This is a genomic window from Micromonospora sp. NBRC 101691, assembly GCF_030269285.1.
Taxonomy (GTDB): Bacteria; Actinomycetota; Actinomycetes; order Mycobacteriales; family Micromonosporaceae; genus Micromonospora; species Micromonospora echinospora.
Window position 1 is genome coordinate 57,672 of sequence record NZ_BSTB01000027.1, and the last position, 41,047, is coordinate 98,718.

Sequence of the window (41,047 nt, forward strand, 5' to 3'; positions counted from 1 at the left end):
AAGCGGAGCGTGTCCAGCGTGACCAGCAGCAGGTCGTGGGAACCGATCAGGTCGCGCACGCCGCCTCCCGCCCCGCCCGGCCGTGCGGGACGCCCACCGGCCCGCCGGCCGTCCCGGACGCGGACCGGTCCCCGGCGGACGCGGGCCGCCCACCGGCCGGACGCCAGCCGCCGAGCAGCGTCTGCACCTGGGTGGCGTAGGTGTCCCGGCCGTCGGCCAGCACCCCGGGCAGCAGGTCGCCGAACGCGTTCACCTCGGCGACGGCGTGCCGGTCCCAGCCGACGGTGAACATCAGGTCGACGCCGACGTGCAGGGTGTCCGGGAAGCAGGCGGCGGCCCGTGCGCAGGTCGCCATCGCCGCCGCCCAGTTGGCCGGTCCGGCCGCCGCCCGTACCGCCGCCAGGTCGCCCCGGGCGTTGCCCAGGTGCAGGTTGGTGATCGGGCCCCGCCCGGCCCGGACCACGGCGTGGGTGGGGCGACCGGCCACCACCACGACCCGCAGGTCCACCACCCGGTCGGCCAGCCCCGCCTTGGGCAGCCACCGTTCGACGTGCAGCCCGTCCGGGGCGAGCCGGTCGACGATCTCCGCCACCTCGGCCTCGTCGGTGTACCGGCGGACCCGCAGCGAGTTGAACAGCCGCCCGTCGTCCCGCTCGACCGGGGTGGTGGCGAGCACCCGGGACCCGTCGGCCGCGAGGGCGAGCACCCCGGACGCCGACGAGCCGTGCGCCGGCTTGACGAACACCCGCGTCCAGCCGGCCCGGCGCATCGCCGCCCGCAGCCCGGCGTAGCCGGTGACCTCGCCCAGCGCCGCCGGCACCGGCACCCCGGCGGCGTCGAGCGTCGCGTGGCAGCGCCGCTTGTCGCACATCGCGAGAATGTCGGCGGGCTGGTTGAGCAGGGTCGCCCCACCGGAGGCGAGCCGGTCCAGCGCCCGGCGCAGTCCGGCGTGCGCGGCGGCCAGGCCGACGATCTCGCCGTGCCGGGCCGGCTCGGTGGCCCCCCGCAGCAGCCGGTCGACCTCGGCGTCCTCGCCGGGGGAGTCGACCCGCACCAGCGTGCCCGCCGGCGGCGGGGCGGCACCGGTGAGCAGGTCACGCCAGGGCAGCACGGTCGGCCGGGGCAGGCCCGCCCCGACCGCCGCCTCGGCGAAGAGCCGGACCCGACGGTTGTCGGGGTTGCCGACCACCGTCAACGACAGACTCCCGTCCCGGCCCTCGGCCCGGGAGGTGTCGGACACGGGCTACTCCCCGACGGCGGTGTAGCGGTACACCTCGTCGTCGTCCTCGTCGGGCTCCTGCCGGTCGGAGACGTCGACCTCCACCCCGGGCAGCCGGGTGACGAGCCGCTGGGCGGCCTCGTCGGAGAGGTAGTGGTGGTGGAGGTCGAGCCGGCGCAGGTGGGTCAGCGGCTGACCGGCGAGCAGCGCGTCCACCCCGGCGTCGGTCATGGTGCCACGGGACAGGTCGAGCACCTCCAGCCGGGCCACGACCGGCGCGGCGGCCACGGCGGCGGCGACCTCGTCGGCGATCTCGGCGTTGCAGAGCGCCAGGTGCCGCAGGACGGGCAGGCGCTCGCCGGCGAGCACCGGGGCGAGATCGGCCACGGTCGCGTCGCCTCCGTAGTCGTCCACACCCAGCCACAGCTCCAGGTGGGTCAGGGCGGGCAGATCGCAGTCACCGACCGCCCGGACCAGCGTGGCCGGCAGGCCGCCGGACTCGAACGCCAGCTCGCGCAGGGCCTCGTGCCGCACCGGCTGCAACGTCAGCCCGTCCGCGCCGCGCACCCGCAGCACCTCCAGCGCCGGGTACGCCTCCAGCAGCCCGGTGATCTCCCGGTGCCGGATCCAGGAGATCTCGCACTCCTCGAAGGTCATCTCGCCGAGGAAGAGCGCCCGCAGCCCGGTCAGCCGGGGGGCGAGGGAGACCAGCAGCTCGACCGGGGCCGTCGTCTCGTAGGCATTGCCCCACCGCCCGACGACCAGCGCGCGGACCGCGTCCGCCGGCACCCGCGACAGCAGCGCGTCCAGTTCCGCCGCCAGCTCCTCCGGCGAGGAGTCGTAGTCGGGGGCCTCCACCCGCCAGGCCACCGCCGACGGGTCGGCCGGCAGCTCCCCCTCGCGGCTGAACCGGACGATCGGCAGACCGTCGAACGTCGTCACATGGGTACTGATGGTCACGCCAACCTCCGGCTCGCACATCCACGGCGACGGCACCGTAACAGTCGCCGCCGACAGCCGGCCGGGGTCGGTCCGCCGCCCCACCTGCTGAGCCGCGTGTCAGGGTCGCCCCTGCCGGAGGGCCGGGCCGCCGGCTCGTATCCTGTCCGGCGACACCACCTGTAACGGAAAGGAGTCGCCCGTGAGCAACGGGGTCGAGACGCGCGAGTTCCAGGCCGAGGCACGCCAGCTGCTCCAGCTGATGGTCCACTCGATCTACTCGAACAAGGACGTCTTCCTGCGGGAGCTCGTCTCGAACGCGTCCGACGCGCTGGACAAGCTGCGGTTGGAGTCGATGGTCGACAAGGAGCTCGACGTCGACACGTCCGACCTGCACATCGCCATCGACGTCGACCGGGAGAAGCGGACCCTGACCGTCCGGGACAACGGCATCGGCATGTCCCGCGACGACGTGGTCACGCTGATCGGCACGATCGCCAAGTCCGGCACGGCCGAACTGCTGCGGAAGCTGCGGGAGTCCAAGGACACCTCCGCCTCGCAGGACCTCATCGGCCAGTTCGGGGTGGGTTTCTACGCCACGTTCATGGTCGCCGACCGGGTGGAGCTGGTCACCCGTCGGGCCGGGGAGACCGAGGGCACCCGGTGGGAGTCCACCGGCGAGGGCACCTACACCATCGAGTCGGTCGACGACGCGCCGCAGGGCACCTCGGTCACCGTGCACCTCAAGCCGGAGGACAGCGAGGACAACCTCTTCGACTACACCGCCGACTGGAAGATCCGCGAGATCGTCAAGCGGTACTCCGACTTCATCGCCTGGCCGATCCGGATGACGGTGGAGCGCACCGACGCCGAGGGGAAGACGACCACCGACGTGGCGACCCTCAACTCGATGAAGGCGCTCTGGGCCCGACCCCGCAGCGAGGTCGACGAGGCCGAGTACAAGGAGTTCTACAAGCACCTCAGCCACGACTGGGTCGACCCGCTGGAGACCATCCACATGCGGGGCGAGGGCACCTTCGAGTACGAGGCGCTGCTGTTCCTGCCCTCCCACGCGCCGTTCGACCTGTTCGCCCGGGAGGGGCGGCGCGGCGTCCAGCTCTACGTCAAGCGCGTCTTCATCATGGACGACTGCGAGGCGCTGATGCCGGACTACCTGCGCTTCGTCAAGGGCGTGGTGGACGCGCACGACCTGTCACTGAACATCTCCCGGGAGATCCTCCAGCAGGACCGGCAGATCCGGGTGGTCCGCCGCCGTCTGGTCAAGAAGGTGCTCGCCACGGTCCGCACCATGATGACCGAGCACCCCGACCGGTACCGCACCTTCTGGACCGAGTTCGGTCGCGCGGTCAAGGAGGGGCTGATCGACGACACCGAGAACCGGGACACCCTGCTGGAGATCACCTCGCTCGCCTCGACCCGGGACGAGACCGAGCTGACCACCCTCGCCCAGTACGTCGAGCGGATGAAGGACGGTCAGAGCGACATCTACTACATGACCGGCGAGTCCCGGTCGATGATCGAGAACTCGCCGCACATGGAGGCGTTCCGCGCCCGGGGCTACGAGGTGCTGGTCCTCACCGACCCGGTGGACGAGGTCTGGGTCGAGCGGGTCGGCGAGTTCGACGGCCGGCCGCTGCGGTCGATCGCCAAGGGCCAGGTCGACCTGGACACCGAGGAGGAGAAGAAGGACGCCGAACCGGAGCGGGAGCAGCAGCGCAAGGACTTCGAGGCGCTGCTGACCTGGATGGGCGAGCAGCTCTCCGAGCAGGTGAAGGAGGTCCGCCTCTCGTCCCGGCTGACCACCTCCCCGGCGTGCATCGTCGGCGACGCGCACGACATGACCCCGACGCTGGAGAAGATGTACCGGGCGATGGGGCAGGACGTCCCGTCGGTCAAGCGGATCCTCGAACTGAACCCGACCCACCCGCTCGTCACCGGGCTGCGCGCGGCGCACGAGCAGGACGGCGACAAGGAGGTGCTGACCGAGACGGCCGAGCTGCTGCACGGGATGGCACTGCTCGCCGAGGGCGGGGAGCTGGCCGACCCGTCCCGGTTCACCCGCATCCTCGCCGACCGGCTGGCCCGGACGCTGTAGCGACCGTACGGGCGGGGTGGTCCCCACCCCGCCCCCGGTCAGCGTGGGGAGACCATGGCCGCGTAGTCGGCGGCGGTGAGCGGAGCCGTGGAGAGCGAACCGTCGGCCCGGGGCACCCCGAGCCGCTGGCCGCCCTGCACGAAGGTGACCCGGTCCACGTCGGCTCGGCTGGTCAGGGTGCAGACGATCTGGCCGAACGCGAGCACCTCGTCGTTGCGTCCGGTGCCGGCCAGCCGCTCACCGACGGCCACCGTCGCCCCGCCGTCGGCCACCCGCACGTCGGTGACCACGTTGACCCCGGTCAGGGCGCTGGTCAGCCGGTCGTCCTGCTCGCCGGCGACCGGCCCGTCCAGCAGTAACTCGATCTGCTCCCGGGCGGTCGGCAGGGCCCGGACGCGGCGGTTGACCATCACCAGCCGGTCGTCCCGGACGTAGCAGAGCCGCTGGACCACGGTGCCGCTCTCGGTGGCCGCCGGGGCCGGGGACCCGACCGCCGGGAACGGCCCCTGCGGCGGGGTCACCTCCCGGGGCACCTGCTCGGCGGATACCCCGCAGCCGGCCAGGGCGAGCACTCCGGCCGCCGCGACCAGGGCCGCCCGCCGGAGGCTCGGCCGTCGTGGCCCGCCGGGCCGGCCCGGGGCGGGGTGCCGTCGCGCGTCGCTGCTCAGCACCGGGGCTCCCGCAGGTCGACCCGGAAACGCGCGCCGCCGCCGGGCCGGTCCACCACGTACGCCCGTCCGCCGTGTGCGGCGGCGTGCTGCGCCACCAGCGCCAACCCCAGGCCGGTGCCGTCGCCGCCGCCCCGGGCGTGGGCCCCACGCCCGCGTACGAAGCGGTCGAAGACCACCGTCCGGTCCTGCGGGTCGACGCCCGGTCCCTCGTCGTCGACCTCCACCCGGTACGTCCCGTCCTGCGCGGTGAGTCGGACGGCACAGGGGCCGCCGCCGTGGCGTACCGCGTTGTCCAGCAGGTTGCCCAGCAACTGCTCGACCCGTCGCCGGTCGACCAGCCAGGTGCCCGGCCCGGTGACGCGCACCAGCGTCTCGGGCAGCCCCCGTCCCCGGCACACCTGCCGGGCGAGATCACCCACCGCGACCGGGGTCCGCTCCGCCGGCTGGTCGCTGCGGGCGAGTTCGATCAGGTCGTTCACGAGCGTCTGGAACCGGGCGATCTCGTCGGTGACCAGGTCCGTCGCGGTCCGCGTCCGGTCGTCGAGGTGGTCCCGCCGCCGGTGCAGGACGCTCGCGGCGGCGGCGAGCGTCTGCAACGGCGACCGGAGTTCGTGGCTGACGTCGGCGGCGAACCGGCGATCCCGCTCCAGCCGCCGGGACAACTGGTCGACCATGTGGTTGAAGGACGTGGTGAGCCGGGCCAGGTCCGGCTCGGTCGCCGGATCCAGCCGGGCGCTGAGGTCCCCGGCGGTGATCTCCTCGGCCGCGTCGCCGACCCGGCGCAGCGGGCGCAGCACGTACCGGGTCATGTGCCAGCCGATCCCCGCGCCGGCCACGGCCGTGGTGACCGCGACCGCGGTCAGCACCAGGGCCACCGTGCGCAGCGTCTCCTCCAGCTCCTGCAACGAGTCGACCTCGTAGTAGGCGGTGGTGGGGGAGAGCGGCACGCCGACCACCACGGCCGGCTGCCCGTCGGCGCGGATCCGCTGCACCGCCGGGGTGCCGTCGGCGACCAGCCGCTGCATCCGCTCCGGGATGCCGGTGGTGACCCCGGCGTCGACGTTGCGGGCGTACCAGATCCCGTCGCGGCGCAGCACGGCCCGCCGGTCGCCACCGGTGTCCAGCGACCGCAGGACCTCGATGATGTCCGGCCGTTCGCCGGTCAGCCCGGCCTGCACGATCGTGGCGTCGAAGTACGCGGCCCGCACCGCCGTGCGTTCCCGCTCGGCCAGCAGCGAACTTCGGGTGAACTGGTACGACGCCAGCGCGATCGAGGTGGACAGGGCCAGTGCGCCGGCGGCGAAACCGGCGGCCACCCGAGTGCGTAGCCCGGCCCGTCTCATCGCTGCAACTTGTAGCCGAGCCCCCGGACGGTGACCAGGTGGCGGGGCGCGGCGGTGTCCCGTTCGATCTTCTGCCGGAGCCGGCCCACGTGCACGTCGACCAGACGTTCGTCGCCGACCGTGTAGCCCCACACCCGTTCGAGCAACTGCTGCCGGGACAGCACCCGACCGGGGTGCTGGGCCAGCTCGCAGAGCAGCCGGAACTCGGTGCGGGTGACCGCCACCGGCGCGCCGCCGAGCCGGACCTCACCACCGTCGGGCCGGATCTCCAGGTCCCCGAAGACGAGCGTCGGGACGGTCGTGGTCACCCCGGCGGCGGCCCGCGCGCGTCGGCGCAGCGCCCGGAGCCGGGCGGTCAGCTCCTTGACGGCGACCGGTTTGACCAGGTAGTCGTCGGCTCCGGCCTCCAGCGCGGCGACGATGTCGTGGGTGTCGTCCCGGGCGCTGACCACGACGATGGGCACGTCGTCGGAGCGGCGGATCTCCCGGATGCACTCGAAGCCGTCCACGCCGGGCAGCATCAGGTCCACCAGGACCGTGTCGGCGGGCTCGGCGCGCTGCGTGCGCAGCCCCTCCTCGGCGGTGGCGGCTCCGCGTGCGGCGTAGCCCTCGTCCTCCAGCGCCAGCACCAGGGACAGCCGGATCCGGTCGTCGTCCTCGATCACCAGCACTCCCGTCATGCCGGCCATCATGACCCGCCCGACCGGGTCGACCGCAAACCGGGCGGGGGCAGGGGATGTTTGTCATCGATCCGTCACATGTTCGGGAGACGACCGCCACACCTCCCCGGGAGGCTGGGCCGTGGCTGACCCGCGACGGGCACTCGGGAGGTGCGATGAACGGGAACGGGCCGGGCGTGGGGGACAACCACGGCACGGATCACATGGAAATCACCGTCACCGAGCCGCTCGATCTGACCGGGGTGCGGAAGCTGGGCCCGGTGGTCGACGCCGTCGTCGCCCGGCGGCCGACCCGACTGGTGATCGACATGTCGGCGTGCGCGCACGTCGACGCGGCCGGCATCGGCCTGCTGCTCGACACGCACCGGCGGATGTGGCGACTCGGCGGAGCGCTCACCCTGCGCTCCCCGTCGCCCCGGATCCGGAGGTTGCTCCAGGTCGCCCGGGTCGACCAGGTCTTCCACGTCGTCGCCGAGTCGGATCCGGTCGACACTTCCGGTTCCGAAACCGGCTCCGGCAGCCCGCGCGTCGCCGGTGCCGCCCCCGTCGGTGCCCCGTCGTCCGCCACGGCCGTCCCGGTCTCGCCGGTCCGGGCCCGGGCCACCGTCCCCGTCCGCGCGCGGTGAGGGCCGTCACGACGTCCGGCCGCCGGCACCGTGGCCGGACCCTCCACCCCGAGGGGCGGGCATGACCGTCGTACCCGGACTGCGCTCCGGCACCGTCAACCTGATCTGCGACCGGTGCGGCAACTCCGTCGAGGCGGTGCCCGCCGTCCTCCCGGAGCCCGAGGTCGTCTGGACCGTGCTCAACGACCACGGCTGGGAGGGTTCGCCCTTCGCGGTCGGGCCGCACCGCTGCGCCGGCTGTACCGTCGCGTCCCTGGTCGCGCCACCGCCGGACGCCGACGGACCGGCGGACCCGACGGACGGGCCGCGAGCCTGGCGGGTGGACGTCGAGGAGTTGCCCGAAGCGGTCGTGCTCACCCCCAGCGGCGACATCGAGGTGCTGGTGGCGGACGTCCTGCGGGAGGCGCTCGTCGCCGCGCTCTCCGGGGACCGGGACGTCGTGCTCGACCTGTGCCGGGTCGGGATGCTCGACTCCACCGGCCTCGGCCTGCTGGTCCGGGCCCATCGGGAGGCCCGGCAGCAGGGCCGGTCGTTCTGCCTGGTGGCACCCTCCCGGTTCGTCCTCACCGTGCTGCACACGATGCGGCTGGAGTCGGTCTTCCTCGTCTTCGACCACCGGTCACAGGCGCTGGCCTGCCTGGCCGCCGACCGTCCGGACCTGTCCACGTCAGGCCGGTAGGCTCCGCCCGGACACCGCACGCCGGGGTTCCGGGCGGTCGCGCCGCCGTCGGCCGCCACTGGCGTCGGGGTGCGGGTCGGACCGCTGGCGTCGGGTGCGTGTCGGACCCCTGCGCTAGACATGTACCGGCGGGGCGACGGACCCGGGCGGGGGAGACACGACGGTGGAGTTCAGCACACGCGACGCGCTCGGCTGGCGGATGGCCAGCCTGTTGCTCCGGCCCGGACACGTGCCCCCGCCGCAGGACGTCGCCGGAGTCGTCGAGTGGTTCGGCGCGATGCAGGCACAGGACGTGGCCAGCGGCCTCTGGTCCCTCGGCGTACGGTTGCCCGGCTCGACCGTCGCCGACGTGCAGGAGGCGCTGGAGCGGCGGGAGGCGCTCCGCACCTGGCCGATGCGGGGGACGGTGCACCTGGTGCCGCCCCGGGACGCGCACTGGATGCTCGCGGTGCTGGGCGAACGGGCTCTGGCCGGCGCGGCGCGTCGCCGGGAGGTCCTCGGGCTGAGCGAGCAGACCGCCGACCGGGCCGTGGAGGTGCTCGGCGCGGCGCTGGCCGGTGGCGGCCGGCTCACCCGGGAGGAGTGTCGGCACGTGCTCACCGAAGCCGGCGTCGACGCTGCCGGGCAGCTTCTCTACCATCTCCTCTGGTACGCCAGCCAGCGCGGCGTGCTCTGCATCGCCCCGCACGTCGGCAACGAGCAGACCTTCGTGCTGCTCGACGAGTGGGTGCCCGACCCGCACCGCCCGGAGCGCGACGAGGCGCTGGCCACCATCGCCCTGCGCTACTTCCGCAGCCACGGCCCCACCACCCGGCAGGACTTCGCCGGCTGGACCGGGCTGACCGCCGCCGACGCCCGACGGGGCATCGCGGCGGCCGGCGACGCCCTGACCACCGTCCGGGTCGAGGGCGTCGAGATGGTCATGACGCCCGAGCTGCGCGACGCCGGCCCTCCGTCACCCGTCGACGACCTGTGGACCCTGCCCGGCTTCGACGAGTACCTGCTCGGCTTCAAGGACCGGTCGTTGATGGTCGACCGGGAGCACCTGTCGGCGATCATCCCCGGCGGCAACGGCGTGTTCCAGTCGACGGTGGTCCGCGCCGGCCGCGTGGTGGCCACCTGGAAGCGTACGACCGGGCGCAGACAGACGGTGGTGCGGATGACCCCGCTGGTCACCTTCGACGCGGCGGAGCGGGGCCGGGTCGAGGAGGCGTTCGGGCCGTACGGGCACTTCGTCGGGCAGCCGCTGCGGATCGACTGGCCTTGAGATCGCCGGGGCCCGAGGGCCGTGTGTCGGCGAAGCGGAGCGGCCGGGAGGGCCTGTCAGACCTCCGGAACCGGTCACCTTCGCCGAGGACCGTCCGGATCTGGTCGGCGCGTCAGGTAACGACACCGGCACCGCTGCTCGGGGAGGTGCAGGCTGCCGCCGCTCGCTGTTCCAACTCCACCCGTATGTCGTCGGCGACGTAGCGCTTCGGTGACGTTGGCGGAGACCTGGCGGGCCGGGATCTCGTCGAGCTGCTCGGCCACGTCGTTCGGTACCGAGATGGTGAATCGCCGACTCACACACGGGAGTGGACCCGAGGATGAATCGGCAGGTGGAGTCGACACCCCAGCGAATGTCGAGCCGACCCACCGGCCGCAACCCCTTCACCGAGCGCGATGGACCGCGCCTTGCATGATGAAACGGACGATCCGGCCCGCTCGGCCTGGTCGAGACGTAGTTTGTGGCAGCTCAGATGTACGACACGCCGAGCGAATGACACCTCAGGTAGCCACGAAGCCTCGGGTACCCGTATCGGGGCGGGCGCAAGCGCCGCAGGCACCCGGTCGGCGACCGGGGTGGCATCAGCCGTGCCGGACATGGCGTGATCGGCGCTGCCTGCCGGCTTCAGGCCAGCCAATGTGCCTCTTCGCGGTGCTGTCATGGCTCCGGTCACAGCGGGGACAAGCGTCCTTGACACGATCGGGGGTGTCAAGCATCCTTGTCGTGACAAGGTCACTTGACACCCAGGGGTGTTCATGAAGAACGACCTCCGTGAGCTACGGCTCGCCGCCGGGCTGTCCCAGCGTGAGTTGGCCCAGGCGCTGGGCGTCTCCCGGCAGACGATCAACTCCATCGAGACCGCCCGCTACGACCCCTCCCTGCCGTTGGCCATCGCCATCGCCCGTCACTTCCACCGCACCGTAGAGGAGATCTTCCATGTCGACTGAGGGACCCACGCCGATGCGGAAGGCGGTCGTCGTCGGCGTCTTCCTGGCGATTCTGGCGCTGCTGGTCGCCGTGGGCCTGCTGCTGCGGGAACACGCCCCCGGCAACATGGGGGTGGGCTTTCTCCAGGGGGCGGCGGTCGGGCTGCTCGCCGTCCTGGTGATGGCATGGCGGCTGAGCAGGCGTCCGGAACGCGCGACGGTGTTCGAGCGGGCATGGTCGCAGACCGGCGACGAACGGGACGACGCCATCCTCACCCGGGCCCTGGCCGTGCTGGGCCTGGCCGCGTTCCCGCTGACCGGGGCGGCGGCTGTCGCCATCGGGCTCGGTGCCGCAGCGCAGATGGCGATCGGATTGCTGCTCCTGGCCGAGATCCTCGTGGGGGCGACCGCCTTCGCGGTCATCAACCGCCGGAGCTGAGCGGCGTGGTCGGAGCCGTCAGTCGCACTCGTCCGGCCTGGGGGGTTGGATCCCGTCGGGCAGGCTGGTCCTGTTGTCCATGGAGACACACGTCAGGTCCGCCTCCCGGAGGTCCGCGTCCAGCAGCTCAGCGGCGCGCGGACAGACACCGAGCTGACACAGGCCGGTCTGATCGGCCCTGGTCGGTGCCCGACCGCGTAGGTGGGCACCACGTAGGTCCGCCCCGCGCAGAAGACTGCCCCGCAGGTCGGCACCGCGCAGGTCCGCGCCGGTGAGCGTTGTCGGGGAGAAGGCGTAGGCATCGACCGTGCCCCGACGGAGGCCGACCAGTAACCGGGCCGTGCGGAGGTCTGCCCCGCTCAGGTCCGCGAGCGACAGGTCCGCGCCGCTGAGTACCGCCGCGATGAGGACCGCATCGGTCAGGTGAGCCCTCCTCAACTCTGCGCCGCTCAGGTCCGTTCCGGTCAGGAAGGCTCCGCTCAGGTCCGCGCCGCCGAGCCGGGCACCGCGTAGATCCGCGCCTCGCAGGTCCGCGCCGTGCAGATCGACTTGCTGGCCCGACCGGTCCTGGACGGGGTCGCGCTGGCCGAGCACGTTCAGGGCGGCCTGGATGTCCACCGGTGGCACCCGTTTCGGGTCGAACGTGTCCCGGCCGGTCGTCGGCGTGGGGGCGTGCACGCGGACGAAGGCGCTGAGCACGTCGACGATCGTCGGCTGGTCGACTGTCGAGTCCCGCATGATCCGTTCCAGCGAGTAGATCCCGCCCAGCCGTACGTCGATCTTGTCCTTGCCCGGCTCGCCGAGCTGCTCGATCGCCGTGGCGAACCGCTCGGTGATCTGTCCCTCGGCGGTCAGCCGGTGCTGCTCGCGGTTGGCGGAACTGGTCTCCTGGTTGGCCCGGTACGTGAGGTAGAGGCCCACCGCGAGGACGAGCACCGACACGACCTGGCCGACGGCGATCCACCGCTGCCACGGGTCGGGCTTCACCTCCACCGCGCCGAGATCCAGCCGTACGGGTGCCCCGTCGGTGCGCGGTCGAGGTCGGGCGACCCGGTCACGGAAGCGGGAGGCGGGCTGCGTGGAACCTCGGGTTCTCACCGGCATGCTCTCCATTAGACACACCTCGTGCACCGCCCGTCGGCGCGATCATGCTGCCGGGGCACGTCCTCGCGGGTCCGGTGATTTGCCTGACCTGGGTCAGATAATCTCGGCGGGTGGAGACTGACCTGATCGAGCGGGTACGCGACTTCAACCGCTTCTACACCGAGCGTCTGGGCCTGCTGACCGATCACTACCTCGGTCTCGACCGCCCTCTCGGGCCGTCCCGGTTGCTCTGGGAGATCGGTGACCGCAGCGCCGTCCGTGAGTTGCGCGACCGCCTCGGTCTGGACTCCGGGTATCTGAGCAGGCTGCTGCGGACCCTCGAAGAGCAGGGCCTGGTCCGCGTCGTTCCGCACCCCTCCGACGGTCGTGCCCGGGTCGCCGAGCTCACCGACGCCGGCCGACGGGAACGCGGGATCCTCGACGACCGGTCCCGGGCCGGCGTCGTCGCCCTGCTCGGCGGGCTCAGCCCACGCCAGCAGGAGGAACTGGTGGCCGCCCAGCACCAGGTCCGGCGGCTGCTGCGGCTGGCGGCGGTCACGGTCACCCCGGTCGTGGCGGACGACCCACAGGCCCGGTGGTGCCTGCGCCGGTACGCCGCCGAGCTGGCCGCACGGTTCCCGGAGGGCTACGACGAGGCGACGTTGACCCCGCCCGAGGACCTGGACGGGACTCTCCTGCTCGCCCGCGAGCACGGCAGAGCCGTCGGGTGTGGCGCGTGGATCCGGCTGGCTCCCGGCGTGGCGGAGATCCGTCACCTGTGGACCGACACCACGAGCCGGGGCCTCGGCCTGGGCCGACGTCTCCTGGCACACCTGGAAGCCGACGCCGCCGCGCACGGCGTGGGCATCGTCCGGCTGGGCACCCACCGCTCACTCGGCGAGGCGACTGCTCTGTACCGCAGCAGCGGATACCGGGAGATCGCCTCCTACAGCCCCTCGCCGTACAACCAGCTCTGCTTCGAGAAGCGCCTCTAGTCGCCCAGGAAAAGGGGGTGCCCGGCCCGGGTGGGCGGCGTGCCGGGCACCGGCATGACGATCGTCGCCCTGCGCCGCGTGGCGTACCCAGCCCGGCAGTTGCCACCCGGCGCGAACCGGCCGCCTCCTACGGCTGCCGGCTCGGTGACAGCCTCGGTGACCGACGCGGCGTCGCGGTGAGAATGTTGCCGGCACGGCTGACTCGGCGGGAGGGCGAGCCTGGCGGCGGAACTGTGGTCGCGGCGGGCTTTCAGCGCAGGACGGAGGGGCAATCGAACCAGATGTCCCCGCTGGCGGTCTCCGTTCCACTGGTCACCGTCACGCGCGCCACGTGGGTGCGGTCCGCCGTGCAGTATCCGTTGACCAGTGGGCCCTCGTAGACGTCGAACTCGACGATCGGCGTCAGGCCCTGCCACGAGTAGTGGTAGTCGCCGGTGCCACCGGAGGCCCATGCGGAACACGTGAACTCCCGCCAGTTCCCGAAGCCGAACGGGCTGTCGCAGTGGCCGCCAACGCGCAGCGAGGACGCGGTGGCCGGAACGGTGCCCAGCGTGGCACCGAGCACGGTTGCGACCGCGCCGACGGCAACCTTCGTGAACTGACCCATGCTCACTCCTTTCGGCAGCGCCGAGCTGGTCGGCGTGGTGGGTGGTGCCGGCCGTCGCCCTGCACCGCCGCGGACGTACCGAGTGCTCTCCCGTGCCCGGTGTTCCGCCCGCGCGGCAGGGACCCGGGAAGCCGGCCGGCGACGGCGGCCGAGGTGCACGAGCTGCTGTTCACGGCGGCGCTCAGTCGTGCCGCAACTCTCCGATGATCTTCTTCACCAGGTCGACGGACTCGCCCTCGTTCAACGCTAGGCGGTCGATGCCCTGCCAGGTCTGCTCGTAGGCCGCCAGGTCGTCGGGCTTGTCGAGGTAGAACGCGCCGGTGAGCGACTCGCTGTAGACCACCGAGGGTTCGGCAGCCGTCCGACCGCCCGGGGTCGCCGGGAAGTCCAGGATCACGAAGGAGCCCGCTGCCGCGCCCGGTGGCGGCCCGGCGGCCAGCGGAAGGACGCGGATCGTCACGTTGGGCAGGGCGCTGACGTCGATGAGCCGCTGGAGCTGTGCCGTCATCGGCGCCGCCCCACCGACGACGCGCCGGAGCGCCGCCTCGGAGAGGATCTGACACACCCGGGGCGCGGCGGGGGCGCGACGGTCCACCAGCGACTGCCGGTGCAGGCGGAACTCGACCGCGCGTGCCCGTTGCTCCTCGCTCGCCTGTGGCCGGTCGAGCCGCTGGACCTCCTGCGCGTACTGGCGGGTCTGGAACAGGTCGGGAATCAGCGACTCCTCGTGGCAGCGCAGGTGGGCGGCGGCGGACTCCAGGCCGACGTACAGCTCGAACCAGCTCGGCACCACGTCGCCGTACGCGTGCCACCAACCCTTGGACCGGGTCTCGACGGCGAGTTCGCGCATCGTCTCGGTCATCTCCGGCGACACTCCGTACAGTTCGCACATCGCCCTGACGTCGAGAACCCGGACCGATCCCATGCCGGACTCGATACGCCAGATCTTCTGCCGGCTGTATTCCAGTGCCTCGGCGGCGGCGTCGAGTGTCACGCCTGCCTCGGTACGGAACTGGCGCAGCAGTCGACCGAGCTGTCGACGCGGCACGGTCGACCCGATGTCTTCCGGCATCCGGATACTCCTTGATTCTGTCTGGCGACACTGCGTGACGTTGCCCTGCAACGTGTATAGGCTCGGGAAAGGTAAGTCAAGACGCGCTGCCACGACGCAGCGACGGAGTGTCGTGCTGCTGCGCCGAGCTGTCATCGCGCGCGGGCGACCACCTCCTCCGGTGTGAGTGGAGCGGGCGGATGGTGGGTCAGGCACATCGGCGTCCGCACCTTCACGAACGAGAAGCCCTCCCCGGCGGCGTAGAACTCCCCGCTGCCCAGCAGCCCGATGTCCGGTAACCGTCCGCCCTTGGCCTGGGCGAGTCCCCGGGCCGCCTCGATCTGCGCGGGGGAGTTCAGGAGCCCGAAGAACTGGGTGGTCGCGTTGCCGGAGATCTGGTTGTGCAGCCCCTTCGGGGCCTGGGTGGCGAAGACCAGCCCCAGCCCGTACTTCCGGGCCTGCGAGGCGAGCGCGATCGAGCTGGCCGTGCACGGTGTGTGCCCGGTCGACGGGGCGAGGGTCTGCGCCTCGTCCATGACGAACAACCCACCCAGCGGCCGGTCCCCGGCCGGGTGACGGCGGATCCACGCGAACAGCGCCATCTGGAGCTGGTTGACGAAGCTCTGCCGCTGCGCGTCCGAGACGAGCCCGACAAAACTGATCACCGACACCCGGGCCCGCCGCCCCGCCGACGGCGTGAGCAGCGTGCCCGGATCGGCCGGGGTGCCGGCGCCTCCGAACAGCGGGTCGGTCACCATGGCCGCCTTCAGGGTCTCGGCCACCTCGTGGGCCAGCTTGTCGGCGCGGGCCATCCGGCTCACCCCGTCGGGCAGGGCGGCGAGGAACTCGGTGAAGCCGGGCAACCCCACCAGACCGCTGCGCGCGTAGGCCTGCAACGCCTCGGTCAGCACCGCCCGGCCCTGCTGGGCGAGCTTCGTCGTGCCGGCCACCCCGGCCCGGGGCGCCAGCGCCTCGACCGTCGAGCGGATCGCCTGGTCGAACTCGTCGGGGGAGTCCCGCAGCGGGGCGAAGTCGGGCAGCGGCTGGAAGCTCAACGGTCGCCCGGCGGTGACCCGCGGCGTCCAGACGACCACCTCGGTGTGCTCCAGGTAGTCCCGGGCCCGTTCCCGGTCACCGGGGAGCCAGCCGGCCGGCGGGTGCGGCCAGGGGTCACCCAGCCGGGCCAGGTCGTTGTTCGGGTCCAGCACGATCGCCGAGACCCCCTGCCGGGCACACTCCTCGACCAGGCGGCGGATCAGCACCGTCTTGCCGGACCCGGAGCCGGCGAAGACCACGCTGTGCCGTCGCAGTGAGGCGAGATCCACCTCGAACGGACGCGCGCCGTCCGTCGTGTGTCCGAGCCGGACCGCGCGGGCGGCCCGGACGTCGGCGTCCGTCCGGCCGCCGCCGGCCGGCGCCGGTCCGGCCCCACCGGTGACCGGCCCGCCGGGGTCCGCCGTCTGCCCGCTGTCCGTGGGCCCGGTGCGGTCCGGCACCGTGCGGTCCACCGGCCTGCCGTGGTTCACCGGCCCTGCGCTGCCCACCGGTCCGCCGCGGTCCGCCGGTACTGCGGTGTCCGTCGGCCCGTCGGGGTCGACCGGCCCGGCGGCGTCCGAGGTCGCCCCGGCCGTCTCCGGCGATCCGGCGACCTCCGGCGGCCCTGTGGTGTCCGTCGGTCCGACGCCGTCCACCGGCCGCTCGGAAACGGGCGGTCCGTCCGGGTGGTCCGGTCGGCCAGCGCCCGGGTCGCCCAGCACCGCGCCGAACAGCGCCGTGCCGCTGACCGGTCGCCGGGCGAGCAGCCAGTCCGGGTACGCCGGGTCACCCTCGGCGGCCAGGGTCCGCAGCGCGGCCAGAACCCGCAGGTCGGCCTCGCCGACCGGGAGCGTGACGCCACCGGCGGCGTGGAACGCGTCGAGCACCTCGCCGGTGCGCCGGCCGCTCGGCCACGGACCGTTGCGCAGCAGCACCAGCCGCCGCTGCGGCACCGCCCGGTCCAGCCCCGCCAGGGTGCAGGCGGCCCGGATCCGGCTGAGCACGGCGATCGCGTTGCCGCTGCCGATCGCCCGGAAACACCAGTGCGCCTCGTTCTCGGTGGCCTCGTCGAGCACCTCGACCAGCCGGCCGTGCAACGCCGGTCTCCGTCCCGGCGGCGGGTCGTGCCGGTACGTCGCGCCGGTCGTCGCCTGCTCGCCGATCCAGGCGGCGAGTCCGGCGCCCAGCAGCTCCGGCATCCGGACGTCCTCGGTGGCCGGGTCCAGCGCGCCGTCGACGCCGACCGTCCGCACCAGCTCGGCGAAGCGTTCGTCGAGCCGGTGCAGCCCGACGCGGGCGACCCGCGTAGGGGCCGGTTGCGGCGTGGGCCCGGCTGCCGGCACGTCGATCAGCCGGGTCAGCTCGGTGACCTCGTCGCGGTCCCGGCAGGCGGTGACGTGCCGGTCCACCCGGCGCAGCAGAGCCCGGGGGGTGAGGTTCGGCGCGTCCGCGAACGCCTCCGGCGCGATCGGCCAGGTCGGGTGGGGCGGGGTGAAGCGCACGTCCCGGTACGCGGCGGTGAACCGCTTCTCGACCAGCGCCCGCCCGATCTCCGGGCTGGGAATGCGGTCGGGCAGGACGGCGATGCGGAACCGGTCGGCGACCGGGGTCGGCGCGCTGCGGGTCAGCAGTTCCCACGTGTCGGGCAGGCAGGAGAGCACGGTCAGGGTGCGGCGGGTGACGTCGCGCAGGGTCAGCAGCCCGTCGGCGACCGGCCCGACCGTCCGGGCGTGCGCGTCCTCCAACCCCTCGTGCCGGGCGAACAGCGAGGTGCTGGTCTGCGCGAAGAGCGTGTCGAGCTGGTCGACGGCGATGACCGTCGGCTCCAGGGTCAGGGCGGTCAGCCGGGAGATGTCCTGCACGATCTGCTGGGGCGAGCGGACCGCCGGGCCGAGCCCCCAGAACGCCCGCGCCGCCGGGTCCCCGGGCTCGGAGATGAGGTGGGCGTACCCGACGTCCTGGGCCTCGAAGTCGAGGGAGCCGTGCAGCACCAGCGCCCGGGCGGTGTCCTGCGTGTCCCGGCCCACCTCCCGGTCGTAGTTCCGCAGGGCCCGGACGAACGTGTCCAGGTCGGCGCGGGTGACCGGCCGCCGCCCGGCGACCGCGTCCCGTACCTCGGCGGGGATGCCGAACTGGGCGGTGAGCCGGCGCAGAAGGGTGGTGAGCTGGGTTCCCCAGCCGAAGGCGTCGCGGCCCATCCCCTCCACCAGGGCGAGCGCGACGCTCTCCCAGAACGTCCTTCCGTTGATCATGCTGACCAGGAAGAAGTAGCCGCCCCGGCGCTGGATCTGGTCGCGTACCGCACCGAGCAGGTGGGTCTTGCCCGAGCCGGCGCGTCCCTGCATCGCCACGCCGAGGGGCTGGCCGACGTCGGCGGTGCGCGCCCGCCCCACTCCGTGCAGGATTTCCCGGACCACCCGCTCGTGCAGTTCCGGCACGTCGTAGGGGGAGGGTCGCCAGACGTCGTCGGGGGTGGCCGCCGGATTGAAGCTCAGGGCCTCCAGGGCGGCCTGTTCCGCCGCGCCGATCATGCCGGCCCGATCGACAGCGCGTGGTTCGCCTCGTTCCCGATGAGCACGGCCGCCGCCCGGTCCCGGGCGGTCAGCGACTTGGAGTTGGCCACCGGGATGATCCGGACGTCGTCCTGGCGCGCCAGGGCGCGCAGCGCGGCGTCCACCGTCTCCCGGTCGTACTCGTCGAGCAGTTCGCGCAGGTCGGCCAAGCCGACCCAGGCCCCCGGGGTGACCGCCAGCTCCCGGTAGGCCGCCCGGACCAGGGCCTGCGCGTCGTTGGCCGGTCCGGGCGCGGCCGGGTCGGCGGCGTGCGGGGCCGGCACGGCACCGGTCGACGTGGTGGTGCCGGCCGGCGGCGTCGTGGTGGCGTCGTCGCCCCGCTCCGGGGTGTCGGCGCCCATGCCCGGGGCGTCCTGGCGGAAGAAGTCGGCCTGGCTGGTCCGCAACCGGCCCAGCCCCCGGTCGACGTTGGCCAGGACGGTGAGCAGCGACCGGGTGGCCGACCCGCTCTGCCGGGGTGGACGTGCGGTGTGCAGCCGTCGGGCGACGTGCCAGCCGTGCTCGGTCAGCTCGTGGGAGAAGGGCCGCTGCGACCGGTCGGTGCTGACCAGGCCGAGCTTCACCAGTTTGGTGTTGTCCGCGCCGGTGAGCGTGAAGCCGGCCAGCTCCCGCAGCTCGGTGTTGGTCAGCTCGCGCGCCTCGACCATGAGCACGACCAGGGCGTTGATCTGGTTCGGCGTCAGGTTGGGCAGGGCGTCAGCGGTGGACATGGTGCCTCGTCTCCTCGTTTCGCACTCCGGCCGGGCGTCGTCCGGCCAGCAGGTCGCGGATGGTGCCCACGACGGCGTCCACGTCGGAGAGCACCTGGTCGTTGGTGAACCGGAGCACGTCGTGCCCGAGCAGTTGCAGCTGGGCGTCCCGGTGGCGGTCGTCGGCGTAGCGCAGCCGCTCCCGGTGCTCCGGGCCGTCCACCTCCACCACCAGGCCCTCCACCGGCCAGAACAGGTCGAGCCGGTACGGCCGGGCCAGGGTGTGCCAGGTCAGGGTGTGGTTCCAGCGGCGTCCACCCGCCCAGCGGTGCCGGGCCAGGGCACGCTCCAGCGCCTGTTCGGCGGCGCTGTCGGCGCGGGGCAGGCCGGAGGTCGGCGGCACCCGCAGCGTGGGCGTCGACGGTGGGACGGCCGGGCCCGGCGTGTTCGACCACCCGCCGGTGGGGTCGGTCGGCGGCTCGACGGGCGCGGCGGCGAGCCGGGTCAGCACGTCGGGCAGGGTGATCCGCACCGTGCGGACCCGGTCCACCGTCCGCAGCGGCGGCCCGGTCAGCCAGACCGCGCACCGGCCGTGCTGCGTGAACCACTCGGCGGCGGCGATGACGGCCCGCTCGTCGGCGGGGGTGAGTCCGTCGGGCATCCGGGCCAGCAGGACGACCGACCGGCGGTGGTAGGCGTCGGCGAGAACCCGCACGAGCCCGGCGGCTCGCACCTCCGCCGGGAAGCGGGTGCCGGCGTCGGATCGCCGGTCGGTCGTCGCGCCGTCCAGGGCGCGCTCGGCCAGTTCGGTCAGGAACGGACCGAATCCGCGGGAGCGGGCGGCCACCCGGGCCGTCAGGGCCCGGACCGCCCCGGCGCCGAGCGCGCCGGGACCGTCGAGCCGGTCGGCTCCGGGCAGCCAACGGGGGAACAGCGCGACGGCGGCCCGGTCGGCCGCGTCGAGCAGCGTCGCCACCTGCGTGGCGGCGGACACCCCGGTCACCGGACGGAACCGCAGGACCGCCGGGGCGTCGGCGGGCAGCGGGTCCAGGGCGAGGTCGACCAGTTGCGGGTCCGCCCCGGCCAACTGGCTGACCCGGTACGCCGGCAGGGGGGTCCACCATGGACCGTCCACCGTGTACGTCATGTCGTGACGATACGTCCGCGTCCGGATGCGTGCGGTGGCACCCCGGTCGTTGCGGCGTGCCCGGCGGTGGACGTCTGTGTCCCGTCCACCGCCGGGCGTTCCCCCACCGCCGGACGGGCGCTCCAGGCCCGCCCGGCAGGACCGGGCCCGCCCCGGACCGGTCGTGCCGGTCCGGAACGGGTCGGCCGGTCAGCCCTGCCGGAAGGACTGGCGGACGACGCCGCCGACCACCGCGCACCAGGTGCTGGTGTCGACCTTGCCGTGGCTGGGCAGGCCGTGCAGCCGCTGGAGGTCCTGGAGCGCCTTCTTGGTCACCCAGTCGTACTCGCCGGTGACGGTGACGTCGGCGTACCCCTTGACGTTGAGGATGTACTGCACCGCGCTGATCGGCAGGCCGGTGGCGTCCCGGCCCAGTTCGGGGGCGAGGGTCTCCCAGGTCGGGCCGGTCAGGGTGGCGTCGACGTCGACCGGGATGCCGTTGCGGGCCTGCCAGTCCTGCACGGCGGCCACGGTGGCGGCGTCGAAGGTGCCGGTGACGGCGACCGGGTAGCCCCGGTGACCGAGCAGGTACTGCGCGACCCGGACCACCGGCCCGCCGACGAACCGCCAGATGTCCGGCCAACGGCGGGCCGGCACGTCGGCCAGGTCGGTGCCGAGCGCGGTGAAGACCCGCCGCCGCAGGGTGGGGAACTCGCGGTAGAACATCGCCCCGGGGCAGAGGGTGGCGCGGAAGTCCCAGTGGCCGAAGATGTCGTGGGCGTGCAGCCCGTACCGCTGGCAGATCGCGGTGCAGAGCCGGACGAGGGAGTCGAGTAGCTCCTGCGGGGGCTTCTCGGTGACGTAGGTGCCCTCGTTCTCGATGCCGATGGACCGGCCGTTCTCGCCCGGGCAGTGGGCGGAGACCATCTGTCGCTCGCCGGCCCGCAGGGTGTCCAGGCTGCCGCGCCGTCCCTCCAGGACGTACCCGCCCCGGCTGACGGTGAAGTGCTGTCCGGTGTCGGACCAGCCGTTACCGTCCATGTGCAGGTCCTGGCAGCTCTTGGCCAGCCGGACGGCCTGCTCCTGGGAGAAGTCCGGGGTGTTCGGGTAGGCCATGTGGTGGACCATGATCTTGTTGGTGGGGATGGCGCTGACCGCCAGCGGGTCCTTGGGCGGCCGGGCACCCCACTCGTCGCAGCCGAGGATCCAGTCCAGGTCGTCGCCGGGAGCGGCCTGCGCGGCGGCCGGCAGCGCGAGTTCGCTCCCGACCACGGCGACCGCTGCCGCGCCGAGGCCGGCCCGGAACAGTGTCCGGCGGTCCAGTTCGGGGTGGTCGAAGAACATGGGCATCTCCCTCGCAGCCGGTGACGGCACGAGGCATGTAAAGGAACTCCACAACCCTCGCGCGAGATGGAGAATATTGCCGACCCGTCGACAGCGCTAGTACCTGTTGCGAAGTGGAGATCGCCTGGTCCGGCGTCGGCGACGAGACCGGCGATCACGCTCTGGGGTCCTGGACCACCACATCTGCGGACGAGGCGGTCACGGAAGCCGCGTGGCGCTCGTCCGCGTCGACCGGCAGTGTGGCGACGGCATTCGGCGCGGCGGCACCGAGGCGTACGGTGCGTTCGGCGAGCGCGGCCTCGGCGGGGTCGTGGCTGGCGATGACCACCGCCGCGCCGGCGAGGACGCGTTCGGCGAGCAGTTCGTGGACGCGCTGCCGGTTGCGGGTGTCGAGGGCGGCTGTCGGCTCGTCCAGGACGTAGATGTCGGCCTCCTGGACGAGGGCCTGGGCGACGAGGGCGCGCTGGCGCTGGCCGCCGGAGAGCTCGCGGAGCCGCCGACGGGCCAGGTGGGTGATGTCCAGCCGTTGCATGATCTCCGCCACGGAGGCGCGGTCGTCGCGGCTGAGGCGGCGGCGCAGCGTGAACCGTCCGATCTGCACGCATTCGGTGACGGTCAGCGGAAGGGCGTCGATGTCGCTGGTGCGCTGGGGCAGCAGGGCGAGGCGGGCCCCCGGCCGGCGGCGGACCCTGCCTTCGGTCGGTTCCTCGACGCCGGCCAGCAGGTGCAGCAGTGTGCTCTTGCCGGAGCCGTTCGCGCCGGTCAGAGCCAGCATGGACCCGGACTCGACGCGCAGGTTCACGTCGCGCAGTACGGGGATGCCGGCGTATCGGAAGCCGACATGCTCGGCGGTCAGGACGTCGAGGCTCAACCCGCCCCCTTAATGGTAGTAGTTTTCAATGTCAGTATAGTCGGCCGGGTGATGTCGTCCCTGGTCGAACCGTTCACCGTGTCCTTCGTCGTCCGCGCGCTCGTCGGCGGCGTGCTGTTGGCCGCGGTGTGCGCGCTGGTCGGCGTGTGGGTGATCGCCCGCGGAATGACCTTCCTCGGGGAGGCGATGAGCCACGGCATGCTCCCGGGAGTCGCGATCGCGTCGATCCTCGGCGGCCACCTCGTCGTCGGGGCCGCCGCCAGTGCCTTCGCCATGGCGGTCGGTGTCAACGTCCTGCGGCACAGCCGCGAGTTCGGGCGGGACACCAGCATCGGGCTGCTGTTCGTCGGGATGCTGTCGGTCGGGGTCATCGTCGTGTCGCACTCGCGGTCGTTCGCGACCGACCTGACGGCCTTCCTGTTCGGCGACGTGCTGGCGATCCGCTGGCCCGACCTGCTGATGCTGGGCGTCGCCGTCGCGGTGGTCGCGGCGGTCTCCGCCGTGTGCTACCGGCCGTTCCTCGCCCTGACCTTCGACGCACGCAAGGCGCGGACGCTCGGCCTGCGGCCGGGTCTCGCCAACGCGGTGATGCTGGCGCTGCTCACCATCACGATGGCGGTCGCCTTCAGCGTCGTCGGCACCCTGCTCGCCTTCGGCATGCTGATCGCGCCGTCGGCAGCGGCCATGCTCGTGGCGCGACGGCTGCCCGCCCTGATGCTGACCAGCTTCGTGATCGGCTCGGCCGCCACCGTGATCGGCCTCTGGATCTCCTGGTACGCCGCGACCGCCGCCGGTGCCACGATCGCCGCTGTCGCCGTGCTGATCTTCTTCGCGATCCTCGGGACACGCCGGGTCACGACCGCGGTGCTGCGTCGCCGGTCGGCGAGTCCCTCGCCCACCGCTGTCCCCTCGCTGGAAGGAAGTTCGTGATCATCACCAGCGCCAGGCGCCTCGCCTGCGCCACCGCCCTGAGCGTCACGCTCGCGATGTCCGCGTGCGGCTCGACGAACGAACAACAGGCCGTCGACGAGAAACCACACGGCTACGTCGCCGGCGCCGAGGAGTTGTCCGAACCACAGTCGGCCGTCGCCTACGCGACCCGCGGTGCCCGACGGCTGTACCTGCTCGACCTGGCCACCGCGTCGGAAAAGGAGATCAGCCTGTCGCACGGCGCCGAGCGGGTCACCGAGGACGGCCGTTTCGTGTACGTCGGCGACGGTGAGCGCAGGCTCGAGATCGTCGACGCCGGGGTGTGGACGGTGGACCACACCGACCACGTCCACTACTACCGCGCGCCGGCCCGTTCGGTCGGCACCCTGACGCTCGACGCCCCGATCAGGACGGTCGCGGGCTCCGAGGCCCACACGACCATCGGTACGGCCGACGGAAAGGTCACCGTGCTCGACCGCCGCGGACTCGAAGCCGGCAAGGTCGCCACCCTGGCCACGATCGACGCCAGCAGCTCCACGGCGCTGGCCGTGCCGTACGCGGACCAGCTCCTCGTCGCCGTCGGCGACGATCCGGCCCGACCGGCGAACCGCATCACCGCCATGAACGAGCGCGGCGAACCGACCGGCGCCCTGGAGGTTCCGTGTGCGGCCCCGCGCGGCTGGGCGGTCCTGCGCGGCGGCGCGGTCATCGCCTGCGAGGACAATCTCGTACGCGTCAAACTCGAGGACGAGAAACTCACCGCCACGGTACTGGACAGCCCACGCACCCCGGTTCCTGCGGACGCCTTCGGGTACCGCCCGCGAAGCAACGAGGCCGCGGTCGCCGACCGCGCCGGAATCTGGTCGGTGAATGCCGCCAAGGCCACCCTGCGGTATCTTCCGGCCACCGGACGCGAGCTGGTGGCGGCGGCGTCACCGGCGGACGGCAGCACGGTGCTCGCCGTCGACACCTCCGGCACGCTGCTCAGCTACGACCTCGCGACCGGAGAGCTCCTCGCGCAGAAGTCCGTGTCGGCCTCGAACCTGACGCTCGATGTCAACCGCGCCTACCTGGCCGAGCCGGCTGCCCGGATCATCCACGAGATCGACTACCGCGACGACCTGCGCACGGCCCGCACCCTACGGGTCGCCGAGCGACCTGATCTCGTCGTGGAGGTCGGCCGATGAGGGCACCCAGACTCCTGACGGCGCTCGCCGTCGCGGCTGTCCTGCTGGCCGGCGGAACCGCCTGCACCTCGCCGGACCGGGCGCGCATCGTGGTGACCACGAACATCCTCGGCGACGTCGTCGCGCAGATCGTCGGCGACCAGGCCGAGGTCAGTGTGCTCATGAAGCCGAACGCCGACCCGCACTCGTTCGCCGTCTCGGCACGGGAGGCGCACGCCATGCAGACGGCCGACCTGCTCGTCTACAACGGTCTCGGGCTCGAGGAGGGCGTGCTGCACCACGTGGCGGCCGCGAGATCCGAGGGCACCCCCACCGTCGAGGTGGGTGCGCGGATCGATCCGTTGACGTACCGGGACGGCGACGCCGCCGGGCTTCCCGATCCGCATTTCTGGACCGATCCGGCGCGCGTCGTCACCGCGGTTCGGCTGCTGACCGACGAGATCGTCACGCACGTCGACGGCGTCGACGCCGAGGTCGTCCGTAAGCGTGCCGACTCGTACGCGGGCGAGGTCACCGGATTCGACGCGAAGCTGGCCGAGCGCTTCGCCGGCATCCCGGCGAAGCGTCGGGTCCTGGTCACCAACCACCACGTCTTCGGCTACCTCGCCGAACGCTACGACCTCACGGTCGTCGGCGCGATCATCCCGAGCGGGACGACCCTGGCGTCGCCGAGCGCCTCCGACCTCGCCTCGTTGGTCACCGCCATCAGGACCCACCAGGTGCCGGCCATCTTCGCCGACACCGCCCAACCCGCGCGCATCGCCGAGGTGCTCGCCGCCGAGGCCGGCATCACGGTACGCGTGGTCGGGCTGTACTCGGAATCACTGAGCGACGTGGACGGCGACGCCGCCACCTACCTGGACATGATGCGCTTCAACTCCGAGGCGATCGTCGGCGGCCTGAGCGGCTGACCCCCCGGTGGCATCCATCCGGGCACCCTCCCGTACTTTAAACGAAAATGATTTCCACTTCTATGAAAGGAAGCAGTAGTGACTCGACGCAGAAGCCACGGCCTGGCCGCGCTGATGGTCGCCGCGCTGGCGCTCACCGCCTGCGCCTCCGAGACAGGGGACGAGAGCGCGTCCCCCGCCGCGTCGTCCACCACCGCCTCGGTGAAGGAGCCGGTGGCGATCACCTACGAGGGCGGCATCTACGTGCTCGACGGCGAGACCCTGAAGGTGGCGCACACCGTCGCCCTCGACGGGTTCAACCGGTTGAATCCGGCCGGCAACGACACCGGTGTCTTCGTCTCGACCGAGGCCGGCTTCCAGGTGCTCGACGCCGTCGCCGGCAAGATGACCGACATCACCTACCCCGGCGCGAAACCCGGTCACGTCGTGCTGCACGGCGACCGCACCATCCTGTTCACCGACGGAACCGGCGAGGTGCACAGCTTCGACCCGAAGGACCTCGTCAACGGCAAGCCCACCGGACGCCAGTACAAGACCGCCCAGCCGCACCACGGCGTAGCGGTCGAGCTGGGCGACGGCACCCTCGTGGTCACGCTCGGCACCGAGGAGTCTCGTCCCGGCGCGATCGCGCTCGACCGGGACGGCAAGGAGATCGCCCGCAGTGAGGAGTGCCCCGGCGTTCACGGCGAAGCCGTCGCCCAGGGCGAGGTCGTCGGGTTCGGCTGCAAGGACGGGGTCCTGCTGTTCAAGGACCGAGCCTTCGTCAAGGTCAAGAGCGATCGCGCGTACGGCGCCGTCGGCACCCAGGTCGGCAGCGACGCCTCGCCCGTCCTGCTCGGCGACTACAAGATCGAACCGGACGCGGAGCGTGAGTTCCCCGAGCAGTTCGCGCTGATCGACACCGCCGCGAACTCGCTGAAGGTGGTGCCGATGCCGGAGGGGGTCAGCTACAGCTTCCGCTCACTGGCTCGCGGCCCCAAGGGTGAGGGCCTGCTCCTCGGCACCGACGGCAAGCTGCACGTGATCGACCCCGTCGCCGGCAAGATCACCAACGCATGGCCCGTGGTCGCCGCCTGGAAGGAGCCGATGGACTGGCAGCAGCCGCGCCCAGCCCTGTTCGTCCGGGGCGACGCCGCCTACGTCACCGAGCCCGCCGCCAAGAAGGTGCACCGGCTCGACCTCACCACCGGCAAGCTCGTCGGCTCGGTGGAGCTGGCCGCGACTCCGAACGAGATCAGCGGAACGCTGGCGGCCCACTGAGTTCCCGGTTCCCCGGCGGCCGAGGCGGTCCTCACCCGGCCGCCGGGGAACCGGGCCGCCTCCACCTGTGTCTGGTCACGAACGCCCCACAATCGCAGAGTCGTCTTCGGGTGCCTGGCGAACCGTACCCGGGCGGCCCCGGGACGGCACGGGTCGCCCCGACCGGTCAGGCCGCCCGTAGTCCCGACCCGGGCACCCGCCGGGGCATCCGCGCCTCGTCGGAGGAGGAGCCGTCGGCCGGGGACTCCCGGACGGCGTTCTGCTGGGCCAGCCGCATCGCCTGTTCCGCCTGCCGCAGGGCCGGGCACGGCCCGGACTCGTCGGGGCAGCCGAGGTTCCCGCACCGACCGGACGCGTCGAGTTGGTGGGCGCTCGCCACGTCGAAGCCGAGCCGCCACAGCAGCGGATCGGTCACGTTCTCGGGCAGGCCGACCCGCTGGCTGGGATAGTTGTGGGAGGCGCTGGGCACGGGTACCCCTCTCGTCGACGTCCACCTGATGGTTCACCACCTCCACCAAAGCTAAACCCCGCGCGCACCCGGGCGGGTTGCGAGCTTGCTCACCGGTCCGAGCGGGAGCGTGGCCCAGCCGGCCGCACCGCCACCAGCCGGGCGGCAGTCATCCCCGCACCCGCCAACCTCCGGCCGCACCACCGCCAGCCGCCCACCCGACCGGGTCGGGCGGCTTCTCCACGTGGGAGAGCCGCGTGCCGGTCGCTGGACCGGGGGACTGCCGGGGTGACCAGGAAGGGGCATCCGCCCACGACCTGCTCGACGAGCTGGCGGAGCCGTACAGCTGGTGTGATTCGGTGGTCACGGTCAGTATGTGTTTGTCGACAACGGGAAGGTGGCCGACTGATGCCCGATCGTTCCGCCTCGACCGTCTCCGGTCAGCGTGACTGTGCCCTCTACCGGTTCTGGGTGCGTCATCCCGAGACCGGTGGACGTGCCCTCGGATACGTCGGCGAAACCGGCCGGCTGCCGTTCCAGCGGCTGATGGAGCACATCTACCAGCAGCCGTGGGCCGACACCATCATGGCCTGGGAGGTCGACCCCGTCACCTTCTCGGACAAGACTTCCGTGCTGGCCGCCGAGCGCAGAGCCATCGAGACGGAGCTGCCGCTGTACAACGTCGACGGCAACCTGGCGAACCCGGGTCGGATCCCGCCCGGCCGGGCCGTCCTCCAACGGCAGGCCCGGGATCCGGGCTGGATGCAGCCTCAGCGCAACGTGCGAGTGCCCCGTCAACGGGCACCCCGAACAGCCGGCCCACGTCCCGCTCGTCGTACCGCGCCCCCGCCGCAGCTGGTCCGCTGGTGGACGAGACACCGGACCACCGTCGCCGGGTGGGCCGGGCTGTGGCTGTCGCTGTGGGTTCTCCTGTGGTGGCTCGGCCGGAACGCCTGGGCGGGTTGGGACGAGCCGCGTAACGCCGCCGCCCTCGCCTCCGTCGCCTGGGCTGTCGCCCTGTGGGGCCGCCTGCGCACCGGCAACCGTCGCCCACGCCGACGTACCCGGCGGACGCGGAAGAGGATGCGCGGATGACCTCGTGGCAGGTCGTCACCACCAGCCGTGCTGCCGCTGCATCCCCGCCACCAGGATCAACAGGATGATGCCCAGTCCGAACCACCACCGGGACGCGACCCGGATGGGCTTGAGGCATGTCCGGAGCGCCGCGTAGGGGTCACATACAGGTGGCACGTTCCCTTGATGGCACCTACTCCGGCAGCGGCGCGCTCACGAAGCGTCGGCACACCGTCATCAGACAGTTGTCCGACACGAGACGGCGAGGTGGCACCGCTCCCACCATTCGGTTCCGGTCGCCGGAAGTGGCTGTGGTCACGGGTGGATGATCGCGTCTGGCCGGGGAATGGAGCGCCGGGGCAGCAAAGCTGCTGCGAGTTCACAACGCGGTGTGGCCGGCGGCGCGCCGGGTAACCGCCGGCCAGGGGAGTGGGGCCGCCGGAACCGGAGGGGGACATGGTAGTCGCCATCATCGGCCTGGCCGTCGTCGTCCTGGTGACGGTCCTGCTGGTGGCGAGCGTCCGGGTCGTGCCGCAGCACCAGCGCGGCGTCGTCTTCCGCTTCGGGCGGGTACACGACCGGATCCGTCAGCCCGGCCTGCACCTGATCGTGCCGGTCGCCGACCGGATGGTCCGGGTGAACGTGCAGACCGTGCTGACGCAGGTTCCCGCGCAGGGCGCGATCACCCGGGACAACGTCCCCCTCACCGTCGACGTGGTCGTCCGGCACCGGGTGGTCGACCCGGTGAAGGCCCTGGTGGACGTGCACGACTACCCGTCGGCTCTGTGCCAGGTGGTGCGGACCGTCCTGCCGTCGGTGCTCGGCGGGGTCGATCTCGACACCGTGATCGGCGACCGGGAGCGGGTCAACGCCGCACTGGGCACGGCGGTCGGCGGGCCGTCCGGGCGGCCGTGGGGTGTGCTGGTCGAGCGGGTCGAGGTGCGGGACGTGGTCCTGCCCGAGTCGCTGACCCGGGCCATGTGCCGCCAGGCCGAGGCGGAACGGGAGCGGTGGACCCGGCTGATCGCCTCGGACGGCGAGGTCCGGGCGTACCACCGGGGCGGCCCGGCCCGCTGAGCGCCGATGCCGGACGGGTCACCGTCGTCACCCGTCGTCGGTGTGCCCGTCGAGGTAGACCCACGCCCCGTCCTCGCGGCGGAACCGGCTGCGTTCGTGCAGTGTGCCGGGGCGGCCACGGTCCCGGTAGTGGGCCCGGAACTCGACCGTGCCGGTGGTGTCGAAGAGGCCGCCACCGTCGGTCGCGAGCACCTCGAGCCGGGTCCACCGCAGCCGGGGGTCGAGGTTCAGTCCGGCCGGCCGGGTGCGTGGATGCCAGCTGCGGAGCAGGTGGTCGACGTCGCCGACGGCGAAGGCGGAGAACCGGGACCGCATGAGGGCCTCGGCCGTCGACGCGCTGGTCTCGGCGCGGTGCAGTGGTGCGCAGCACTCGCCGTAGCCACGTCCCGTGCCGCACGGGCAGGCCGAGGTGTCCGTCGTCTTCCGTTCCGCTCCGCGCCTGCCCACCGGGCCATTCTGTCCGAGCGGCCCGTCGGCTCGGACACCGGGCGTCGGCCCGCCGGCCGGACGGTAGGTTGCCGGGCATGGTGGAGACGACGGTCGACCCGGGCGGGGCGACGACCGGCCGGGTCGTGGAGATCTGGACCGACGGGGCGTGCAGCGGGAACCCGGGACCGGGTGGCTGGGGCGCGGTGCTGCGCTACGGGGCGCACGAACGGGAGATCAGCGGGGGCGAGTCGACCGCGACGACCAACAACCGGATGGAGCTGATGGCCGCCATCCGGGCCCTGGAGAGTCTCACCCGCGCGGTCACCGTACGGATCCACACCGACAGCACCTACGTCCGCAACGGCATCACCGGCTGGCTGGCCTCGTGGAAGCGCAACGGGTGGCTCACCGCCGCCCGCCAGCCGGTCAAGAACGCCGACCTGTGGCAGCGGCTGGAGACCGCCTGCGGTCGACACGAGGTGACCTGGCACTGGGTGAAGGGGCACAGCGGGCACCCGGAGAACGAGCGGGCCGACGCGCTGGCCAACCGCGGGATGACCGAGGCCCGGGCGGCGTCGCGCGACGGTTCACGCTGAGCCCGCCCGGGATCCCGGTGCCGACCGTGGTCGGCTACCGGAATGCGGGCCAGTGCTCGGGCCTTCAGGCCGGGGGTGAAGGCCCGCGCTGGGAGGGCTGCCAAGGCCGGAGCAGTGCCCTAACCGGGCCGGTTCTGCTGCTCGATGTACTGCTTCACGACGCTCAGCGGTGCCCCGCCCACGGAGCCTGCGAAGTACGAGCCCGACCAGAGCTTGTTGGCCCGGTAGTAGTGCTGCATCAGGTCGGGGAACTCCTGTCGCAAGCGGCGCGAGGAGACGCCCTTGAGGGAGTTGACCAGCCGGGCCACCGCCACCTTGGGAGGGAAGTTGACCAGCAGGTGGACGTGGTTGTTCTCGCCGTTGAACTCCACCATCTCGGCCTCGAAGTCGGCGCACACGTCCCGCATGATCGCCTCCATGCGGGAGAGGTGCCGGTCGGCGAACACGTTGTGCCGGAACTTCGTCACGAAAACCAAGTGGACGTGCATTGCGAAAACACAGTGTCTACCAGTGCGGATGCCTGCAAGATCAGCCATAAACCAACATGGTGCGGTGTCTTTCGTGCAGCTCCGGTACAACTTCCGCGCCTATCCGACGCCCGGCCAGCAGATCGAGCTGGCGAAGGCGTTCGGGTGCGCGCGGGTGGTGTTCAACGACGGGCTGCGCGCACGGCAGGAGGCCCGCGAGCAGGGCTTGCCGTACGTCTCGGACGGGGACCTGTCCAAGCAGGCCATCACCCAGGCCAAGCTGACCCCGGAGCGGGAGTGGCTGGGCGAGGTCTCCGCCGTCGTCCTGCAACAGGCGCTGGCCGATCTGAACGTGGCGTACCGCAACTTCTTCGCCTCAGTTACCGGCAAGCGCAAGGGACGCCGGGTGGCCCCGCCAAAGTTCCGCTCGCGGAAGGACAACCGGCAGGCGATCCGGTTCACCGCCAACGCCCGCTTCAAGGTGCTGGACAACGGCCGGCTCCGGCTCCCGAAGATCGGCGACCTGGACGTCCGCTGGTCACGGGGTCTGCCGTCCGACCCCAGCTCGGTCACGATCGTCATGGACGCGGCGGGCCGGCACTTCGCCTCGTTCGTGGTGACCACGACGGACGAGGCGCTGCCCGAGCTGGACTCCGAGGTCGGGATCGACCTGGGCCTGACGCACTTCGCAGTGCTCTCGGACGGCACGAAGGTCGCCGCGCCGAAGTTCCTGCGCCGCGCGGCGCGCAAGCTCAAGCGGCTGCAACAGGATCTGACCCGCAAGCAGCGGGGCAGCAACAACCGCAAGAAGGCCGTCGTGAAGGTCGCCCGCGCTCATGCTCGGGTCGCCGACACCCGGCGGGACTGGCAGCACAAGCTCTCGACACGGATCATCCGCGAAAACCAAGCGGTGTACGTCGAGGACCTGTGCGTCGTCGGTCTCGGCCGGACCCGGCTGGCGAAGTCCGTCCACGACGCCGGATGGTCGTCGTTTGTCGGCATGTTGGAGTACAAAGCCGCCCGCTGGGGGCGAACCTTCGGGAAGATCGACCGGTTCGCACCGACGACACAGACGTGCTCGGTATGCGGCCGGATCGACGGACCCAAGCCGCTGTCCGTCCGGTCGTGGGCCTGCCTGTGTGGCGCGGTCCACGACCGGGACGTCAATGCGGCGATCAACGTGTTGGCCCAGGGACGCTGGGACAACTCAAACGCCTGTGGAACTCGGGTAAGACCGGCACTTGTGCCGGCACCGCGGCCGACCTCGCGTCGAGAAGCAGGAATCCGCCCGGACGCCGCGTGTTCCACGCGCAGCGTGGAGGGAATCTCCGCCCTTTAGGGCGGAGAGATCGTCAATCGTACCGCGTCGGGTCGGTGCTGCCGGAGACGTCGTCGACGTCGTAGCCGGCCCGGCTGGTCATGGTCGCCGGCTGCCCCTCGTCGGGCGCCGGCCCGCCGAGGTCGTCGCCGGTGTCGTCGGTGCTCCGCAGCGATTCGCCCGGTGGTCGGAGCGACGCCTCGAAGGCGGTGGCGCCGTCCGGTTCGTCGGTGGCCGCGCGATCCCTGTGCTCGTCGGTGCCCATACCGCACTCCTGCCCGCGCCGTCGCGGCGCAAACGTCGACCCGCCGACCGGTCCGCCGGGCGGTCGCCGTCAGCGTTGCCGCCGGTCGTCGATCTCGGTGTGGTCCTCGCCGGGCCGGGCGCCGATCGCCTCCTCGGCGGCCCGACCGTCGGTCGCCTCGTCGCCCAGGTCGAGGTCGCTGCGGGGCATGTCCTCGACACCGGTCACCGTGCCGCTGCCGCGCCGGGGACCGGATTCGCGGGAGTCGCCGGTCCGGCCCGGTCGTACCCCGGTCGCGTCGATCCGGCCGCCGGCGGTCTCGCCGGGCAGGTGGTCGGCGCGGGACCGGGCCACCCGTGGTACGTCGTCGCTCATCTCACCCTCCGTCCACTCGACGGGCGCGTCGGCGGTGCGACGCCACCCTGACGGCCTTGCGGGGCGGATTCCCGTCGGGCCGGCCCGGAAACCACCGGACGTGCCGCCGCAGGCGTCCCGTACGTCTGTCGTTCCGCGATAATTGACCATTCGGCTGACAACGGAATCGCAGCGTCATTCGACGGCGCCGGCGGCGATATCTAATCGTTGCCGATACACGACAACCAATCCGGCCGTTACCGGAACGATTCATTGGCCGGCCGGAAACAGCTCTATGGTCGGACCCGGGCGTCCCGAGCCCCCGGGGCAGGCCGACAGAGGAGGCGTCGGCCTGCCCCGGGTCTCGACGTCGACGGTCTTTTTGCGCGCCGCCGTACGCGGTCACCCGGACCGCCACTCGTCCGAGGGCAGATGGGATCCGGCCTGTGGCCCCATCATCAGCATTCCGCCGTCCACCGGCCAGGACGCCCCGGTCACGTACGCCGCGGCAGGGGAGGCGAGCAACGCCACCACCGCCGCGACCTCCCGGGCGTCCCCCGGCCGCCCCACCGGCACGCCGGGACGGTCCCGGGTGAACGGGTCGACGTCCTCCTGCCCGGTCATCGGAGTGGCGATCTCGCCCGGGGCGACCGCGTTGACGGTGATCCCCTCCGCCGCCAGTTCCTGCGCCATCACCTTCGTCAACAACCCCAACCCGCCCTTGGCCGCGCAGTACGCCGCCGAGCCGACCCGGGGCGCGTGCTCGTGCACGCTGGTGATGTTGACGATCCGCCCACCGCGTCCGGCGGCCCGCATCCGCCGCGCCGCCCGTTGACCACAGAGGAACGGCCCGTCCAGGTCGACCGCGAGCACCTCCCGCCACTGTTCCCACGCGGTGTCCACGAAGGGCGTGGAGGCACCGGTCCCGGCGTTGTTGACCAGCACCCCGATCCCACCGAGCCGGTCGGCCAGCTCGTCGACGACCGACGCCGCCCCGGGCAACCGGGTGAGGTCCAGGTGGGCGGTCTCGGCCCGGCGGCCGGTCGCGCGCACCTCCTCGGCGGTGCGTTCCGCCCCGTCCGCGTCGGAGCACCAGGTGACGCCGACGTCGAAGCCGGCCCCGGCCAGGGCGGCGGCGCAGGCCCGGCCGATGCCGGAGTCGCCGCCGGTGACGACCGCGATCCGGGGATAGTTTTCATAACGGTTTGGCATGCGGTACCCGTACCCTCGGCCACCGCACCTACTCCCACCTGCGCCAAAAGGACCGCCGGCGAGCCGCCGGGGCAGGGCCACCGGGCGGGGGATTGTCTGCCGAGATCCGCTCTGGGATCCTCCACACCGGACGCTGCCGGTGGCGGTCGCCAATCCGGCGCCGGACCCGGGCGGCAGGAGGGACCCCTCGTGAAGCGCAGACGTCGCCACCTCTTCGTAGGACTCGCGGTCGCGGCCCTGGTAGCCACGACCGGCGCCGCGGGCATCCACCTCGCCGGCGCCGAGGTCGCCCCGGCGGCCGCCCCGGTCGGTGGGGAGATGCCCGGCCGGCTGGGCGCCCACCTCCAGCGGCTGCACCAGTCCGTGCCGGGCAACACCGGCATGGCGCCCGAAGGCCCCGGGTACGCCGCCCAGCAGGAGTTCCTGGAGCGGGCCTACCCGGCCGCCGGGATCACCGTCGCCCAGATGGACCGCTCGCGGGACGCGTACGCCAGAGCCGAACGGCGCGGCGGCGCGGCGCGGGGCGGGCCGACCAGCCGGTGGACCAACATCGGCCCCAGCGAGGCGCTCTACCCGTTCACCGAGTTCCGCAACGCGTGGAACTACGTGCCGAACGAGTACGTCGCCGGTGGCCGGGTCACCTCCATCGACATCGCCCCGGACTGCAAGCCGCTGCTGTGCCGCGCGTACGCCACCCCGGCCGGCGGCGGCGTGTGGGGCACGCTGAACATCCTCGCCCCCCAGCCCAACTGGATCTACCTCGGCGGCCCGCTCGGCATCAACGCCGCCGGCGCGGTCGTCATCGACCGCAACGACCCGACCGGTCTGACCGTCTACGTCGGCACCGGCGAGGCGAACACCTGCGCCTCCGGCTGCGTCGCGGGCGTCGGCCTGTACAAGTCCACCAACGGGGGCCTCACCTGGCAGGGCCCGCTCGGCAAGGACTCCCTCGCCGGCAAGGGCATCGGCGAGATCACCATCAAGCCGGGCGACCCGAAGACCCTCTACGTCGCCACCACCACCGCGCTGCGCGGCATGTCCAGCTCCTGCTGCACCGGGGGGACCCGTCCGGTGCCGGACGCCGCCAAGTGGGGGCTCTACAAGTCCACCGACGGCGGCAAGCGGTGGACGTTCCTGCACAACGGCTCGGCCAACGCCACCGAGTGCACCGGCAACGCCGCCGAGTACAACAACACCACCGCCTGCTCGCCGCGCGGGGTCCGCTACGTCAAGCTCGACCCGCGTGACCCGCAGGTCGTCTACGCCTCCTCGTACGCCCGGGGCGTCTGGCGCTCGCCGGACGGCGGCGCCACCTGGACGCAGATCAAGGAGTCGCTGAACCGGGCCGTCTTCCAGACGCGCGCCGCGATCGACGTCACCGCGCTGCCGAACGGCAAGACCCGGATGTACGTCTACGAGGGCAACATCGGCAACCCGTACTCGCGGCTGTTCCGCAGCGACGACGTGGCCGGGGCGACCCCGACCTTCACCGACCTGACCAGCTCCAACCCGGCCGACCCGGGCTACGCGACCTACAACCAGTGCACCGGCCAGTGCTGGTACGACGTGTTCGTGCACACCCCCAAGGGGCACCCGGACATCGTCTACACCGGCGGGTCGTACGTCTACGGCGAGACCGTGGCGAACAAGCGCGCGGTGGTCCTCTCCACCGACGCCGGGGTCAGCGGCACCGACATGACCTACGACGGCACGGACGAGCTGCACCCCAACGGCATGCACCCCGACCAGCACGCGCTCGTCACCAACCCGCGCAACCCGTACCAGTTCTTCGAGGCCGGCGACGGCGGCCTGGTGCGCTCCAGCGGCCAGTTCGTGGACCGCTCGGCGTGGTGCGACAACCCGGACCGTGGCCTGGTCACCGACGCGCAGAAGGCACGCTGCCAGCAGATGCTCTCCCGGATTCCCGCGAAGATCGAGGGGATCAACAAGGGCATGACGACGTTGCAGTACATCAGCCTCTCGGTGAGCCCGCACGACCACACGCTGTTGCAGGGCGGCACCCAGGACAACGGCACCTGGGAGAACAAGGGGCAGCGCAAGCAGTGGGTCAACACGATGATCGGTGACGGCGGCGCCTCCGGTTTCGACGTCGGCAAGCCCGAGTTCCGGTTCCACACCTTCTACGACGCCACCCCCGAGGTGAACTTCGCGGGCGGGGACATCGGCAGCTGGATCTCGGTCTCCGACCCGATCTTCGGCCACCCGGGCACGCTCTTCTACGCCCCGCACATCAGCGACCCGAAGGTCAGCGGCACCATGTTCGCCGGCACCGGGCGCACGGTCTACCGCACGAAGACCTTCGGCCTGGGCGACCGGACCATCGAGGAGGCGAACCGGATCTGCAACACCTGGACCGGCACGTACGAGGCGCAGTGCGGTGACTGGGCGGAGCTGGGCACCACCCGACTCACCGACGCCGCCTGGGGCGACCGGGCCGGCGGCGCGGTCTCGGTGGTCGAGCGGGTCGCCAGCAACTCGTCGACCGCGTACGCGGCCACCAGCACCGGCCGGGTGTTCGTCAGCCACAACGTGGACGCCGAGCCGGCGTCGGCGGTGACCTGGACCCGGATCGACACGGCGAACACCCCGAACCGCTTCGTCACCAGCATCCACGTCGACCCGGCGAACCCGAACCGGATGTGGATCTCCTACAGCGGCTTCGGCTCGAACACCCCGGGCACGCCGGGGCACCTGTTCGAGGTGACCGTGGCCGGTTCCGGGGCCACCTGGGCGGACCGGTCGTACGACTTCGGCGACCAGCCGGCCACCGACCTGGTGCGCGACGACGTGACCGGCGACCTGTACGCGTCCACCGACTTCGGTGTGCTGCGGCTGGCCCGGGGCGGCACGAGCTGGGTCCCCGCCGCCGCCGGCATGCCGAACGTGGAGGTCGCCGGGTTGACCGTCGTGCCCGGCAAGCGGATCCTCTACGCCGCCTCGCACGGGCTCGGCGCCTGGCAGCTCACCCTCCGCTAGGCGGTGGACGATCATCGGTGACAACCGGGTGAGGGGCCGCGGACGCGGCCCCTCACCGCTGCCCGAGGGTGCGCTGCGCGTCTGGCGCACCCTCGGCGCCGCCTTCGTCCTCCTGGTCTTCGTGCCGCCCCTGGTGCTGCTGGTCTCGGGCTCGCTGACCCAGCCCGGCCTGCCCCCGTCGCCCACGCCCCAGCTGGTGCCGGACCCGCTGACCACGGTCGGCTACGAGCAGGCCGTCGAGCTGGGCGGGTTGCTGCGGGCCTCGCTCAACTCGGTCCTGGTCGCGGTGGTCGCCGTACCGCTGAGTGTGCTGGTGGCCTCGCTGGCCGGCTTCGCGATGGCCCGGCTCGCCCCGCGTACCACCGGCGTCGTGGTCGCGGCGTCCCTGGTGGCGCTGATGGTGCCCGCGACCGCGTTGCTGGTGCCCCGCTTCGCGATCTTCCGGGTGCTCGGGCTCACCGACACCCTGGTCCCGCTGGTCGCCCCGGCGCTGGTGGGCACCTCGCCGCTCTACGTCCTGGTCTACTACCTGGCGTTCCGGGCGCTGCCGGCGGAGTTGTACGACGCCTGCCTGGTGGCGGACCTGAGCCCGGTGCGGACCTGGTGGCGCGTCGCGTTGCCGCTGGTCCGCCCGGTGACCGCCGGCCTGACCGCGCTGACCTTCGTGCTCACCTGGTCCAACTTCCTCGACCCGCTGGTCTACGTCTACGACCGCGACCTGTTCACCCTGCCGCTGGCGTTGCGCTCCCTGTCGGTGCTGGACCCGACGAACTTCCCGGTCTTCCTGGCCGGCGCGGTCGTCGCCACGGTGCCGGCGCTGGTGGTGTTCGTCCTCGCCCAGCGGCGGTTCCTGCACACCTCCGACCGGAACGGACGATGATGCGACCGAAGGCGCTGCTCGCGCTGCTGCTGTCCGCCCTGCTGCTCGCCACCGGGTGTGGCTCCGGCTCCGACCCGTCCGACGGCGGGCCGGTGCGACTGCTGGTCTTCGGCGCGCCGGAGGAACTCGCCGCCTACCGCACCCTGATCGGGGCGTACGAGAAGAAGCACCCGGACGCGGACGTCCAGCTCATCGAGGCCAGCGACCGCAAGGACCTGTTGGCGCGGCTCTCCACCTCGGTCGCCGGGGGCGCGCCGCCGGACCTGTTCCTGATGAACTACCGCTTCTACGGCCAGTTCGCCGCCAAGGGCGTCATCGAACCGCTCGACGACCGGATCGCCGGTTCGGAGGCGCTCGACCCGACCGACTACTACCCGGTGGCGATGGACGCCTTCAAGTGGGACGGCAAGCAGCTCTGCCTGCCGCAGAACGTCTCCAGCCTCGCCGTCTACTACAACCGGACGCTGTTCACGAAGTACGGCGTGCCCGAGCCGAAGGCGGGCTGGACCTGGAACGACATGGTCGGCACGGCCACCATGATGACCCGCGACGCCAACGGGACGGTGGTCAAGGGCACCGAGAGCGAGGGAGCGGCGCTGCGGCCGGTGGTGCACGGGCTCGGCGTCGAGCCGTCGATCATCCGGCTCGCCCCGTTCGTCTGGTCGGCCGGCGGCGAGATCGTCGACGATCCGGCGAAGCCGACCCGGTTCACCCTGGAGGGCCCGGCCGCCCGGGAGGCGCTCAAGAACCTGGTCGACCTGCGCCAGGCGTACGGGGTGACGCCCACCGACGAGGAGGTGGAGGCCGAGGACGACGAGTCCCGCTTCGCCAACGGCCGGCTCGCCATGCTGATGACCTCCCGACGGGCCACCACGAACTTCCGCACCGTCAAGGGGTTCGAGTGGGACGTCGCCCCGCTGCCGGTGTACGGCAAGCCGGTCGGCGTGCTGCACTCCGACGCGTACTGCATGCCGACCGGAGCGAAGCACAAGGCCGCCGCCTGGCGCTTCCTGGAGTTCGCCATCGCCGAGGAGGGGCAGCGGATCATCGCGGCGACCGGGCGTACCGTCCCGTCGCACGTCGAGGTGGCCAACTCGCCGGCGTTCCTCGACCCGGCGCAGCCGCCGCGCAACGCGAAGGTGTTCCTGGACGCCATCCCCACGGTCCGGGCGCTGCCCACCGTCTCCACCTGGCCGGAGATCGAGGACGTCAGCTACGGCATCCTGGAGAACGCCATGTTCCGGGGTGACCGCCTCGACGACGTGATCCGCCAGCTCGACGCCGAGACCCGGCCGATCTTCGCCCGGGGCGAGCAGGGGTGAGCGCGACAGGTGTCACGCTGGCCGGCGTCTCGGCCGCGTACCGGGGCACAGAGGTGCTGCACGCCGTCGACCTGGCGGTGGCGCGCGGGGAGCTGCTGGTGGTGCTCGGCCCCTCCGGCGCGGGCAAGTCCACGGTGCTGCGGGTGGTGGCCGGGCTGGAACCGGTGACCGGCGGGCGGGTGTCGATCGCCGGCCGGGACGTCACCGCCCTGCGGCCGGGGCGGCGCAACGTCTCCATGGTGTTCCAGTCGTACGCGCTCTTCCCGCACCTGACGGTCGCGGAGAACATCGCCTTCGGCCTCGAGGTGCGCGACGTGCCCCGCACCGCCGCCCGGGAACGGGCGAGGGCGGCGGCCGAGACGGTGGGCTGTGCCGACCTGCTCGGCCGTCGCCCCGGGCAGCTCTCCGGCGGGGAACGGCAACGGGTGGCGCTGGCCCGTGCCCTGGTCCGGGAACCGGACGTGTTCCTGCTCGACGAGCCGCTGTCCAACCTCGACCAGGCGTTGCGGGTGGAAATGCGGGCCGAGCTGCGGGCCCTGCACGACCGGCTCGGCGCGACCATGGTGCACGTCACCCACGACCAGACCGAGGCGCTGGTGCTCGCCGACCGGATCGCGGTGCTCCGGGACGGCCGGGTCGAGCAGGTGGGCACCCCGGACGAGATCTGGCATCGCCCGGCGAGCGTGTTCGTGGCCCGGTTCGTCGGTTCCCCGGCGATGAACCTGCTGCCCGCCGACGCGCTCACCCCGGCCGGCGACCCGCCACCGGGAGCGGGCGGCGACACGCGGCTCGGCTTCCGTCCCGAGGCGGTCGGCCTGGCCGATCCGGCGGCCGGCGAGGGGGGCGCGGCGGTCGTCGACCGGGTCGAGGTGATCGGTGAGGACGCCTACGCGTACCTGACCGTGCCGGGCGGGCACCCGGTGGTGGCCCGCGTCCCGGCGGCCCGGCGTCCCGCGTCCGGCGCCGCCGTCCGGGTCACCGTGCGCTGGCCGGACGTGCACGTCTTCGACGCCACCTCGGGGCGACGGGTCGACCCGGCGTGAACCCCGACACCCGTTCCCGTCGGCAGTTGCGGCTGATGCTGGCGCCGTACCTGGTGGGTCTGGTCGGCCTGGTGCTGCTGCCCGCGGCGGTCACCCTGGTTCTCGCGTTCACCGAGTACGACCTGCTGCGCGCGCCGCGCTTCGTCGGGTGGGACAACTTCATCGAGCTGGTCGACGACCCGGTGTTCCGGGTGTCGCTGACCAACTCGCTGGTCTTCGCCCTGGTGGCGGTGCCGCTGCGGCTGCTGCTGGCGCTCGGTCTGGCGCTGCTGCTGCACCGGCGCGGCCCGGCCGTCGGCTCGGCCCGTACCGCGGCCGTGCTGCCCACGGCGGTGCCGGAGATCGCGTACGGGCTGCTCTGGCTCTGGCTGCTCAACCCGCTCTACGGCCCGATCAACCAGGTGCTCCGGCTCGGTGGGGAGAACGGGCTGACCGTGTTCGGCCGGACCCCGCCGCAGTGGCTCACCGACCCGACCGACGCGCGGGCCGCGATCGTCCTGATGAGCCTGTTCACCATCGGGGAGACCTTCGTGGTGCTGCTCGCCGCCCGCCGGGCGCTCCCCGCCGACGTGTACGAGATGGCCGCCATCGAGGATGCCACCGGCTGGGACGTGTTCCGCCGGATCACGCTGCCGCTGATGGCTCCGGTGCTGGCGCTGCTGCTGGTCCGGGACGCGATCGGCAGTCTCCAGTTCTCCTTCGTCCCCGCGTTCGTGGTGACCGACGGCGGCCCGCCCCCGTACGCCACCACCTACCTGTCGCTCTTCGTCTACCGCAACGGCTTCGAGTACCTCCGGTACGGTTACGCGGCGGCCGCGACCCTGGTGATGATCCTGCTGACCGTCGCCGCGGTGGTGCTCCAGTGGCGGCTGATCCGCCGCTACCGGGGCTTCTACCGAATCTGACCCCCACCCCCCGGTCTGCTCCCGTCGATCATGAACTTTGGGCACCACCCGAAACTCCCAATCATCACAAACAAGGCGCCACAACTCCATGATCGACGGAGTGGGCGGGGGCGG

Annotated in this window: 40 protein-coding genes (1 of these 40 running past the window's edge); 20 read left to right on the top strand and 20 right to left on the bottom strand. The window is 72.4% G+C overall.

Annotation, left to right across the window (positions count from 1 at the left end):
• The 3 genes in view from QSK20_RS29340 to QSK20_RS29350 are tightly spaced (at most 3 nt apart) and all read right to left on the bottom strand, a layout consistent with a single transcriptional unit that may run on beyond the window.
• Positions 1-59 carry the 5' portion of an STM4013/SEN3800 family hydrolase gene (locus QSK20_RS29340; protein ID WP_285791854.1) on the bottom strand. 745 nt of this gene lie to the left of the window's left edge, so 59 of the gene's 804 nt are visible here — the first part of the coding sequence; the start codon lies at positions 57-59; the stop codon falls past the left edge of the window.
• Positions 47-1,240 carry an STM4014 family protein gene (locus QSK20_RS29345; RefSeq protein ID WP_285791855.1) on the bottom strand — a complete coding sequence of 398 codons (1,194 nt, stop codon included), beginning with the start codon at positions 1,238-1,240 and terminating at the stop codon, positions 47-49. The genes QSK20_RS29340 and QSK20_RS29345 overlap by 13 nt, the downstream gene beginning before the upstream one ends.
• Positions 1,241-1,243: 3 nt before the next feature.
• Positions 1,244-2,179 carry an STM4015 family protein gene (locus QSK20_RS29350; RefSeq protein WP_285791856.1) on the bottom strand — a complete coding sequence of 312 codons (936 nt, stop codon included), beginning with the start codon at positions 2,177-2,179 and terminating at the stop codon, positions 1,244-1,246.
• 181 nt (positions 2,180-2,360) lie between these two features.
• On the opposite strand from QSK20_RS29350, the gene htpG reads away from it, so the two are divergent.
• Positions 2,361-4,274, top strand: coding sequence for a molecular chaperone HtpG (htpG, locus tag QSK20_RS29355; RefSeq protein ID WP_285791857.1), 1,914 nt, complete (start codon positions 2,361-2,363; stop codon positions 4,272-4,274).
• A 38-nt stretch (positions 4,275-4,312) separates the two neighbouring features.
• Here the strand turns inward: htpG and QSK20_RS29360 are convergent, their stop codons facing one another.
• The 3 genes from QSK20_RS29360 to QSK20_RS29370 are packed head-to-tail and all read right to left on the bottom strand — an operon-like array spanning position 4,313 to position 6,968.
• The gene (locus QSK20_RS29360; protein ID WP_502889064.1) at positions 4,313-4,945 is read right to left on the bottom strand and encodes a GerMN domain-containing protein; all 633 of its coding nucleotides are present in this window, start codon (positions 4,943-4,945) and stop codon (positions 4,313-4,315) included.
• Positions 4,939-6,288, bottom strand: coding sequence for a sensor histidine kinase (locus QSK20_RS29365; protein WP_285791858.1), 1,350 nt, complete (start codon positions 6,286-6,288; stop codon positions 4,939-4,941). Before QSK20_RS29365 ends, QSK20_RS29360 begins: the two co-directional genes overlap by 7 nt.
• Complete coding sequence (locus QSK20_RS29370) at positions 6,285-6,968, bottom strand: response regulator transcription factor (protein WP_285791859.1); 684 nt, start codon at positions 6,966-6,968, stop codon at positions 6,285-6,287. Before QSK20_RS29370 ends, QSK20_RS29365 begins: the two co-directional genes overlap by 4 nt.
• Positions 6,969-7,123: 155 nt before the next feature.
• Here QSK20_RS29370 and QSK20_RS29375 point away from each other — a divergent pair, with 155 nt between their 5' ends.
• The 5 genes from QSK20_RS29375 to QSK20_RS29395 all read left to right on the top strand — a co-directional run bounded on the left by QSK20_RS29375 (position 7,124) and on the right by QSK20_RS29395 (position 10,905).
• Positions 7,124-7,594, top strand: coding sequence for an STAS domain-containing protein (locus tag QSK20_RS29375; protein ID WP_285791860.1), 471 nt, complete (start codon positions 7,124-7,126; stop codon positions 7,592-7,594).
• 61 nt (positions 7,595-7,655) lie between these two features.
• The gene (locus QSK20_RS29380; RefSeq protein ID WP_285791861.1) at positions 7,656-8,273 is read left to right on the top strand and encodes an STAS domain-containing protein; all 618 of its coding nucleotides are present in this window, start codon (positions 7,656-7,658) and stop codon (positions 8,271-8,273) included.
• A 199-nt stretch (positions 8,274-8,472) separates the two neighbouring features.
• A complete protein-coding gene (locus QSK20_RS29385) occupies positions 8,473-9,540 on the top strand; it encodes a winged helix DNA-binding domain-containing protein (RefSeq protein WP_285791894.1) in 1,068 nt (355 codons plus the stop codon).
• Between the two features lie 755 nt (positions 9,541-10,295).
• Positions 10,296-10,487: a helix-turn-helix transcriptional regulator gene (locus QSK20_RS29390; protein WP_285791862.1), complete on the top strand. Its 192-nt coding sequence runs from the start codon at positions 10,296-10,298 to the stop codon at positions 10,485-10,487.
• Positions 10,477-10,905, top strand: coding sequence for a hypothetical protein (locus QSK20_RS29395; protein WP_285791863.1), 429 nt, complete (start codon positions 10,477-10,479; stop codon positions 10,903-10,905). Before QSK20_RS29390 ends, QSK20_RS29395 begins: the two co-directional genes overlap by 11 nt.
• 18 nt (positions 10,906-10,923) lie before the next feature.
• Here the strand turns inward: QSK20_RS29395 and QSK20_RS29400 are convergent, their stop codons facing one another.
• Complete coding sequence (locus tag QSK20_RS29400; protein ID WP_285791864.1) at positions 10,924-12,003, bottom strand: pentapeptide repeat-containing protein; 1,080 nt, start codon at positions 12,001-12,003, stop codon at positions 10,924-10,926.
• A 116-nt stretch (positions 12,004-12,119) separates the two neighbouring features.
• On the opposite strand from QSK20_RS29400, the gene QSK20_RS29405 reads away from it, so the two are divergent.
• On the top strand, positions 12,120-12,983 hold the full coding sequence (locus QSK20_RS29405) for a MarR family winged helix-turn-helix transcriptional regulator (protein ID WP_285791865.1): 864 nt from the start codon (positions 12,120-12,122) through the stop codon (positions 12,981-12,983).
• Positions 12,984-13,233: 250 nt separating this feature from the next.
• Here the strand turns inward: QSK20_RS29405 and QSK20_RS29410 are convergent, their stop codons facing one another.
• The 7 genes from QSK20_RS29410 to aztA form a co-directional block, all read right to left on the bottom strand.
• A complete protein-coding gene (locus tag QSK20_RS29410; protein WP_285791866.1) occupies positions 13,234-13,590 on the bottom strand; it encodes a hypothetical protein in 357 nt (118 codons plus the stop codon).
• Between the two features lie 181 nt (positions 13,591-13,771).
• Positions 13,772-14,662, bottom strand: coding sequence for a helix-turn-helix domain-containing protein (locus QSK20_RS29415; RefSeq protein ID WP_285791867.1), 891 nt, complete (start codon positions 14,660-14,662; stop codon positions 13,772-13,774).
• 131 nt (positions 14,663-14,793) lie between these two features.
• Positions 14,794-18,207 (bottom strand): helicase HerA domain-containing protein, encoded by a 3,414-nt coding sequence (locus QSK20_RS29420; protein ID WP_285791868.1) that lies wholly within the window; start codon positions 18,205-18,207, stop codon positions 14,794-14,796.
• Positions 18,204-18,959 carry a hypothetical protein gene (locus QSK20_RS29425; protein WP_285791869.1) on the bottom strand — a complete coding sequence of 252 codons (756 nt, stop codon included), beginning with the start codon at positions 18,957-18,959 and terminating at the stop codon, positions 18,204-18,206. The genes QSK20_RS29420 and QSK20_RS29425 overlap by 4 nt, the downstream gene beginning before the upstream one ends.
• Positions 18,946-20,085: an endonuclease domain-containing protein gene (locus QSK20_RS29430; protein ID WP_285791870.1), complete on the bottom strand. Its 1,140-nt coding sequence runs from the start codon at positions 20,083-20,085 to the stop codon at positions 18,946-18,948. Before QSK20_RS29430 ends, QSK20_RS29425 begins: the two co-directional genes overlap by 14 nt.
• A 189-nt stretch (positions 20,086-20,274) precedes the next feature.
• Positions 20,275-21,408 carry a peptidoglycan recognition protein family protein gene (locus QSK20_RS29435; protein WP_285791871.1) on the bottom strand — a complete coding sequence of 378 codons (1,134 nt, stop codon included), beginning with the start codon at positions 21,406-21,408 and terminating at the stop codon, positions 20,275-20,277.
• 154 nt (positions 21,409-21,562) lie between these two features.
• Positions 21,563-22,279 (bottom strand): zinc ABC transporter ATP-binding protein AztA, encoded by a 717-nt coding sequence (gene aztA / locus QSK20_RS29440; RefSeq protein WP_285791872.1) that lies wholly within the window; start codon positions 22,277-22,279, stop codon positions 21,563-21,565.
• Positions 22,280-22,330: 51 nt separating this feature from the next.
• Between aztA and aztB the strand changes: the two genes are divergently transcribed.
• The 4 genes from aztB to aztD all read left to right on the top strand — a co-directional run bounded on the left by aztB (position 22,331) and on the right by aztD (position 26,567).
• A complete protein-coding gene (gene aztB, locus QSK20_RS29445; RefSeq protein WP_285791895.1) occupies positions 22,331-23,209 on the top strand; it encodes a zinc ABC transporter permease AztB in 879 nt (292 codons plus the stop codon).
• Positions 23,206-24,396 carry a hypothetical protein gene (locus QSK20_RS29450; RefSeq protein WP_285791873.1) on the top strand — a complete coding sequence of 397 codons (1,191 nt, stop codon included), beginning with the start codon at positions 23,206-23,208 and terminating at the stop codon, positions 24,394-24,396. Before aztB ends, QSK20_RS29450 begins: the two co-directional genes overlap by 4 nt.
• Positions 24,393-25,307, top strand: coding sequence for a zinc ABC transporter substrate-binding protein AztC (gene aztC / locus QSK20_RS29455; RefSeq protein WP_285791874.1), 915 nt, complete (start codon positions 24,393-24,395; stop codon positions 25,305-25,307). The genes QSK20_RS29450 and aztC overlap by 4 nt, the downstream gene beginning before the upstream one ends.
• Before the next feature lie 78 nt (positions 25,308-25,385).
• Entirely contained in the window at positions 25,386-26,567 is a 1,182-nt protein-coding gene (gene aztD / locus QSK20_RS29460; RefSeq protein WP_285791875.1) for a zinc metallochaperone AztD, read from the top strand.
• Between the two features lie 166 nt (positions 26,568-26,733).
• On the opposite strand, the gene QSK20_RS29465 is transcribed toward aztD, so the two are convergent.
• On the bottom strand, positions 26,734-27,036 hold the full coding sequence (locus QSK20_RS29465) for a hypothetical protein (RefSeq protein WP_285791876.1): 303 nt from the start codon (positions 27,034-27,036) through the stop codon (positions 26,734-26,736).
• Positions 27,037-27,423: 387 nt separating this feature from the next.
• Here QSK20_RS29465 and QSK20_RS29470 point away from each other — a divergent pair, with 387 nt between their 5' ends.
• Together QSK20_RS29470 and QSK20_RS29475 are read left to right on the top strand one after the other, a co-directional pair.
• A complete protein-coding gene (locus tag QSK20_RS29470) occupies positions 27,424-28,110 on the top strand; it encodes a hypothetical protein (protein ID WP_285791877.1) in 687 nt (228 codons plus the stop codon).
• A gap of 435 nt (positions 28,111-28,545) precedes the next feature.
• Positions 28,546-29,166, top strand: coding sequence for an SPFH domain-containing protein (locus QSK20_RS29475; RefSeq protein ID WP_285791878.1), 621 nt, complete (start codon positions 28,546-28,548; stop codon positions 29,164-29,166).
• Positions 29,167-29,193: 27 nt separating this feature from the next.
• On the opposite strand, the gene QSK20_RS29480 is transcribed toward QSK20_RS29475, so the two are convergent.
• Entirely contained in the window at positions 29,194-29,613 is a 420-nt protein-coding gene (locus QSK20_RS29480; RefSeq protein ID WP_285791879.1) for a YchJ family protein, read from the bottom strand.
• 77 nt (positions 29,614-29,690) lie between these two features.
• On the opposite strand from QSK20_RS29480, the gene rnhA reads away from it, so the two are divergent.
• On the top strand, positions 29,691-30,191 hold the full coding sequence (rnhA, locus tag QSK20_RS29485; protein WP_285791880.1) for a ribonuclease HI: 501 nt from the start codon (positions 29,691-29,693) through the stop codon (positions 30,189-30,191).
• 119 nt (positions 30,192-30,310) lie between these two features.
• On the opposite strand, the gene tnpA is transcribed toward rnhA, so the two are convergent.
• Entirely contained in the window at positions 30,311-30,727 is a 417-nt protein-coding gene (tnpA, locus tag QSK20_RS29490; RefSeq protein ID WP_285791881.1) for an IS200/IS605 family transposase, read from the bottom strand.
• A 16-nt stretch (positions 30,728-30,743) separates the two neighbouring features.
• Here tnpA and QSK20_RS29495 point away from each other — a divergent pair, with 16 nt between their 5' ends.
• A complete protein-coding gene (locus QSK20_RS29495) occupies positions 30,744-31,997 on the top strand; it encodes an RNA-guided endonuclease InsQ/TnpB family protein (protein WP_285791882.1) in 1,254 nt (417 codons plus the stop codon).
• A 13-nt stretch (positions 31,998-32,010) separates the two neighbouring features.
• Here QSK20_RS29495 and QSK20_RS29500 read toward each other — a convergent pair whose 3' ends face one another.
• From QSK20_RS29500 to QSK20_RS29510, 3 genes are all read right to left on the bottom strand, one after another.
• Entirely contained in the window at positions 32,011-32,241 is a 231-nt protein-coding gene (locus QSK20_RS29500) for a hypothetical protein (RefSeq protein ID WP_285791883.1), read from the bottom strand.
• A 69-nt stretch (positions 32,242-32,310) separates the two neighbouring features.
• Positions 32,311-32,595 (bottom strand): hypothetical protein, encoded by a 285-nt coding sequence (locus QSK20_RS29505; protein WP_285791897.1) that lies wholly within the window; start codon positions 32,593-32,595, stop codon positions 32,311-32,313.
• Positions 32,596-32,976: 381 nt separating this feature from the next.
• A complete protein-coding gene (locus tag QSK20_RS29510; RefSeq protein ID WP_285791884.1) occupies positions 32,977-33,786 on the bottom strand; it encodes an SDR family oxidoreductase in 810 nt (269 codons plus the stop codon).
• A 189-nt stretch (positions 33,787-33,975) separates the two neighbouring features.
• On the opposite strand from QSK20_RS29510, the gene QSK20_RS29515 reads away from it, so the two are divergent.
• Genes QSK20_RS29515 through QSK20_RS29535 form a run of 5 tightly spaced genes read left to right on the top strand, consistent with a single transcriptional unit; the run spans position 33,976 to position 40,933 of the window.
• The gene (locus QSK20_RS29515; RefSeq protein WP_285791885.1) at positions 33,976-36,783 is read left to right on the top strand and encodes a beta propeller repeat protein; all 2,808 of its coding nucleotides are present in this window, start codon (positions 33,976-33,978) and stop codon (positions 36,781-36,783) included.
• Positions 36,784-36,811: 28 nt separating this feature from the next.
• A complete protein-coding gene (locus tag QSK20_RS29520) occupies positions 36,812-37,663 on the top strand; it encodes a carbohydrate ABC transporter permease (protein WP_285791886.1) in 852 nt (283 codons plus the stop codon).
• Positions 37,660-38,985, top strand: a complete 1,326-nt coding sequence (locus QSK20_RS29525; RefSeq protein WP_285791887.1) for an ABC transporter substrate-binding protein — start codon at positions 37,660-37,662, stop codon at positions 38,983-38,985. Before QSK20_RS29520 ends, QSK20_RS29525 begins: the two co-directional genes overlap by 4 nt.
• Entirely contained in the window at positions 38,982-40,028 is a 1,047-nt protein-coding gene (locus QSK20_RS29530; protein WP_285791888.1) for an ABC transporter ATP-binding protein, read from the top strand. Before QSK20_RS29525 ends, QSK20_RS29530 begins: the two co-directional genes overlap by 4 nt.
• A 35-nt stretch (positions 40,029-40,063) precedes the next feature.
• Positions 40,064-40,933, top strand: a complete 870-nt coding sequence (locus QSK20_RS29535; protein WP_285791896.1) for a carbohydrate ABC transporter permease — start codon at positions 40,064-40,066, stop codon at positions 40,931-40,933.
• Positions 40,934-41,047: the final 114 nt, after the last annotated feature.

Excerpts from the sequence above, each read along its gene's own strand:
- QSK20_RS29425 (WP_285791869.1), bottom strand. The coding sequence starts at position 18,959 with ATGTCCACCGCTGACGCCCTGCCCAACCTGACGCCGAACCAGATCAAC.
- QSK20_RS29535 (WP_285791896.1), top strand. The coding sequence starts at position 40,064 with ATGCTGGCGCCGTACCTGGTGGGTCTGGTCGGCCTGGTGCTGCTGCCC.
- aztC (WP_285791874.1), top strand. The coding sequence starts at position 24,393 with ATGAGGGCACCCAGACTCCTGACGGCGCTCGCCGTCGCGGCTGTCCTG.
- QSK20_RS29430 (WP_285791870.1), bottom strand. The coding sequence starts at position 20,085 with ATGACGTACACGGTGGACGGTCCATGGTGGACCCCCCTGCCGGCGTAC.
- QSK20_RS29505 (WP_285791897.1), bottom strand. The coding sequence starts at position 32,595 with ATGAGCGACGACGTACCACGGGTGGCCCGGTCCCGCGCCGACCACCTG.
- QSK20_RS29410 (WP_285791866.1), bottom strand. The coding sequence starts at position 13,590 with ATGGGTCAGTTCACGAAGGTTGCCGTCGGCGCGGTCGCAACCGTGCTC.
- QSK20_RS29390 (WP_285791862.1), top strand. The coding sequence starts at position 10,296 with ATGAAGAACGACCTCCGTGAGCTACGGCTCGCCGCCGGGCTGTCCCAG.
- QSK20_RS29375 (WP_285791860.1), top strand. The coding sequence starts at position 7,124 with ATGAACGGGAACGGGCCGGGCGTGGGGGACAACCACGGCACGGATCAC.
- rnhA (WP_285791880.1), top strand. The coding sequence starts at position 29,691 with ATGGTGGAGACGACGGTCGACCCGGGCGGGGCGACGACCGGCCGGGTC.
- QSK20_RS29370 (WP_285791859.1), bottom strand. The coding sequence starts at position 6,968 with ATGACGGGAGTGCTGGTGATCGAGGACGACGACCGGATCCGGCTGTCC.
- QSK20_RS29435 (WP_285791871.1), bottom strand. The coding sequence starts at position 21,408 with ATGTTCTTCGACCACCCCGAACTGGACCGCCGGACACTGTTCCGGGCC.
- QSK20_RS29510 (WP_285791884.1), bottom strand. The coding sequence starts at position 33,786 with ATGCCAAACCGTTATGAAAACTATCCCCGGATCGCGGTCGTCACCGGC.
- QSK20_RS29475 (WP_285791878.1), top strand. The coding sequence starts at position 28,546 with ATGGTAGTCGCCATCATCGGCCTGGCCGTCGTCGTCCTGGTGACGGTC.
- QSK20_RS29420 (WP_285791868.1), bottom strand. The coding sequence starts at position 18,207 with ATGATCGGCGCGGCGGAACAGGCCGCCCTGGAGGCCCTGAGCTTCAAT.
- QSK20_RS29415 (WP_285791867.1), bottom strand. The coding sequence starts at position 14,662 with ATGCCGGAAGACATCGGGTCGACCGTGCCGCGTCGACAGCTCGGTCGA.
- tnpA (WP_285791881.1), bottom strand. The coding sequence starts at position 30,727 with ATGGCTGATCTTGCAGGCATCCGCACTGGTAGACACTGTGTTTTCGCA.
- QSK20_RS29380 (WP_285791861.1), top strand. The coding sequence starts at position 7,656 with ATGACCGTCGTACCCGGACTGCGCTCCGGCACCGTCAACCTGATCTGC.
- QSK20_RS29365 (WP_285791858.1), bottom strand. The coding sequence starts at position 6,288 with ATGAGACGGGCCGGGCTACGCACTCGGGTGGCCGCCGGTTTCGCCGCC.
- QSK20_RS29525 (WP_285791887.1), top strand. The coding sequence starts at position 37,660 with ATGATGCGACCGAAGGCGCTGCTCGCGCTGCTGCTGTCCGCCCTGCTG.
- QSK20_RS29500 (WP_285791883.1), bottom strand. The coding sequence starts at position 32,241 with ATGGGCACCGACGAGCACAGGGATCGCGCGGCCACCGACGAACCGGAC.
- aztB (WP_285791895.1), top strand. The coding sequence starts at position 22,331 with ATGTCGTCCCTGGTCGAACCGTTCACCGTGTCCTTCGTCGTCCGCGCG.
- QSK20_RS29395 (WP_285791863.1), top strand. The coding sequence starts at position 10,477 with ATGTCGACTGAGGGACCCACGCCGATGCGGAAGGCGGTCGTCGTCGGC.
- QSK20_RS29385 (WP_285791894.1), top strand. The coding sequence starts at position 8,473 with ATGGCCAGCCTGTTGCTCCGGCCCGGACACGTGCCCCCGCCGCAGGAC.
- QSK20_RS29470 (WP_285791877.1), top strand. The coding sequence starts at position 27,424 with ATGCCCGATCGTTCCGCCTCGACCGTCTCCGGTCAGCGTGACTGTGCC.